The following is a 56535-nucleotide window of genomic DNA, read 5'->3' on the forward strand; positions in this document are numbered from 1 at the left end:
GGGATCTCTCCCCAGAGGGCGGCCCCACCGATGTCCTGCCCATGCAGGCCGTCACCATGGGGGAGAAGGCCAGTGCCTTTGCTAGAGAGCTTTTCCAGGCGGATCGCTACAGCGATTATCTCTATTTTCACGGTCTGGGCGTGCAGATGGCCGAAGCGCTGGCGGAGTGGACCCACGCTCGGATCCGCCGTGAACTGGGCTTCAGCGCTGATGAACCATCGGCCCTACGTGATGTGCTGGCCCAGCGCTACCGCGGCAGCCGCTATTCCTTTGGCTATCCCGCCTGCCCGAATGTGGCCGATTCAAGGCCTCAGCTCGATTGGCTGGGTGCAGACCGAATCGGCCTCTTCATGGACGACAGCGACCAGTTAGAGCCCGAGCAGAGCACGACCGCTTTGGTGGCGCTCCATAGCCAAGCCCGTTACTTCAGCGCCTGACATGCCAGCCTTAGCCGCTGCAGAACAATTCCCATGGCAATCGCAGGACCTGGTGGGGTCGATGAAGCAATCGCAGCTGGCCTCGACCTCGACGGCACACCCATTCCGGGGCCGATGGTGGAGCTCTACAACGAGGTCATGGACCTGGAAAGCAAGCGGGCACGCAGTGGGGTGAAAAAATCAATGCGCAACCGGATCGTGAAGACCGGAGCCAAGCATTTCGATCAAAACACACTGAACCAACGGTTGATCGATGCCGGTTGGGATGGCCTGAAAGAAAAGGAGATCGCTTTTTTCTTCAGTTGAGCGCTCTCTAGCTGGGCTCTGTTCAGGATTAGTCCTGGCAGAGCTTCTCCATGGTGTCGATCACCTCTTGCTGGAACTCATCCAGAGCACTCGACTCACTGAGGTCAATTCCCTCACCGGCCGCGTTCTGGGCAAGGTCCTGGAAATGGAACGCCCCTTCGCCATTGGCGAGAAACTCGATCGCCGAGGATTCGCCGCTTTCGCGAAAGGCATCGCAAAGCGCCAAAAAAGCGGCGTCTTCAGTGAACTCCCAATCCATCGAGGAGGCATGACTGATCGACCTTTAACGCCTCGCCCCCGGGATCCGTCAACCACCTTGTCGCGCAATGTGCCAATGATCAGGCAGAATTCCACCGACAAGATCGCCGGGGAAAACGTGCAAACTCACTCCGACACAAGCGTTCTCAACGTTTTGGGTGGCCATCTTGAGACTTGTGGCTGTGAACCCATGACCGGTTGGTACAGAGACGGCACCTGCAGAACCGATCCCACTGACCTTGGTCAACACAGTGTCTGTTGCGTCATGACAGAGGGGTTCCTGACCTACAGCAAGGCTCAGGGCAATGACTTGTCGACTCCTGTTCCTGAATTCGGATTTCCTGGATTGCAGCCAGGTGACCATTGGTGTGTCTGTGCTCCGCGCTGGCAACAGGCCTACAACGACGGCATGGCGCCACCGGTTCGACTGAAGGCCACCGAACAGTCTGCTCTGGAAATCATTCCGCTTGATCAGCTCAAGCAACACGCTCACCAAACAATCTGATGACCGTCCCAGGCCAGGAATGAGCCTGTCTCTTGAGGCCCTTGAGCCAGCAAGACATCAACCAGATATCGGGCTGCTCGCTCAGGTGAAAACAATGATTGCGGTGGCACGAAATCCTGGAAGGGCCTGGAGAGTGCTGTATCGGTGGTGCCTGGATGCAACAAGAGGACTGTGGACAACGGGAAGCGCCTCGCCCACTCAATGCTGAGACATCGCAAATACATGTTCTGAGCTGCCTTTGCGCCCCTGTAGGCGTACCAGCCTCCACTTTTGTTGTCGCCGATGCTGCCGACTCGTGCGCTCAGGCTGGCGAAGTGAAAGGGGCGGGATCTCGCCAAACAGGGCTCCACAGCCTGGGCAAGCAATAAAGGCGCCATCGCATTGATCGCATAACTCGCCAGTAGGTGGTCTGTGTTCACCTGCTTGAGACGTTTCTCAGGCTGCATCCCGGCACCATCAGAGCTGGTTCGGTGCAGCAGTCCAGTGGCGTTCACGACAAGTCGTAGTGGGCGGGAGTCTGCGAGCAATCGACTCTGAAGGGCCAACAGACTCTCGGGGGATTCAACATCCACAGGCCACCCCTCTGAGGGCTGAAGGGAGCGTCCACAGAGGACGACATCCAGCTCAGGGACCGTTGCGGACAGAGTCGTAGCCAGAGCACGGCCGATGCCACCGGCACCAATCACCAGAGCTAGGCCGTTCCAACAATTGCGAATCATGGATCAATCTCTGAGACGGCGATGCTGGTGTTCAGCCACGAACAAACCGTCAGCATGCCCATAACAACCATCCAGGCGTGATCGAGCGAGGCCCACTGCAGCGAACGATCGGGATGCTGGGTCTCGCAGGGCTTCTGTTCTGGAGCCTTGGAGAAGCGTTCCAGAGGGGAATCAGGCCTTGGGATGCTGAATCGGAGGTTGAGCAGGGTGATCTCTTGCTGGAAGCCCTTCTAGAGGCCGATCAGAGTGCTCCTGGTCCTTTGACGAAGGACAAAGAAGGATCCAAGCCACAAGCCACGCGCCAACCAAATGGTGAGCACTCGGTGTCGAGTCCGGAGGTGCGGATTGCCTTATTCAGTCATTTCCCAGTGAAGTCATTGGAAGCCAAAGGAAGGGTCCAGTGCTTGAACTCAAACGGCAAGGAAGTCAACGGGGAGCGCTTGATTCGACTGACTCAAACAGAGTTTTGGCACTGTCGGGCTGGAGAGGGAGGAAGCATTGCTGTGAATGGCGATCCATACCTTGGAAGCATTCAGTTGATCAGGCAGGACATGGGCTGGCTGGCCATCAATCGTCTGCCTCTCGAGACCTACGTGGCATCGGTCGTCGGCGCTGAAATGCCGAGTCACTGGAAGCCAGAAGCACTCAAGGCTCAAGCCGTCGCTGCAAGGTCTTATGCGTTGGTCCACATCGTGCGTCCGGCTTCAACGCAATACAACCTTGGAGATACGACTCGATGGCAGGTGTACCGAGGCCTAAGCAGCTCCACAGAGTCCACGATCCAAGCAACCCAAGCGACCCGCAATCAAGTGTTGAAATTCCGCGGAGGCCTGGTGGAAAGTCTTTATGCCTCCACGAACCAGATCAGCGAAGAAGCCCATGGTCATCTCGGCGCGAGCATGAGTCAAACCGGGGCTCAGGAACTATCGGGTCGTGGATACACCTACGACGAGATCCTGAATCGGTACTACAACGGAGCTGAGTTGGCCCGGATCAAGCTCAATGGCGATTGAAAGCTACGAACAACTGGCTTTGGATCGCAGTCAAACCGCCCTTGAGCAGGGAGCATTGCATCCGCTAAAAACAACTGTTTCGTACTTGCCATCGGTTGGTACTGAACCTTTTGAGCTCCGGGAGTTGAACTCTGAACTGCCGAGGCATCTTCGCAAGCAAGGACCAAAACCGAATCCATTTCTTCCCTGGGATCCTCGACTAGAGGTCTGTCCAATTGGTCAATCGCATGCGCTGATACTGAATAAATATCCAGTTCAGCTAGGCCATATGCTCCTGATTAGTAAAGGCTGGGCTGCACAATCCGACTGGTTGGGAATCAATGACTGGAATGCAGTGGGGCTGGTTGACGACCTCACAACAGGGTTGTGGTTCTTTAATAGTGGTCCGAATGCGGGTGCCAGCCAGCCTCACCGCCATATTCAATTGCTGCCGAGGAGCGACAAGGAAAGTCGATGCCCCCGTGAAGGCTGGTTTGTCAACTTGATCAATCAAAACACCACAGATTCAACAGAACGATCACCAGTCAAGCTGGCAACAGCCGTTAGAAGACGAGATCCAAGCCGGAGCAATCAGGGCGAGCACATAACAACACTTTATTTAGACATGGCTAACGAACTCTCTCTTGGTACGCCAGCATCTAGGCAAATACCTGCTGCGCCATACAACATTCTGCTAACACGTCATTGGATGGCAATGGTACGGAGACACTGCGATGTCAGCCATGGATTTAGTATCAATGCGCTCGGATTCGCTGGTTATCTATTAGCAACAAGTGAAGCCGAACGATCATGGCTTGAGGAGCATGGCCCCGAACAACTACTGGCCGAAGTCGTCGACCATTCAGTAGTTTCACGGTTGCCAAGACAGTCCAATTTATGAATGGCTGGAGATGAGGGTCACAACATCCCTTGCATCACAACCAAAGCCATGGCATCCAAACAAAGCAAGACAGCAGAGAGGGTCATTAATCAACTCTCGTTGGTGAAACCAATCGCTGCTCACTACGCAAGATCAACTGGGCAGGACCAAGACGATCTCATTCAGGTTGGTCGACTAGGCCTGATCAGAGCATCAAAACTCTTCATTGAGAGTGAGGGGAATCCATTCACTGCCTTCGCTCGTGTTCATATTCGTGGCGCGATACCCCACTATTTACGGGATAACAGTGGCGTTGTGAAACTTCCGAGACGCATTCAGGAACGAGCACAACGGCTGATCAGAGAATCGGCGGAACAAAGCAGTAGGGCGAATCAGAACAAGCGCACACAAGAAGATGAATGGATTCTTGCTGCTTACCGACAACAACGCCAATGGCTGTCAATTGACGACGAGCCGCTGGGAGCTCGATGCCATGCTCGAGATGAGAGCTGGCAGTGTGTCAACAGACGCGAGCGACAAGACAAGCTCACTCGGTGTCTGCAGGCCTTATCGAAGCAGGAACGTCAGTGTGTGCAGTTGGTGATTCTGGAAGGACAAAGCCTGCGCGTGACAGCAGGCCAACTCGGCACGAGCGCAATGACCGCGCAACGTCGCGTGAGGCGGGGTCTTATGCGACTGGCTGAACTGTGTGCTGTCCAAGGGCTCAGCGCCTAGACCACGTCAGACCTGGTTGCTGCTGTCGCGATCCATTTGAGTCTCAAGGGTGGTGATGACTGCATTGATCGCAGCCAGTTGGCGCTCAAGACCGTCTCGCCAAAATCGCAACATGTCCATCTTGCGCGCCTGATGATGCTGGCGCCACTCCCTGCCGGGAGAAGGTGAGCACAGGAAGGGAGGAAGCATGAAACCCAGGAAACCCCGTCAATACTGGCGTATCGAAATCAGTTTCGCGAAGACACTTGGCTTCTGTCTGGAGAGTGTTTAAGTTTGAGGGCTGCGCAGTTTGTTCCACGGAACAAGTCATTCAAAACCGCGCAGGGGGGCTCCCTTGTCTCAGCGAATCCCACTTCTAGTCCTGCTAGGCGTCTCGATTGCGACAGCCGAGATTTGCTTAACGCGTCCTGCCGCTGCATATGTGCCGTTGATGGCCGGTCAACGTGCTCGCGCTTTGAACGGAACGTTCAACAACGTACCGGTCTTGCATTCCAATCAACCAGAAATCGTCAAGGGGGCTGGGATCCTCGTTAATACCCAGCCAGGTACGGCCGTCGCCAGCGAGACAAACCAACCACTGCGCAATGCTGCCTTCACATTTAATGGTGAATTTGGATTGCATATGCATCATAAGTATTACCCCAGTGATGCCAGTCGAATGGGAGGGGCAAGACAGCGGGGACTGTTGACAATCGCGGCCATCGCCATCAATCCAGGCAGCAAGCCTGTGACGTTGACGTTCAAGCGTGGATCCGTCAAAAACAGCTTTGAAGCTCCTTACCACCCAAACAGATTGATGGGGGTTAAACCGCTTGGTCGCAGACCATGGAATACCGGACCAGGAGACGCGACTGCAGTTCAAATGCTGCGAGGGGAGCTCGATAGGAAACTCCCCAATCAAGTCACGATCCCAGCTCACAGCAGGAAAGTGATCATCAGCACAGTGCTTCCTGCTCGAGGAATCGCGAATGGTCTACTGAGGGGAAGAAGCGATGGGCAGTTTCAGCTAGCCGTGGTTGCTGCAGAGGAAACCCAACAAGAATCTGATCTCCTAGCTGTGCTTGATCGTGGCCAATTAGCACCAGGGCGGATCTATTTGAATCGGATCAGAGAAATTGAGACTGGTCAAGTCTTTTCAAGGGTTGCAGGTGTTGCCTTAGGCGATCACTATCAAGCTTCCATTCGCCATGACCTGGAACAAGGCTCCCTACACGTCCCACTGACAAGTACTCATAAACATCATTTTGGAACAAGAGAGATACAGATCAATCCTCTAAGCACAAGAATGATTGACTCTGCTGTCAATAATGTCGGGACATACGGTGTTCGATATGACGTTGACTTGAATTTGGCTGGTGCCGGTGCTCATGATCTAGTTCTGAGTCATCCTGTTGCATCTGGCCGATCGTCATTCACTGCATTTCGTGGATCAATTCGTATTGAAACTGAAGATGGTTTTCGAGAAGTGCATGTTGGCTTGCGCTCAGGTCAAAGTCTGCCAATCAGCGAGCTGCAGCTCAAACCTGGGCAGAATAATGCTGTGAAAGTAAGCCTTGTCTATCCCGCTGATGCAACACCAGGGCATTTACTCAGTGTTGTACCAGTGCAGCAACTTGCCATGATGAGGCGTCGGCAGGAGATGCAGGAAGCCGCACAACGTGCTCTAGCCACGTCAAAAGAACGGAAGGTCACACCGAGTGTTGCCCCACCATCGCCGACGGTTAAGCCAGTCGTGCCAGAACAGGTGCATCACAAACCTCGGCCGGCAACTCGCGCAACCTCAACGACGGTACCGATCCAGCCCAACAGCCCAGCCCCTTCGTACGTTTCTCCAAGGCGAGGAAGTAGTGCGATGCCACCAGCCATGATTTTGCCTCAGCAACTGAGTCCAAGTCTGGAACAGCGCTATCGCGACGCCATACATGCTCAACAACAGTGGCTTGAGCGCATGCAAGGCCGATAGGCTTGGCCTGCAAGGTAGGAGTTGAGTGACTGAGTCTGAGTCCAACGATCGACGCAGAATCAGTGTTGAGCTTCCAGACTCCCTCGTTCGACGTCTGGATGAGCTGAAGAGTGAATGGGGACTTCGTGCAAGAGGTGATTGCCTCAGTCGCTTGCTGGAGGAGATCTTCAATACTGACGACGAAGCCGACACGGATCACGCGGTCAACGACAGCACTGAACTGAACCCTGACCAACATCGTCATCAATCCGACACTGGAGTTGAAACGGTTGGCGTTTCGACTCGTCAACCCAGTTACAACGAAGAACGTGCGTTGGTCCTGATCGGTAGAAGCAGCATTGAACTGGGAAACCAAGACGACGACGAGCTCCCACCACCAAAGCGCCCAAGCGGAAACAGTGGGCCATCGAGCCCAGGAGGGATTGATTTACCCGGTTTCGTCCGCAAACGCACCACTCAGATCAGAGAGAGCCTGCATCCCCGCCCCGGAGTGGAGCCGTCTGGAGATGCACCTTTGATGCCTGCAGCCAACGAACAGGATTTACTCGCCAGTGCCAGTGCTGCTGGCGAGCACTGGCTCAATCTTTACGGAACTGCAGCTGGAGAAACCGTGTTGGAAGCAGCGATGACTTGGCTTGGCAGAGATATCTGGCCCAATGCGGAAGTCAGTGAAGGCCGAACGTTTACTTGGTCGCAGGCGACCGATGTGATCAACAACATGTGTCCAGGCTGGTTGGAACCCACGCCGCGATTCGAGCAGGTGATGGTGGTTGCAGGCCTATTGGAAGATCCCTTCGCAACCTCGGAGCTCGTACACAGAATTCCAACCCTGATTCGGCGATTCGTAAACCGTTTCAAGAGAAGCCGAAAAGTGACCTCCTTTCAGACACTCGAATCAACCATGACCGTGCATGGAGCACTCAAACTGCTCGCATTGCCAACCCAAGCAGGGGCATCACTGACGCTGAAAGTGATTCGCGAAGCGTACAAAAAGCAGGCGATGGATGTGCATCCAGACGCTGGCGGGTCGACTGAAGCGATGCGTCGCCTGAACGAGGCGTACCAGATGCTTCGCGAGCTCTATCGCCAAAAAAGCTAGGCTTGCCTGTCTCTTCTGCGTCTAAAGGCTGGACCTAGATTGCGTCACAAGTGCGACAAGCCAGACAGGCCATTCGCTCCTTGGCGGACGGGGAGAACTCGCAACGTTGACTGGAGAGGCGCTGGTGGAAGGTGCGTCAAGTACGAAGCCACTGCGTTGCGTCTCGGCAATGCCATTCATTAACACGGGAAATCATCAGGGAGGAAGGCACAATCGCGATCACGGCAGTGATCACAAGATCACGGTTGCTCTGCTTGCCATTGGTCACTGCACCTGCTGGAGACCAACAGGAATGTCGACCGCGCCTAACCATCAAGAAGTCTTTTTTCAATCATTCCAATTGATGCCACTACAGGAACACTGGTCGCCAAGAGCTGGACAGAAACAAGTGCTCCAACAACAAATATGGTCGATCGATGCAGAGACTGATGTCCAGAGCGTTCGTGACAACGGTCCAGCGGTCCTTTGATTGGGGGAAAAGACTGGCACAACTGGCTTTTTCAACCCTGCGTACCTGCTGTAGACACAGGTACGCAGGGTTGAACCATTGATCTAGCGCCTGCCGATGAGCTTCATGGTCAACGGGAAGCAGCAAAGGCTGAGCGAAGGGACCTAGCCCAAAGGAGGCGCGGCATCTTGGTATTGCCAATCCAAAACAAGACTCAATGCGAGTCTTGTTTTACGTCTAATTCGATATTGAGAAGAGAGGTAAGAGAGCAGATTCCGGTTGGAGCCCAGAGCCTCAGGCTGCACAGGGCAAGCGTTGAGCTCTGAGGGCAAAAAAACTAGTCTCACGAGAATCTTCTGGGTCTTACGACTAGTCTCGTGCCACGTCTCATTCAAGCCCGATGCGACGATTCTCTGGTCATGAAAAAGCCGGTGGTGTCACCGGCTTTGCTTGGAGATTCAGGGGAACAAGGCCTGATCAGGTTGGGGTCTGCATTCCCAAAATGAGGAAATCGAAGTATGGGGAAGCGAGTGTTTGCTGATCATCAGAGAGAAGTGCAAGTGCAGCAGCCCGCATCGCTTTCATGGCTTCAACCATGCCAGGCATCGGAACGCCAAGGCTGTTGTACATCTCACGCGCACCGACCAAGCCGATGTTCTGGATCATCTCAGTGCTGCCAGCAAGAACGCCATACGTCACTAAGCGCAGGTACCAGCTGTAATCACGCAGGCACTGGGCACGTTGCTTCTGACCATAGGCATTGCCACCTGGTGCCACATATTCAGGCTTTCGGCTGAACAGTTGTTTAGCCGACTCATCAACGATCTTCTTTTCGTTGTCCGTCAGGGTACGGACAACGGCGAGACGGACGGCACCTTGGTCGAGGAAATCGACCATGGAGCGCAATTCACCGCTTGTTGGATAGCGGAGATCGTCATCAGCCTGGAGAATCAGATCCCGAACAACGCTCATGACAGCTGGCATGCTGAAGTGAGTTTAGTGCTCCCAAGCCCTGAAACCGCCGATGGCGGCTTGGGTGTAACGCCTTTGCAATGGCCAACATCAGCTCCAATCCTCTGCCAGGCCTGGTGATCACCATCACCGGCGAAGATCTTGACCTGCGCGGCAATGGCATTGCCCGATGGCAGAACTGGGTGATCGTGGTGCCTTCCCTCTTGCCCGGTGAAGTTGCCCGTGTTCAGCTTCAGCAACGCAAACGGTCTCATTGGATTGGTCGCCGCACTGAATCCTTACTGGCGGCAAGCGATGCAAGAAAACCTCCATGCATCCTTGCGAGCGATTGTGGTGGATGCACCTTGCAACATCTTGAAGACGCCAGCCAAGCAGCATGGAAGCAACGCCAGTTGGAAAAGGCGTTGTTACGACTGGGATCGATCAGTCATGCAACAGATGCTCTGCTCACGAGCGATGCCTCCTGCCTGGGGTACCGCAACAGGGCTCTTCTTCCGCTACATCGTGATGTTGAAGGTCGGTTGCGCATGGGTTACTACCGGCGTGGTTCTCACAGAATCGTCAATCTGAATCACTGCCCTGTGCTTGATCCGCGTCTGGATGAACTGCTCAAGCCAATTAAGCAAGACTTGCAGGATTCAGGCTGGCCAGCTGATTCAGACCTGCAAAACGGTCCTGCACTAAGGCATCTCGGCCTAAGACTTGGCAGTCGTACCGATGACATTCTGATCACTCTCGTGAGCAGCACCAATGCTCTCAATGGCCTGAGGGAGATGGCCCAGTCATGGTGTCGTCGATGGCCACAAGTTCGTGGTGTCACCTTGAATCTCCAACCGAAACGAAGCAACCGTGTGCTGGGTGAAGACACCCAGTTGCTGTGTGGATCGGCTCAGATCGAAGAAACGTTCTGCGGCATCTCATTGATGCTGGGAACGACAACGTTCTTTCAAGTCAATACCCTTCAGGCCGAGGCAGCCGTGAATCGGCTTTGTGAGTGGCTGAAACAGAGAGCCGGCATCACGAGTGTGATCGACGCGTACTGCGGCATTGGCACCATCGCCCTACCGCTTGCGTCACAGGGTCACAGCGTGCTTGGTCTTGAACTTCATCGTGAGTCAGTCGATCAGGCACGACTGAATGCAGCCCGTAACCATCTCGAGAACGTGGATTTCAAGGCTGGTGACGTGAAATCGTTGTTGGCAGAAGCCTTGCCTCACCACAAGGCACTGGTGGTGGATCCACCCAGGAAAGGGCTTGACTCCGAGGTGGTTGATCAGATTCTCTCGTCTCCGCCAGCGTGGTTCGCCTATCTCAGTTGCGATCCTGCCACGTTATCTCGCGATCTCAAGCAACTCGCTGGTCCTGAAGGGCCCTATGCGGTGGAAGCACTTCATCCCGTTGATTTCTTCCCCCAGACAACGCATCTGGAGTGCTTGGCACTATTAAGACTCGCAAAATAAGCTGGCTAAGTATGTCGCCAAGCTTTTCGGTTGGACAACCCTCAGCTGCGTAATTCAGCGTTAAATTGTTTTACGAGAGCCTGGCGAACTTTCTCGTGCACAGGTTGCAACTGGTCATCAGTGAGGGTGCTGTCTTTACCTCTATAGCGAATACGGAATGCTTGACTGCATTCGTTCTCACCAAGCTGTTCACCCTCAAAACGATCAATCAGTTCGACGCTTTCCAGCAATGGCTTACCGGCCTTGCGGATTGCTTGTAGTAGATCGGCACAGTGTTGATCACGCTCCACCACCACTGCCAGGTCTCGCTCCATTGCCGGCACTGTGCTGAATGGCTTGAAGGCTGGAGACCACCGGTTTGTACGGGTCGCGGCTTCAAGTAAGCGACTCAGTTCAAGATCAAATAAGAACGTGTGATCTGGAAGGTCGAACTGTTCACACAGCAGGGGATGGAGTTGGCCGAAGTTGCCAAGCGCTCGCCCTTCCAAGACCAATTGGGCAGCACGACCAGGGTGAAGACGCCCGTCATCTTTGAATGGACGATCGACAACCTCCAGCTTTAGGGCCTGGAAAATGCGTGTGAGCAAGCCCCGCGCTGTGAAATAAGTCAGTGGTACAGGTTTGCCACTGCTGGTCCAACGTTCTAGACGTCGTTCGGCGCAGATGACTCCACCAAGACGAGCGCTCTGTTGAATCGAGTCTGCCTCCAGAGCAAAGACGTTGCCAATTTCAAACATCCAACATCCTGGCTGGGAACTTTGAAGATTGCGTTGGCAGATCCTTAGGTGTTCTTCCCAAAGGTTGGCTCGTAGATGACTGGTTTCGGCGAGTAGGGGATTACTGATTGGAATGCGAATCTCATCGCTGTCAGCGCCCACCGGTCGGGCCTCCGGATCAGGAGAGGTCAGTGACAATGCTGTGACCTCTTGAAGACCAGAGGCGCAGAAGAGCATCCTTAACCGTCGCTCCGCCTGTTGCGCCGGGGTCAGATGTCCGGGCTCTAGGGGGTCAGGCAACAGTGATTCGAAGCGGTCAAATCCCACCAATCTGGCCACCTCCTCAATCAGGTCGACCTCCCGTAAGAGGTCGCAGCTACGGGAGGGAGGAACCTTGACGCTCCACCCCGTCTCAGTGGCTGTGAGGTCACATCCGAGTGCCGTCAGACAACGTTCAATCACCACATCGTCCAGTGTTTCGGGGCCCGCCTCGCCGGCCAAGGCTCCTAACAACTGATGCACCGCTGCACGTCGCAGCATGAGAGGGGGCTCTGCTCTGGCCGGCTCGGAGCAGACGAACGTGCTGCCAGCGGTGGCTCCAAGATGGTCAGTGATCAGAAGAATTGCTCGTTGCGCAGCGGCGAGGGTGACCTCCCGCGGTAATCCTTTCTCGTAACGACTGCTGGCTTCGGTACGCAGTCCGCCAGAGCGGCTGCTATTTCGGACAGCGGTAGGGCTGAAGAGTGCGGACTCCAACCAAATACGGGTTGTGCCGACAGTGACACCGCTTGCTTCACTTCCCATGACACCGGCCAAGGCCACGGGAAGATTGCGACAGGTCACGAGCTGTGCTCTTGCGTCAAGGCTGAGTTCCCGTCCATCCAGGCCGGTGAACAATTCAGCTTCTTGGGCCTGACGAAGTCCGAAATCGGCAGCACTGACTGGACCACCACAAAGTCGGTCAAGAGCATCTGCATCGAAGGCATGCAGGGGTTGCCCCTGTTCAAGCATCACCAAGTTGGTGAGATCCACCACAATGTTGACGCTGTTCATGCCAGCTCGTTCCAGACGCTGGCGAAGCCAGGTTGGCGAGGGTTTTGCTGCGTCGACCTTGCATAGCTCTGTGACGCCATACAGGCCTCCAGCACGCATCGCTTCCGTACTGACGGGATCGGTCTTGAGAGAGGCGATGGATTGAGGCGGTTGAAGCTCGGGGAGATTGAGAGCTGCACCAGTGAGAGCCGACACTTCACGGGCGATCCCCGTCATCGACAGCCCATCCGGCCGATTGGCCGTAATCGCCAGGTCGAGCACTGTGTCGTCCAGTCCCAACAGTGCAGCGACTGGAGTTCCTGGAACGGGGACCGAGTCCAGCAGATCCTCAAGAATGGCGATGCCATCAACGTCGCTGGACTGCCCCAGTTCCTTAAGGGAACAGATCATTCCCTCACTGGCGACGCCCCTCAATTCCCCGGACTTGATCTTGAGGTTGACAGCAGGCAACACCGCTCCAACGGTGGCCACCGGCACATGGATGCCATCACGAACATTGGCTGCGCCACAGACAATCTGCAGAGTCGCTTCGCGACCGACATCAACCTGACACACACTCAACTTGTCAGCATCCGGATGTTTGACCCGTTCCAACACCCGTCCAACGACGACACCCTGAGCCAGGAGGGAGAGATCCTCAATCTCTTCCACCTCAAAACCAGCCATCGACAGGCGTTCTGCCAATTGATCAGCGGGCTCCTCCACCTGAACGAGATCCTGAAGCCAGGAGAGAGAAACTCGCATCGAGCCGACGAAGTGGGCTGGGAATCCTACGAAGCCCCCATCCTGCTGAGAGAACCGTGGGCATGGTCGAAAGGCGGACCGTCAAGAAGGTAAGCTTGGAGGCTGTCACTTCGCCTCGCACCTGCGGTGCAACGTCCTTATGGCTAAGAACAAGGGCGTCCGGATTGTGGTCACTCTCGAGTGCACCGAATGCCGGTCCGCCACCGACAAGCGTTCTCCAGGCGTGTCTCGTTACACAACTGAGAAGAATCGCCGGAATACAACTGAACGGCTGGAGCTCATGAAGTTCTGCCCTCAACTCAACAGGATGACTCTCCATCGAGAGATCAAATGAGTTCGCAGATTCGCAGTTCCTTTCCCCGTTCCTAATTCATGTCGAGCTCATTCTTCAAGAAGCGTCTTTCACCGATCAAGCCTGGTGATCCCATTGATTACAAGGATGTTGATCTGCTCAAGAAATTCATAACCGAGCGTGGCAAGATCCTTCCCCGTCGACTCACAGGCTTGACTGCCAAGCAGCAACGTGACCTCACCAACGCTGTGAAGCGAGCTCGCATTGTGGCAATGCTGCCGTTTGTCAATCCAGAGGGCTGATCCCTGACTGCTCACGTGTTTCATGCTGGCGACCTCGTCGGCCTGCTTGAAACACGTGAGCCGAAGCTAGCTGTTGTCGAATCAGTACAAGGCAGCAAATATCGCATTCGTGTTGGCTTCACCGCTAAACAGCAAGTTGTCGCTAGGCGTCACCTCGAACTCATCTACAGCTTGCCCAATGGCGATGATCCACCCAGTCGCCTGGGCGTTCCACCTTGGTCATTCTCTGAACCAGAGCTAGATCACGCTCGTCCCAGTAGACGCGAATGGGCCTCAGCTTGGGTCCTGCTCTCGGAATCAGATGAGACGCTTGCGCTTGATGCGTTCGCTGATCTTGTCTGCGCAGCGGATCGACCTATCCACCGCGTTGCCTGCTGGTTGGCCTTGCATCATTCCCAATGGATGTTTCGCTTCAAGCAAGGTGTGATTGAAGCGCGAAGTAGCGACGAGCTAAAACATCTTCGTCAGGAAGAACGCCGGCAAAGGCTTAATCAAGCCCGTCGTCAAGCCTGTATTGACCTGTTTCGTCAGGGTGAAGCAATACAACCTGATCGCCTTGATCATCAGCAGGCCCTGTGGATGGAGCAGATCAAGGAGATGGCGACAGGACGCCTTGATTTCCGAAAACTAGAAGACGAAGTCAAAATAATACTGAAGGAACTTCATCTCAATGAGGACACGATAGATCTCTATCGAATGTTGATCAAGCTTGGACAAATTGATCCCCATCAGTTGCCCGCCATGCAGGCCAGTCGATGGTCTTCGGGATTTAGTCCAGAGCTCGAAGCATTAGCAAGGCAATTAGTCGCCGACAGTGAGACAACCAAACCAGGTGATGAGAAACGCCTGGATCTGTGTCATTTGCACTGCGTCACCATCGATGATGTCGACACACGTGACATCGACGACGGTCTTTCACTTGAGAGGAAAGACGGAGGCAGCGCCCGGATTTGGATCCATGTTGCTGATCCTGGGCGTCTGATCGAAGCCGGTTCAGCGCTCGATCAGGAAGCCATGGCCCGTGGCAGCAGTCTGTATCTGGCACAGGGAATCCAATCCATGTTCCCGTCATGTCTGGCAACAGGTCCTTTTAGCCTCCGCAGTGGACGAAGAAACCCAGCCTGGAGTACCTGGGTTGAACTGAATCCAGATGGTGCGATTGAGGCTTACGGAATCATTCGAAGCTGGGTGAAACCTCTTTACAAACTAAGTTATGACGATGCGGATGAACTGATTGATTTAGCTCCACCAGAAGAAGCGGATCTCGCAGATCTCGATCATCTTCTCAAACGTCGAAAGCACTGGCGTGAAACAAATGGAGCTCTAATGATGGAACTTCCTGAAGGTCGATTTCGCTGTCGCGACAACAAAGCATCACTAGAGATTACGGAGCCCTCCCCCTCCCGTTTGATGGTTGCGGAAGCCATGATCCTGGCGGGTGCTGCAGCCGCTCAGTTTGGCATCGACCATTCAGTTGCTATGCCCTTCCGTAGCCAACTGCCTGCGGAGTTGCCCTCGCCAGGCGAATTGGACGAGTTACCAGAGGGTGCTGTGCGCTTTGCCGCCATCAAACGATGCTTAAGCAGAGGTCTGATGGGAACGAAGCCAGCTGCTCATTTCAGCCTTGGCCTGCCGGCCTATGTACAAGCCACCTCTCCAATTCGTCGGTATGGGGATTTGATCGTGCAACGTCAGATACTTGCCACCTTGAACAATGACCTGCCTTTAAGCGAAGACGATCTCCAAGACCTTGTTAATCAAGTGGATCATTCCACCCGAGAAGGCATTGGAATCAGCCGAGAAGACCAGCGCCACTGGCAGCAGGTGTGGTTTGAATCCCACTCTGAAGACCATTGGCAGGCCGATTTTCTGCGTTGGTTGAGGCCACAAGACCGACTTGGCCTGATTCGGATTGATGCACTGGCGATTGACCTTCCAGCCGAGTGCCCAGCTGGCTGTTCGCCAGGTGACGACCTAACAGTTGAGGTAATTGCGGCCGATTCGGCCTGTGATCAACTCAAGTTGAGGGGACGCTGACTCCACCAGACCGGCACCGAATTAAAAACGTTGGCTAATCCTCAACCAAGGTCCCCAAGGATTCGCCGTTCCAATCAGGCAAGTATCAACAGGCTGGTCCAGCGTTGACAGCCAGTCATGAACAGACGGCTCAAGGGTGATCACTGGCCAGCTGTTGCCATCGGATTGGTGCAGAGTGAAGCCACCGGTTTGATCGGGAACGAGTCGCCCAGACCAACGCGTTGCTCTGGGATGGTGCAAAGGTCTCTTATTCCTATCGAACCCTGATGCATCTGAATCGCTAGGCCATCGATCACCTTCCAGCATCCGTTGAGGATCTGCAACGACAGCGGCCTGGCGTTCGCTCCACTGAGGGTGATGCCAAGGGGTATCCCAGAGCGGGACCACCGCAGCAGGAGCCTTCCGGTCATGGATCAAAGCATCCTGCAGAACGCGGACAGGTAGATCTGCTGGCGAACAATTCAGTTCTACGGACAGAGCTGCAGCGGCTCCAGCCGCCTGACCAAGATTCAGAATCAGAGGTTGAAGCCGAGTGGCACCGTTAGCTATATGGCTGGTGCTGAACTGTTTATCGGCTGCCAGGAGATTGTCGACCTCCAGGCTCAGCAGGGCGCCATAGGGAATGCAAAACGGTGTACCAGTCCATCGGCCTCCCCAACGACAACTTTTCACTGCCAATGGCCAATCCTGGCCGGGGTAATGGTGATCATTCGCATAATTGCCAACTGCAATTGACTGCAGTTCTCCAGCATCATTCAAGGGCAACGCCGCTAGCGAAACCCCTTCGGCCATGGGCAAAAGCTCCTGCTCAATCAACGTATGACGACCGATCATCCGACGGCCCTCACGCCAGTACGGCATCGCCGCTAACCAGGGAGCAGGGCTGCCAGCGGCTTTTGGGAACGCCTTGCCCAGCCTCATCCAACCTTCACTGGCTTCTTGCATCGAGGCAGCAAATCTGAGGCTATGGGCCTGCATGTCCGCATAGAGCTCTTTCTCGGCCTCTTCCCCACGCCTGAATGCACGCTCAAGATCGTCGTGCCAATCATTGCCGTGTAACGGCCAATTCAGCATCACCAAGCCAGATGGCAAGCGGCCATAAGTCAGTGTCCGTTCCAACCCGAATGAATCACAGGCCTTCCGGAAGGGGGCGCTGATATCAGGTTGGGTAGTTGGTTGAATTGTCCCGGCCCGACCCTTTTGCAATGCGTCGCTCTGCAACTGACCGATGACCACCCATGTGGGTGACTGCACCGGCTGCTCAGCAAAGAAGGCTTCGCTTTCCAGTCGCACCCGTGCAGGGGCACTGGGCTCACCCCACGTCTCCTGCGCTTCCCATCCGAATCGAAAGGGCACATCCGCCAACGGCAAGAGATCTCCGCGATCACTGCCATCGATCACCACACGGCAGCCCACCCTGCGATGTTCACCTCCGTGCTCCACGCGCACAGCTGTCAGCACAGTCCCCTCTCGTTCGAGCTCAGAGACTCGACTGCGCCACCACCACTCAAGATTGGTCTCAGCCCGTACCCACTCCTGCAGGATCGCTTCAGCTGTTGTGGGGCGATAACCGAAACAGCTCACCCAGTTGTGGTCCAAGCCATCAGGCTCGGACTGTTCTAATGCTCGAAGGAACGCACCCCAGAGCCCTGTTTGCCATGGGGAAAGTTCGTTGCCATCTGGGCAGCAGACCCCTGCAGCACTGACCATGCCTCCCAACCAGGATCCAGGTGTCAGCAGCAGGGTGCTCGCACCAGAACGGGATGCCTGGATTGCTGCAGCCACTCCACCGGTGCCGCCACCCCAAACGACAACATCAAAATTCTGATCGGCAGCAGCCACGATGCGAGAACGTCCTTGCTTGTGATGGGTTGTTTCTCGAGCTCAGTACAGGAGCTGAGAGCAGGAAACGCAAGCCCAGGCCTACAACAACAAGCCAGTTGACGGTCAAAAGCGAAACAAGCAAACCGTCTAATCGATCTCGCACTGCTTGGATCAACGTCAAGCGGATTGGGCTTAATCAGACGCTGGGAACCAAGCAGAGAACGCTCAACGCGCTGCTAGCGCATCATCCGTTTCTGAGGCCGACATGGCCTTCAAGCCGTTGATGAGCTGTTCTGCTTGTGCACGCCCCTCACGCTTGCTCTACGACCGTTGAGCGGATGGCGTGGGACGCCACGAATGCAAGCATCCATCGTTGGAGGCATTGATCGACCTAACGATCGTTCCCCCTCAGAGCGATCACCAAAACGGAAAAGCACCAGATCCATTCCCCTGGTTCCAATCAGACGAGAACGACGTCCCCTCTGTCACCATCCCAACGACCCTGAAAGCAGCGGGTGGGCAACCGATCCAATCGCAATCCAAGACGCGAGCTTGGAGGCAGAACTCAACGACAAGGCATTGCGCTGACGGATACGCGTCAGCGGAGGTCGTTAGGATCCATCGCCACCAGCCCGACCCCCAGAGTGGAGAGGCATTGTCAGGAGCAGACGTCGGAGAGATGACTTACAGCCTCACGACCCCTCTCTATTACGTCAACGACAAACCTCATCTCGGTAGCGCCTACACAACGCTCGCTTGCGATGCGCTGGCCCGTTTCCAACGCCTTGAAGGGCGCGATGTGATCTTTATCACTGGCGTTGATGAGCATGGCCAGAAGATTCAGCGCACAGCTGCAGATCGCGATGTCAGCCCACAGGAACACTGTGATCGAATCACGCAAAGCTATCGGTCTTTGTGGCATCGCTGGGGCATCAGCAACGATCGATTCGTTCGCACAACCGCTGACAGACACTTGCCCTTAGTGCAAGATTTTTTCCGGCGTTGCGAAGCCAACGGTGATATTCGAATCGGCCGCCAGACCGGCTGGTACTGCGTGGGATGCGAAGAGTTCAAAGATGATCCCGCTGAAGCCAATGATCCGATCTGCCCAATTCACCAGAAACCTCTGGAGTGGCGTGATGAGGAAAACCTGTTTTTCCGTCTCTCCAATTTTCAAGAACGGATCGAACAACTCATCAACGAACCAGACTTCATTGCTCCGGCCAACCGCCGCAAAGAGATTCAGAATTTTGTGGCTGGCGGCCTGCGTGATTTCTCCATATCGCGCGTGAACGTGTCATGGGGACTGCCGGTGCCTGGACATTCCGGACATACCTTCTACGTCTGGTTTGATGCATTGCTCGGCTATCTCACGGCTCTTCTCGACGACGGTGGTGACATCAACCTGGATCGCCTTACCGATGTTGGCTGGCCTGCACAGATGCAGGTGATCGGAAAAGACATCCTTCGTTTTCACGCTGTCTACTGGCCAGCGATGCTGATGTCGGCAGGGTTGCCATTACCCAAGAAAGTATTTGGCCATGGTTTTCTCACCCGAGAAGGCCAGAAGATGGGCAAATCTCTAGGAAACGTTCTTGATCCCGAGCTGCTCTTGGAACGCTGTGGTTCCGATGCTGTGCGTTGGTACCTCTTGCGAGATATTCAGTTCGGTGATGATGGCGATTTTCAACAACAGCGATTCACCGATTTAGTCAATAACGATTTAGCCAACACAATCGGCAATCTTCTCAATCGCACTGCATCAATGGCTCGAAAGTGGTTCAACGACGCCGTTCCACCTTCAGGCAGCGCTACAACCGCTGATCATCCCTTGCGACTCCAGGCCGAAAAAGCAATTTCAGAGACACGTGCTGCCATGCCATTAATGGCTTTCCAGCATGCTTCTGAATCAGTTCTTCAGCTTGCGATTCAGGCCAATGGCTATCTGAATGAACGTGCTCCTTGGAGTCTGATGAAGCAGGACGGCAATGAATCGGTCGTCGGTTCAGATCTGTATGCCGTATTGGAATGCTGCCGGATCGTAGGACTGCTGCTAAACCCTTTAGTGCCTGACCTGAGTCTTCGAATTCTGGAACAGCTCGGCCAGGATGGCATGCCCGAGAATTGGAATGATTCCCTTGTTTGGGGGAAGCTTGCGAGCCATCAGTCCCTTCCTAAACCAAACCCGGTGATGCAGCGCCTCGAACTGGAGACTCCCCTTTGACGCACCGCCGGAACAAACGGTTCACGCTCGGCGCCCTATGCCTTGCCACTGTCCTTTTCGGTTGCGAAGGAGCAGATCGCGCCTCATTACCTGACGCACCGCCCTTTGTCTTTCGATCGCTCGAGTTACGTCAGAAACGTCCCAATGGCCAACGTGACTGGGATTTGACTAGTCCTGAGGCCCGTTACGAATTCAGCAGAAGACTCGTGCGAGCCAGCCGTCCAGAGGGGACTCTCTACCGCGATGGACAGGAAACCTTCCGAATCAGCGCTAACCGCGCCACCGTCGTCAATGACGGCGAGCTCGTGCTGCTTGAAGGCAATGTGAATCTCCAGCAATTACAAGGCCAGAAAGTGCTGATCAAAGGGGATCGCTTGCGCTGGACTCCCGCTGCTTCGTTACTGGTCATGGAGCAACGTCCTGAAGCGATTGATCCAATGTCTCGGATCAAGGCCAGCAAAGCTCGCTTGCATCAGCTAACGGAAGACCTCACACTGCTCGGCAACGTCCAACTCGAACGCTGGACAGAGCCACAGGGCCAGAGAGCAGGTCGCCATGCCGATGTTGTGGTTCGGAGTGGAGAAGCTGAGTGGAACCTGGCGGATGGGGATCTCCAGGCCCGTGGACCCGTGCTCGGTCAACGCCGCGGCGAAGGGCACAAGACTCTCCAGCAGCTGCATGCTGAACGTTTGAAAGGCAATACGGTTGAAGGATTAATCGATCTGATCGGACCGGTTCGCGTGTTGGCGCCCGACCGTGAAGGCCAACTGGAGGCCGCCACTACAACCTGGGACTTCGCCAAGGACGCCCTGATCAGTCGAAAACCATTCAACGCAACCATGAAGGAGTCTCGGCTCCAAGGAGATGGCTTCCGCATCGATATGGGCCAAACAACTGTGACTGTGCTTAGCGCCTGCCAAATGAACCAGCCTGGAGAGACGCTGAAAGCAAACCAATGCAGTTGGGACTGGACCTCAAACCGCGTCTCCGCACGAGGCAATGTGGTGGTCGAGCGCCCATCCAATCAACAGATCACGCGAAGTGATCGTCTGGACGGCACTGTTGGAGACAAAGGCACTGTGATCTTCAGCTCACCCGGCGGCACAGTGCAATCCGAGCTCAACATCCAGGAGGAGCAGGAGCGTCCGCTTGGACAGGCAAAACGTCGTTCGTCTCCAGTGTCATTCTGAGTCGTTCACACCAACCGGAAAACCAGCGTTCATCGGAACGACTGAAACAACGTTCCGACCAACCCCCAAGCACAACCCAACCCCGCTCCCCTAGGGGATGCACCATGACCGCAGGTAGTCCAGGCAGAACCGGATCGAATTCGCTGCTTCCGGGGTAGAGGGCAGTTTTGACAAGGGAAACCAGTTGTCCCTGGTTGCGGGAGCGTTCACAGATGGCTCCAGGTGAGAACGTTTCGCTGGGTGGGGACGACGAGGAGGAATCCCCTTCTGGCAAGGGCGGCACCAAACCACGTCGGAGCACTACACGTTCATCCCAGGCCACCAAAATTGTGGCCGCGGAGGTGGCAGTCAGCAGTAGGTGACTGCCCCAGGCGAGCTCGGTGCGGGTCGCATCATTCAATCCCAGCTCCATCCGCAAACCTTGAGTTCCGCCAAGGTCAACCGCATCAGGTGCAAGAGGTTGGGCCCTGGTCCAGAGCACCGCGACCAGCATTAAGCCAACGGCTGCCATCGCAGCCAACACCTCCGCCCTCTGCAGACTGGGATTGATCGAAGGTGCGCTCAGGCCATTGCCAATGGCGAGCAGAAGTAAAAGCACGCCCGACGAAAGGCTGACACTGGCACCAAAGGGCATGGAGAAGGTTGGGGGTGGCAGATCGAGTCACTCTTGCTCAAATAGTGGTGAATGCACCAGGGACCATGGACTCCGCCGAAGCGTTTGCCGCCGTCGCTCTGGGTGCTGTTGCCTGTGATGGAGTGCTGGGCAAGGACGAAGCGCATGCGCTGCGACGTCAGCTCGAGTTCCGCACGCCTTACTGCACCCGCTCCGAGGCGGAGATGGGAGACCTTTTTGACCGTTTGTTGACGCTGTTGCGTCAGGAGGGATTGAATCAGTTGGTCAATACGGCTCTACCGGCGCTGTCCACGAGCCAGCAGGAAACAGCCTTGGCACTAGCAGCTCAACTGGTGCATGCCGACAAGGTCGTTGCAGAGGAAGAAAGCACGTTTCTTGAGTTGCTTTGCACGATGATGACGCTCCCTTCCGGTCGCGCTTCTTCGATCGTTGAGGCCATCATGGCTCTCAACCGCGACAGCCTTGCCGGCTAAAGGCAGACTGCTCATAACGCTTACCAAAAACGATGCTGCGGATTCGATCGATCGTTGCCGGTTTGATGGCAACTTGCCTCAGCCTGATACTGCTTGTGCCAGCCGCGGTTGCAGTCTCGCCGCTCGACTTCTCAGCCACAGCTCCGAATGAAAGCGTGATTGATAGCGCTGATGTACTCAGCCGCTCAAGCCGCTCCGATATTGCTGCCCGCCTTGAGCAACTCAACGCTCAGCGGCTCGATGCCCGCCTGGTGACACTCCGCCGTCTCGACTACGGCTTGAGCCTCAATCAATTCGGAGAAGACCTGATCACGCGGTGGTCCGACGACCGCAATGCAGTCCCTCGTCTCTTGTTTCTGATTGAAGCGAACAATAAGCAGGCAGCAGTTGTGGCCGATCCATTGCTGTCTGATCGGATCCCAACCGATCTCCTCCGCAGCACAGCCCGAACCACGATGACCCAGCCCCTCAGGGACGGTGATCGTTACCGGCAGGCCAGTCTGGATGCAATCACTCGGCTTGAAGTCGTGCTCGCTGGGGGCGCTGATCCTGGTCCCCCAGTTGAGCTGGAGCGCACCACACTCCCCACCAATGTCCCCACCGCCGAGGAAACGAAGGAGAGCAATGCTTTTGTTTGGGTTGTCGTTCTGCTGGTAGTTGGCACCATCATCCCAATGGCCACCTGGTGGGTCTTTTCACGCTGATCCACGCTCTACTCGGTCATGCCAATCCGCAACTGGATCAACACCTTCGGTCAGGCCAAATCTCGCGATCTGAACAGCGACCTTGATCGTGGCTATGAATCGGCCCTGTTGATCCAGAGCCTCGAACTTGAGTACTACGGCGATCGACCGATCAGGCCAGACCTTGAGCTGTCAGTACCAACGTCCGTGCAGGCCACGGTTCTGCGCAAATTCCGTGCGGCTCTGAACATCTGCCGCACCAGCCTTGACCATCTCGAACCCATTCGTGGACAGCTAGACACTCAGGAACTGCGTCAATTGCAGCTGATCGAAGCTGTGGTCAGCCGGTATTCACCGAGACGAACGGCCTCAGCGCCCACCATGAGCCGGGAACCGGATCCGTTGCCGCGCTCTTTTCTCGGTGTCTTGGACTCCGTCAGACGGCAGCTCGATCCCACTGCTGAAGCCACTCTTGTGGCTGGATTCCGCAGGCGAAGGGACTCCACTTTGATTTCGCTCAAAGTGCTCCTCCTGCTGATTCTTGTGCCCCTCCTGATTCAGCAGACAAGCCGGACCTATCTGATTAGCCCGATGGTGGATCGGTTTGCTCCAGACCTGCCATTCCTCAGCTACCCAAAAACCCAACTAGAAGAAGAGGCGGTTGAGAAGCTACGCGTCTTTAAAGCTGAAATTGAATTTGATGCTCTTCTCAAGGGCAAGGCGATTCCAAGCCAGCAGGAATTGCAACAGGCGCTTTCGACTAAAGCAGAGGAACTGAAAGAGGAGGCAGACGCTGCCAGCACTCATGCCATCAAGAATGTTCTTTCAGATCTCGCTGCCTTAATGGCGTTCGTGATGGTCTGTCTCTTCAGCCGCGAGGAACTTCGCGTTCTCCGTGGCTTTTTCGATGAAGCCGTCTATGGCCTTAGTGACTCGGCCAAGGCCTTTGCCATTATTCTCTTCACCGATATTTTCGTTGGGTTTCACAGCCCAGAAGGCTGGACGGTATTACTTGATGGGATTGCCAATCATTTTGGATTTCCAGCCCGAGAAAATTTTATCCTGCTATTCATCGCCACATTCCCGGTGATTCTTGCCACCATTTTCAAATACTGGATCTTCCGGTATCTGAATCGGGTCAGTCCTTCCTCCGTTGCAACTCTGCGTGGGATGAACGGTGGTGGCTAAGCCAGGTCTTGTCTTGGTCAGCGGTCCAAGCCGTGGCGGCAAAAGTCGTTGGGCGGAGTCATTACTGAAACAGCAGGCCAAGGTCACCTATCTGGCCACATCTGCCAACCGACCTGACGACCCCTCCTGGCAATCAAGACTGAGGTTGCATCGTGAACGGCGTCCTCAGCGATGGGGACTGATCGAAACGACCTCAGACCTGCCAGAGACCATCACCAGATGTCCCAAGGATGAAGCCCTTCTGGTTGATTCCGTCGGTGGATTCGTGGCTTGGTGCCTCGACCTCGACCAGGAGCAGTGGGAGCAGCGTTCAAATCAGCTGGTAAGGGCAGTGGAACAGCCAGATCGAATGGTCGTGATGGTCATCGAAGAGACGGGATGGGGGGTCGTTCCGGCAACCCCCATCGGCGGCCTCTTCCGTGATCGCTTAGGACTACTGGCTCAACAGCTCGAGACAAGAAGCGACCGCAGTTGGCTTGTGCTTCAGGGACGAGCCATTGATTTGCATGCGATCGGAGAACCGGTATGACCCTGGCGACATCTCCTCTCAGGATTGCCCTCTTCGAACCTCGAATCCCACCAAATACAGGCAACATCGCCAGAAGTTGTGCAGCTTTTCAACTGCCGCTGTCACTGATTGAGCCCCTCGGCTTCAGCATCGATGATCGGGCGCTTAAAAGGGCTGGACTGGATTACTGGCCTCATGTCGACGTAACGGCACACGAGAATTTCATGAGCTTTCTGGAGGCTCTGCCGAAGCCATACCGACTGATTGGCTGCAGCCGACATGGAGGTCGCTCATTGAGTGAGTTCCAGTTTCTTGCAGGCGATGTCCTGCTTTTTGGTCGCGAAGACACCGGCCTTCCAGCGGATGTACGCGATCAATGTGATCAGATCTGCACAATCCCAATGCGCGGGCATGAGAATGTGCGAAGCCTCAACCTTTCGGTCTCGTGTGCCCTGGTGAGCTTCCAGGCAGGGATGCAGCTGGGTTTGTGGTGATCGACAACCTGGGCCATGCCCCCTTGCGGGGTCGTGTTCTGGCCGCTACTTTCAGCCGGTCTAAGGCTTTTCGCGGTCCATCCGCAGCTGTTCTGCTTGCTCGCTTTGATGAAGCCCCTGCTGACTCTGGCTTTAACCTCCGCACTACCAGTTGTGGGAATTGCAGCCATTGGCAGTTTGCCAGGTGTCGCAGATGGACAGCACAACGTCACCGCACAGAACTTTCTGCTCGCAACAGCACCACCTCCGGTCCAAGAAACACGTCTCTGGGTTCGTTTGATCTCTGATGTGTCTCTCTCCACTCTTGCCGACGATCTCGACCTGAATGTGGACACATTGGTCGAACTCAATGAGCAGACCGATGAGGCAATCCTCAAGAAAGGAGCTTGGGTTGTTCTCCCAGAGACCAATCAGCGTCTAATTGCTCTCTCGAGTCATCTCAATTCAAGTGAAATTCGCGATTCAGCTCCTCTAACCGCACCGCCTACGCCGTCCGACGTTGTCAGGGTCTCCACTGGCGATTCAATTGTCTCCATCGCCACTGATCATGGCCTCACTCTTGCAGAAATTCGCCAGCTGAACCCAGGCCTCAATCTCGCCAAACTTGTGATCGGATCCGATGTACGGGTCGCCAATGCTGCACAAGGTTCACTCTTGGCAATCCGGCCAGGTGTTTCCGGCGGCGCCAGTTGGCCGAATCTTCCTTCCTTACCTGGAGGCCTAGATCCGGCTCGGATTCAGAGTTTTCTATGGCCTGCCAAGGGAGTCTTCACCTCGGGCTATGGATGGCGTTGGGGTCGGATGCACAAAGGTATTGACATCGCCAACAACGTTGGCACACCGATTATCGCTGCCAAGGACGGCATTGTTGCTTATTCAGGCTGGAGCAGTGGCTACGGCTATCTAGTGGAACTTAGTCATGGAGATGGTTCATCCACACGCTATGCCCACAACAGCAGACTGTTAGTCCGCAAAGGTCAGATAGTGCCTCAGGGCCAAACAATCTCGTTGATGGGTAGCACTGGTCGCAGCACAGGACCCCATCTCCACTTTGAGATCCGTAAAGCCGGTGGTGCAGCCGTTGATCCAATGGCGATGTTGCCAAGTCGTCGCGCCTGATCCGCGTCGGACGATCGTTTAAACTATTTGGGTCACGACAGGGTAGCTCAGCTGGTTAGAGCGGCGGATTCATAACCCGCAGGTCGGGAGTTCAAGTCTCCCCCTTGTCATTTAAGCAAAAAGCTCACTAACATCTAGTGAGCTTTTTTAATGCCTTAACTGTCAATGCTAATGGGTGTTTTTAACGCATCTCGATGGCATTAAGGCGATCTCGGAATGACTGAGGTGCCATTGCAGCTTGTTCAGGTAGAAGGCTGTCGCCGCTATGGTTCTCCAGAGCATTGGGGCGACGCTGGGCGCGAACAGACTGGCCTTTCCTCGGTTTCACCTGAAGCGTGAGAGCACGGGTCTGAGGGTCACGAACAAGTGGTTGAGCCCTGAGCTCACTACGGACCTGATTGAGAAGTCGAAAATGACCGGTACTACTGAATTTCCTAAGAAGAGCCTGATCCCAGGCCATGGAACGTTTGATCATGGCCCCATCTTAGAGCCGCACCTGTTGCAGCTCAAAGTGACCCGACAAGGGATCCGTTGACGCAACAACCGTGATAAATTGTCAAAAGCAAGTGGTAGTGGGATCGACTTCGCCTTAGCGATCGATTGACCACCACAGCTGAACCATCGCTCTTCCATCATGACTGCCACCGGCTGTCTGCGAGTGGGTCAACAGGCCCCTGATTTCACCGCCACCGCAGTGGTTGACCAGGAATTCAAAGAGATCTCGCTGTCTCAGTATCGCGGCAAGTACGTGGTGCTGTTTTTCTACCCACTAGGTTTCACCTTCGTGTGCCCCACGGAGATCACCGCATTTAGCGATCGCTATGCGGACTTCTCCAGCAAGAACACCGAAGTTCTGGGCGTCTCTGTTGACAGCCAGTTCAGCCACCTTGCCTGGATCCAGAGTCCCCGCAATCAAGGCGGACTTGGCGATATTGCCTATCCCCTCGTTGCTGATCTCAAGAAAGAGATCGCATCTGCCTACAACGTGCTTGACGAGGATGCAGGGGTGGCTCTTCGCGGCCTGTTCATCATCGATCCCGATGGCGTGATCATGCACGCGACAATTAACAACCTGCCAGTCGGTAGGAACGTTGATGAAACACTTCGCGTTCTCCAAGCCTTCCAGTACGTACAGTCCCATCCCGATGAAGTCTGTCCTGCTAACTGGACCCCAGGCGAAAAGACCATGAAGCCTGATCCAGTGGGCAGCAAAGAATTCTTTGCTGCAGTCAACTGATCATTTCATTGATCGTATTGTGCCGCCCCTAAGGGCGGCTTTTTTATGGCAACGCTGATTGTGGAGGGTCCTGAGTGGCATGAAGATCCTGAACAACAGCTGTGGCGGAATGCTTACCAAGCAACGCTTTTAATGCATCCATCAGATTCACATCCATCGCGACTCGACTTCCATCACTAACAACCACGCGTGTCAGGGTTGGCAATCCACCTTGCCTTGCACGTAGGTACACAGGTTCCACGTACAAAAGAGCTTTACCTAGAGGAAGAACCAATAGATTTCCCTGAACCACTTCAGAGCCTGCTCGGTCCCAGAGTCCGAATTGCTGACTAATGACAGGGTTCTGATTGATCAAGGCTTGGATTTGCTCCGGACCGAAAATGGGTAGATCGGGAGGGAAACGAATTAACACCAGTTCTCCATAATGAGGACTATCGCTACGTGCGGCCAGCCAGGCTGAAAGATTGGGACGGGCCAACGGGGTGAGTGGTTGAAGCAATAGAAACTCTGAACGCTGCGCGGGCGTGAGCTGTGCAGTGATGTGATATGGAGCGACTGGAATTTGGCGTTGACCGTAAAGCTCTAAGGGGACCTGCCAAACATCATCACCGCTATAGAAGGTACGCGGGTCGGTGACGTGGTATCGGAGTAATTGTTGAACCTGGAGTTGAAACATATGACTGGGAACCATTAGATGATCGCGCAACTGTGTTGGCATCGCATCTAACGGCTGAAAAAGCTCCGGGAAGAGCTTCATCCATCCACCAATCATCGGATCATCCGGCTCACTCACATAGAGATGAACATTTCCGTTGTAAGCATCAACAACAGCTTTCACGGAATTCCGCACGTAGCGCATCGAAGTGCCGTCTGGCAGATCGGCTGCGTAGGGATAGGTACTTGAGCTGGTATAGCCATCAACGATCCAATACTGATTCTGTGCACTGTCATAATCTGATTGTTCACCTTCGATCGGCACTGAGACAAGGTAGGGATCACCTTCAAATGAGAGAAATGGAGCCAGTGCTTTCACTCTCTTACGTACATCTCGGCGCAGAAGAAGCTTGGAGCTTGTCTTCAGTGATCCCGTATTCAGCAAGCGTGGCTCCTTGAGGTAAACCGCTGCTGTAAGCCGTTGCCAGGGGTTTGACAAAGGAACTCCTGCATTGCCGGAATAGTGGTTATAAGTATTCTCATCGCCTTCAGGAAAGTCAAACTCCTGCACGCTTGTAGGAGCAATGGCATAAGGGGATGGCAACATGCCGAAATACAAGGCTGCACGACCAATTGGCACCCGCTTTTCTACATCTTCCTGAGTGATACTCAACGATTCATTTCCTTGAATACGGGTGGCTTTACCCAAGTCGCTAATGAAGTATTCAGGCAATCCATCAACGGCCCGTGTATTCACAGGGCTCAGAGTAAAACCGTAACCATGGGTAAAGACAAAGTGACGATTGAGCCACGTACGAGAGCGATCGGGGAGTGCGGCCTGATCCAGTTCCCTTGCCGTGATGATGACTTGCTGTCGCTGACCTGGATCGGCAGTGATTTGATATCGGTCAACGGCAGCACTGGAAAAGCGGTAGTAAACGCGCAGCTGCTGCAATTGCCGATTTGTGGCCAGCAACGGCTGACTATCCCAGAGTCGAACATTGTCCAAAGTGCTGGCACCTTCAACGAGATCCTCTGGACGGACCCTGGAGGCTGGATTGAGCGACCTGGTCGTGATCGCATCGAGTTGAAATGCTCGTCTAGTGGCCGCTATCGCATGGGTGAGATATGGACGTTCAAGCTTGAGTTCACGGGGCCGAACCACCAGCCAATCGAGTGATGGTGTGAGCAGCAGTTCAGCCAACAGTGCAGCGAACAAGAGTGTTGTGGCCCAGGCGCGCCATTGGCGGCGATGGATCGCCCACGGCAAAGGCAGCACCAGTACAGCCAGCGCCAACATCGACAACGACTCGATCTGGCGCAATGGCAAAACCAAATGCACATCAAGCCATCCAGCGCCTGCCACAACGCCGTCCTGGGTCCACAGCAATTGATGACGAGACAACCAGAGCAATGCGGCAAGCAAAGCAAGAATCAGCGCCAGGAATGGGCGAAGTCGCTGCCGTTCAATCGGTTGGAGCCCGGGGAATGACCAGTTAGAAACATCGGCAGGACGGCTAAAGCGACGCAGTAGTGCTGTAGCGACTGTCAGAACAAGCTGTGCGAGCAGCAACTGCAACAGCAGTGCGATCGCAGAGAAACGACCTAAGCCGAAGCTCACATCGGCACCGAAAAGAGGCTCAAGCTCACCGGTTGCAGGAATATTCAGGGCCAGTGCCCACAATCCCCAAGCCCGAGCAGCAGTGAAACAGGTGCATAAGCTGCCAAAAATGAACAATGGTGCCGTTCGAATCCGCCGCGATCGCGCAATGAGTGCAACAGCGATCAAGAGAAGAAGGGTGCAAGCAATCGATGGGTGACCAGTCATTGGTTGTTCCCACCAATGGCCAAGGCTGAACGGGTTGGTGCAAGCCAGCCAGGCCAAACGCATCAACACCGCCAGAGCAACAACGACCGCCCCCGCAGTGATCAACAGCATCAAGCCATAACGCCATCCGCTCAGAGCAAAGCGATGGGAATCGTCCGATGAAACTGAGGAATGATCGTCAGAGAGCTGCAGCCAAGAACTTCGCCAAAAGGCTCCAAGCGAAGCGACCGTGAAGGCTAAAAAGCCAGCGATAATCTGAAAAGTCCAGCGCTTAACAAGCACCGTCTGGAGAGAGAACTGCTCGAACCAGAGCCACTCAACCTGAAGACGGCAGAGCAAGACAAAGGCCAGGATAAGAATGGCCGAAACAAGCCAGAATTGACGCCGTCGCCACGGTCGACATTCCGGCTGGCGATGACTCCTACCTCGATTGGGACGACTCAATCCCTGGCGATCAGCTAACCCAAATTAGTGGCTACTGCTCGAAAGGCCGGCGAGTTGCATGAAACGCTCCGTATGCAGAGTTTCTTCAGCGATCAGTGATTCGACAAGGCGATCCATAATCTCGCGACGCGGCTCAAGCAGGGCAATGGCCTCATTCAGGGAGTCCTTTGCAAGGGAGCGGATTTGAGCATCGATCTCGCGACCTGTGCTTTCGGCATAGGTGGGGCGCGCATGCATCAGGTCACGGCCAAGAAAGACCTCATTGCCAGCGGCCTCGAGAGCCACCGGGCCCAACTGCGAAAAACCAAAGCGGGTCACCATTTCCCTTGCAAGCTGACTCACCATTTGCAAATCACCGCTTGCACCTTGGGTCACCTCTCCAGAGCCAAAGACGACGATTTCCGCGGCTCGACCACCTAAAGCCACAACCAACCTGGCCCGCAGCGCTGCCCGGGTGATCAGACCGGAATCAATCACCTCATCATCTGGCCAAAACCTGGTGAAACCACCAACCCCTCCACTTCGAGGCAAGAGCGTGACCTTGTCGACCGTCCCAGCCTGAGGCGTCAGCGCTGCCACCAATGCATGGCCGATTTCGTGATAGGCAATCAGTCGTTTTTTGGCGTTGTCTTGGAGAGGAGCTGCTGTCAACCCCATCGTGATTCGTTCGAGCGCGCACTCAACCTGCTCGTCACCGATGGCATTGGCGTTTTGACGTGCCGTGAGGATGGCCGCCTCATTGAGGAGATTGGCCAGATCAGCACCTGAGAAACCGGGTGTTCGTTTCGCCCATTCAGCCAGATCCACACGGTCATCGAGAGGGCGCGTGCGGGCATGGACCGCAAGGATGGCCTCACGACCTCGACGGTCGGGCAAATCCACATGGATACGGCGATCAAAACGACCCGGCCGCATCAAGGCGGTATCCAACACATCAACGCGATTCGTAGCCGCCAACAAAATCACACCCGAGTTATCAGCGAAGCCATCCATTTCGGTGAGCAGTTGATTCAGGGTCTGCTCACGTTCATCGTTTCCACCACCAATTCCTGCTCCGCGCTGACGACCAACCGCATCAATCTCGTCAATGAAAACAATACAGGGAGACTTTTCCTTGGCCTGCCGAAACAGATCTCGCACACGAGAGGCACCGACACCCACAAATAACTCGACAAATTCTGAGGCCGCCATTGAGAAAAAAGGAACACCGGCCTCGCCAGCAATCGCCTTAGCAAGAAGGGTTTTTCCTGTTCCAGGGGGGCCAACAAGCAAAACACCACGTGGGATCTTGGCTCCAAGCCGAATGAAACTCTCAGGTTCTCTCAAGAAGGTGACCACCTCTTGCAGTTCATCCTTGGCTTCGCTGATGCCAGCGACATCTTCAAAGCGAACGTTGAGATCGTCCTGTGGTTTCACCCTCGGCTGGCTTCGGCCGAAACCCATCGCACGATTAGCAACCTGTGCAGAACGTCGCAGCAGGAAAGAAAGACCAACAACAATCAACAGAATCAGGCCAAAGTTGCCCACGACCCCCGCAAGAGCCTGTTCCTGGCGTAAGTCCTTAACCGTGAGAGGAACCCCGGCAGATTCAGCTGTACGTAAAACCTGTTGATCGTTGGCAAGGATCGAGACGGTTGCCTTGCGACCGTCCGAATACTCCACCAAGACCTCACGACGCTGTGGAATCAACGTCAATTCCTTGACGTCGCCCGATCGGATCTCGCGGAGTAATTCGCTGTAGATCGGTTTGGATTCCGACTTGGGACGAGCCAGGGTGTCAGGGCTCTGGGGGCGGTCCGAAGGGCCTGAACTCACAGCGTTTCAGCGTTGATAAAAGCCTAGCGATTTGACGAGAGGACTCTCGACAGGGGAAGATCATCGTTTGGCTGAAGTTCGCCGGCAATGGCTGTACCCAAGAAGAAAACCTCCAAGGGAAAGCGCAATCAGCGCCATGCTGTATGGAAGGCCAAGGCGGCCACAGCGGCGCAACGCGCCATGTCACTTGGAAAATCAGTGCTGAGCGGTCGTGCCCAGGGATTTGTCTATCCGGTCTCCGAGGTTGACGACAGCGAAAGCTGAGCGTTAGCGCAGCTCACGGATGACGCGCTCATCCGTGAGCTCGACCACAACATCAGCTTGATTGATCGACTGAAGAGACTCTTGCGGAAGAGCCGTTTCAATCATGCGAATAAAACCTTCTAGCTCTTGAGTCGACAGACGCACACCCGTTCTGGACTCCATGCTTTGTTCCTGTTGCTGTTTCCAGAGTCGGCTGGCAAACACACCGGGTGCCCGCAGATGCCAGAGCTGATCGAGTGATTGCCACAGCCATTGGTAATCCTCCAGCTTGGTCAACGCCTGCTGGCGGTAGCTCAGCTCTTGGGCCGTCAGCTCAGGGTCAAGGCTTCGATTCGCTTGCGGTGACGCCCCCAAGAACCAACCCTCCAATAACAGAACATCTGCACTGGAGTGCTGCCAACCACAACGATCGCCTCGGCCACCGCGAAGAGATTTATCAAATTGAGGGGTGCGCAACTCGCCGGTTTGGCGCCATCTGGCCAAACATTCCTGGATCAGAACCAGATCATGACTTCCAGGCAGAGCGCGGGGAACTGACCAGGGATTGCCCCTCATCGCCTGGTCCATCTCCGATGCGGGCCAGTAGAAATCATCGAGAGACACCACCGAAACGGACAGGCCCAGCTCAGATGCAGCCATGTCAATCCATTTGGCAAGACTGCTTTTTCCGCAGCCAGGCAAACCGCTGAGACCGATCAACTGGCGTGGCAAGCATCCGCAACAGCTTTCAAGTCTTGTCAGCAGAGGAAAACCAACACACCACAACCAATCTGCTGCCACTGGAAATGGCCAGGCTGCCAAGGCCAGTGCGGTTCCGCCTCGTTGTTGCCAGTGCTCAACCCAGGCCTGGGGTTCCGACCATCCAAGCCGCTCGAGCAGATCGGTATGGCCTGGAACGGAAGCAGACAGGTCCAAACGATGCTCAGGAACCAAGTTTGTAGGCCTCAAGAACGACGGCATACACAACCCCGATCCTGAGGTTGTCGAGAGCCAACCACGACATCGGCCAAGGATCCGCAACGACTTTGGTGCGCAACCGGATCATCAATTCAACGAGCAACACCAACACCAACACCACAACGGGGCGCTGACCAATCTTCTCGAGGTAATAACTGGTGAAATTGCTGCCCAGAAAAAAGCCGATCAACAGGGCCAAAACCCCGATGCTGCGACGCTTCCATGGTCCGGTGAAGGCAGGCCGAAGCTGCTGGCCAAGTTGGCGCTGAAGACGTGCATAGCGGGTGAGCTGGAGCGCCATCAGCAGGTTGAATCAACAAGAGATTGCAGATACTCCAGCGTGACCATGCCTTTGGCACAAGGGGGGCCTGACGTTTGGAGATGTGGGAGGGTCGCCTCGCCAAGGTGATTGAAGACGGCGCAAGCGCGATGTAACTGCTTTGGTAACTGCTGATCCCAGAGAGAAGGCGTGACCAAACAAGACAGAGAAGCCTCATGAGCAGCAATCAGACCGGCCGCAGAATCCTCGATCGCAACTGATCCATCAAGGTCTGCACCACTGCGCTCCAGCGCACAGAGATAAGGGTCGGGATAGGGCTTGTGACGTTCCACATCGTTGGCACTCACCACGCCATCGAAGGGAACGTCTGCATTGGCAAAAAGTCCTTCCAGAAGTGCTTCGACCGAGGCGCGACCACTGCTGGTGACAATCCACTGCTGAAGTCCTGCGTGGACGAGCTGATTGAGCAGCCGACTCACTCCAGGCCGCAAGCTCACAGCGCCGCCACGGATGCGATTGAGATAGTGAAGCTGTTTGCAACGACGCAAGTCCTCGAGCTGGGTGGCGTCGAGTACCTCTCCCCGTTCGATGGCGTATTGGGCAACCCTTTGGGTCCCTCCCGGTATGGCCAACAAACGTTGGTACTCAGCCCGATTCCACTGCCAGCCCCATCCCAAATCAGCAAAGGCCTGGTTGAAGGCCGGACGATGGCCATCCATCTCCGTATCGGCAAGGGTTCCATCCACGTCCCAGAAGACCGCTTGCAATCGGGGCATGAATCCTCACTGCCAAGGGTTCACCCAGCTTGGATCAGCCCCACAATGCAGAGACTTGATGCTTCATCTCTTTGCCCACAGCCGTTCTCCCACAGCTCTGGCAACTGCCCCGTCCCGCAGGGAGAAATCCACTCTCCGGTGTCGCCCTGCCGATTGCGCTGCGTGCTGTGCTGGCAAGGAGAGGCACCGAAACAGTTGAGAGCGCTGAAGCCTGGATTCAGCCTCCGGATCTGCCCCCTGCCGACGGCCACTTCCCCGATCTCAAGATTGCTCTAGCTCGTCTTGTCATCGCCTGTGAGCAACAGGAACGGGTCGCGATCTGCGGTGATTACGACGCTGATGGCATGACCAGCACAGCGTTGTTGATCCGAGCGCTTCAAGCCCTTCAGGCCCAGCCAATTGCCGCGATCCCCAGTCGCATGGACGATGGGTATGGACTCAACTCACGCATGGTTGAGGAGCTCCACGCTGACGGAGTCAATCTGCTTGTGACCGTCGATAACGGTGTGGCAGCAGCAGAAGCACTCTGTACCGCCAGAGCTCTTGGAGTGGAAGTGATCATCACCGATCACCACACCATTCCGGACCCACCACCGCAGGTTCTGGCCTTGGTGCACCCTGCCACCACACCTGAACATTCTCCGTATCGAGGATTGGCGGGGGTGGGACTGGCCTTCGTGCTGGCACGCTGTCTCGCCGAGGCTCTGAATCAACCTGACGCGATCACCAGTGCAAGGGACCTGTTTTGTATCGGTACGATCGCAGACATGGCACCCCTCACCGGGGCGAATCGAGTTTGGTTGCAGGAAGGACTTCGCAGTCTTCACAGAACAAAGTGCGCTGGATTAAAGGCCTTGCAGCAGCTCAGTGGACTCGAAGAACGACCTTTGAGAGCTGACGATATTGGCTTTCAAATCGCGCCACGGATCAATGCGGTGGGTCGACTTGGTGAGCCACGACTGGTGGTGGATCTGCTTACTGAAGACAACGCCGACACAGCAGTGCAACTCGCACGACAATGTGATGGATTGAATCGCCAGAGACGCGAACTGTGTGATGCGATCGAGGCGGAAGCGATGGCCCTTGTCGAGGCAGACGCGCAACCTCTGCCTCCATTTCTGCTCCTAGCTCAAGGGCATTGGCACCACGGGGTGATTGGCATCGTCGCGGCAAGACTGATGGATCATTACCAACGTCCAGCCGCGTTGCTGGCAGCAGAAGGCAATGGACTGATGCGGGCCTCAGTCCGCGCACCAGAAGGCTTTGCTGTCGACCAAGCCCTGCACGCCTGTGCCAAGCACCTTGAGCGTTTTGGAGGACACCCTGCCGCTGGTGGTTTCACCGTGAAGCCAGAGCGGGTTGCGGCACTGCATGAGCAGCTGAATGACGTCGCCGCTGAATGGATGACGTCGCGCCATCAGGGAGTTGTTTTGCAGCCAGAGGCTCTACTGCGATTCGATCAGATCGACAGAGGCCTTTGGTCGTCGTTGCAGAAACTCGAACCTTTTGGAATCGGCAATCCAACTCCATTGTTCTGGGCACGTGATTGTGAGGTGATTGATCAGCGTCAGCTGCGGGGAGGTCATCTCCGCGTACGCCTGAGGCAGGGAGAAACACTGCATGACGGCATCGCCTGGCGATGGAAAGGAGGAGCCTCCACTCCAGAACGGATTGACCTCGCCTTCAGGCTCTCTCTGAATCGATGGCAAGGAGAGGAACGACTGCAGCTGGAGATCCAGGCCATTCGTGCCCATCACCCAACCATCGTGCTGCAACGTCATGGCCAGGAGTATCAGTGCGAACAAGTGAAGCCTGGAACGATCGTCCTCGCCAATGCTTCCGGCCAGAAGCTCGTGATTGATTACCGCGATGACGGCCTACATCAGTGCGACGACAACAGGGCCTCGCACCCCTACGTTGCAGCCCTGATCGAAGAGGCCGCGATCGGCCTCGGACTGCAGCCATGAGTTTGGATCCGAGGCACCGCCATCACCTCTTCCCAGAACTACTTGACCTCAAATACTCATCACTGCGCAGCCTGGTGCGTCATTTCATCGGCCTGTTGGTGGTCGGTATCGCCATTGGATTGGCCTGTTGGCCTCTGAACATTGTCGATCGTTTACAAGACAAACTGTTCGACTTGCTTCCAACCGAAGCCGGTGAATGGTCAGCCCCAGGCCTGCTGGTCTGTTTGATGCCGTTAGCGGTGATGCCAATCCTGCTGTTGCTTCAGCGTGGTCCCTGGAAAGCCGGCGCAGGCTCAGGCATCCCCTCCACCATGAATGCGCTAGAGGATCCGGCGCTGATGGCGGGTGCAATGGCGGCACCGGGAACGATTCAACGTGGTGTGCTCTGGTCCATTGCCACAACGGCAATGCTTCCCCTCGGAAGGGAGGGTCCAGTTGTCCAAGTAGGAGCCGCTGTGGCCAGAGCTCTGCAACGACGCTGCGGAGAGTGGCTACCCAGCCTGAATGAACGACAACTGGTGGCGATCGGTGGTGGAGCAGGCCTGGCAGGCGGATTCAATACTCCAGTGCTAGGCGCGGTGTTCATGCTCGAGGAGCTCACCACCGATTACGCCATCACAACGATCTGGCCGGCCCTTGTCGTCAGTGTTGCCGCAGCCGGTTTTAGCAACTTTGGTGGAGTGCCTCTGTTCGGTCTCGGCGTCATCAATGTGATGACGCCTGAATCTGAGCAACTGCTGTTGGCGATCCCCATCGGTCTTGCCGGTGGAGTCGTGGGTGGATTGTTCAACAGAGGACTGGTCTGGAGCAGTGGTTGGATCGCCCCTTTTGTTCAGCGCTTCCCAATTCGAACCGGCCTCTGTCTAGGCGGTGCACTCACAATTCTGGCGCTTGCGAGCTGGGGCACCAGCACATCTGATGGTGAGGCCCTCATCCGACAATTGATCAGAGAGGGCATGCCCAACGCTGATCCGAATGGGGGAAATCTGTCTGCAGGCCTGACAAGTTTGTGGATCACGCTGGTCAGGGTGATCGGTCCGATGCTCGCCCTTGCCCCAGGGGTGCCCGGAGGATTGATCGATCCATCCCTCACCTTTGGGGCACTGCTTGGATACACCATCTGCGCTGTGATGGGGGTGAGCCAACACCTTGGGATCGCTCTAGGACTTTCTGCAGGCTTATCGGGGGCGACACAACTGCCCCTCGTCTCCATCGTTTTTGCCTGGCGCCTGGCTGGAGATCAGCAGTTATTTGCCGGAGTGGTGATGGCCGCTGTGATAGCCGCGTACACAGGCCGTCTAATTGCAAGAAAGCCTGTGTATCACGCCTTAAGCCTGCTTCAAAGAGCGCCGCGACGGTAAAACAAGATGAAGATCACTGCCGGCCCAGCAAGAGCAATCAGCGCGAGTGCCGCGAAGTTGGAAATCAGATGGAAGTCAATACCCATGGAGATTGTGCGGTGATCCGACGCAATGATCTCATTAGGCTACGGAACATGTCACTCGATTCCAGGCACCATTCCCTGCCACTGTGATACAGCGTCACAGCAGAGAGGCCATGGCAAGGGGAAAACCCTCTTGGAGCTGTATCAGTCAATGCGGTGCATGCTGTCGTCTAGCTCCTGACGAGCGACCGGAGGCACTCGAAGTGCTTAACGATGAACAACGCGAGATCTATCTTGACTTGGTCGGTGTCGACGGTTGGTGTAGGCATTACGACAGTGGTGGAAGGCGCTGTCGGATTTATGACGATCGGCCTGATTTTTGTCGGGTGACCAGCCTCGCGAGCTTATTTGAAGTTCCGCCAGAGCAAGCCGACAGCTTTGCGATCTCCTGCTGTCATCAACAGATCCGGTCTGTGTACGGAGGCCGGAGTCGGGAACTGCGTAGGTTCAATCAGATTGTTTCGGGATCAAGGAAACGAGATGCCTGAGATCGAAACCTCCAACACTGGTGTCGTGAATCCAGTACCAGCTGAGGACGATCAATCGAAGCCGGGGATGGGCTTCACGGCGGTTTTGCTCAGCACCTTCACCACTGTCTTCGTGGCAGAGCTAGGTGACAAAACCCAGCTCGCCACCCTTCTCCTGTCCGCCCAGTCGGGTGAACCATGGTTGGTGTTTGTTGGGGCAGCGTTCGCCCTGATCTGTTCCAGCTTGGTTGGCGTGCTGGTAGGGCGTTGGCTCTCCACAATTCTCCCCCCAGAGCGTTTGGAACAGATGGCGGGAGTGCTGATGGTGGGATTGGGTCTCTGGCTTGGATTTCAAGCCCTGCAATCCATCACTCAATTTTCACTTTGAAGGCTCAGATCAGATGGATTTCCCACTGCTTGCCTCCACTTTCGTCACTGTGTTTCTTGCCGAACTGGGTGACAAGACTCAGCTAGCAACCGTGGCGATCAGCGGCACATCCAACCGACCACTGGCTGTGTTCATTGGCTCGTCGAGCGCTCTTGTACTGGCCAGCCTGATCGGGGCACTCGCAGGAGGATCCATGGCCAGCGTTGTGCCCGCTGACCTGCTCCAGCTTCTGGCCTCTGCTGGCTTCCTTTTGATCGGCATCCGTTTGCTCTGGCCGATGTTGTCGTCCTCAAAAGCGTTGAAAAGCTCAGGAGAAGACTGATTCCGGTCTGCACCTAAAATCCATCAACACCTGGACATCCTCTGCGTGGTTCTTGAGCTCCGGTTCAAGGGCCTGTCCAAGGTGATCACCGCCCCCGGCCCTGTAGGCCGGCCAGCTCACACCCAACGATGAAGTTCTCGGTCGCCGATCTCCTCGACCATCTCCCCCTAACCGGATCTCTGGAAACGGGAAAACTCGAAAAGATTTTGCGGCTCAGTAACCGCGCTGAAAAGCAGCATCTAACTCTGGCGCTGCAAAGCCTGGCGAAACTTGGAGTGCTCGAGCTCGCTGGAGAAGACGAGGTCAGCCGTTGCCAAGACGAAAGCCTGATTGAGGCGCGGTTGCGTTGCAGCAGCAAAGGCTTCTGCTTTGCCATCCGCGAAGACGGCGGTGAAGATATCTACGTGCGAGATCACCAGCTCAATCACGCCTGGAACGGTGACCGTGTACTTGTACGAATTACACGGGAGGGTGGTCGTCGTCGATCACCCGAAGGGGGCGTGCAATGCATTCTTGAACGCAATACCACCAGCCTTCTCGCCCAGCTCGAAAAGCAGGACGAACGCCTGATGGCCTTACCACTCGATGATCGCGTGCTCGCGACCATCGAACTGCCCGAAGCGGATGTCTGTCATCTGACTGAAATCGACGAACCCTCAGTTGTCGAAGTGGAGGTCGACCGATATCCGGTGGCTCAGTTTTCTGCTCGTGGCCACGTCGCACGACCGTTGCCCCTCGATGCAGGGCCTACCGGTGATCGTGAGCTTCTTCTCACCAAAGCCCACCTGCACAAAAGGCCACCAGCTCCTCGAGCCAGTAGTAAGACCCCTTCAACCAAAAAAAGAGTCGATCTCACCGATCAACCCTCGCTGTTACTCCGTTCATGGGCTGGCCTTCAGGCTCCATGCCTGCCAGCAGTTCATGTGGAACCCCATGAAGGCGGCAGCCGTCTCTGGCTGCATGCCCCATCGATTGCTGAGAGGATTAACCCGGCTAGCAGCATGGATCATTGGCTGCAAGATCAGGGAGAAGCTCTCTGTTTAGGAGAGACCTGGCAGCCTTTACTGAACACGACACTGACGCAAGCGAGCCGCTTCGAAGAGAATGCAAGCCAAGACGCCATCTCGCTGCGTCTTGATATCAGCGCCGACGGCACAATTGGCGAGTGGGAGTTTCAACTCAGCACGGTGCGACCGGTCGCCACCGTGACTGCTAAAGCCCTGGCCGCCTTGGCGACCCGCAAGCCCAAGGCACGCACCGTACCGGTGGCGCTTAAGCCTCTCAAGGACCAGCTCGGTCAGATCGAGACCTTGATCTTCTGTGCCCGAAGTCTGCATGCGCAGGCCTGCAGTCGTGGGGGGATTGAACTGGACCTGCCTGCTCCAGCCCTAGAAAATCTTGGGGATCTGCGCTGTGCATCGCCAGATTCGTGTCGCCATCAATGGCTGGCACCCCTGAATGAAGAAGATCCCAATGCAATCCTCGCTGTTCTGATCAGAGCAGCCGACCAGTGCTGGGCCCAACACGCCTCGGATCTCAATCTTCCATTCCTGGTGCTTGAAGCCGCGGAAGCTGAACCATCAACGCTCAATGATGTAGCCAAAACTGCCTTGGGTCTTGATCTGCCCTTGGAACTGGATGATGAAGGAACTCCCTCAGCGGCAGATCTGGCTCGAGCCTTTAAGGACAGCCCTTTGCGGAGAATGCTCGATCTGCAGATGCGTCAGGCGCTCCCTGACCCAATGGTGCGAGCGATCAGAGCAAGAGCTCTCAGCGATGTTGATGCCGAGAAAGAGGATGGAGAACCGCCTCTGCCCAACACCGAATCCATCCCATCCCTCCAACCTGGAGCTCCATGGTGTTGTCCAACCCTGCATGCGACAGACCTGATTAACCAGCATGTTCTTGCTGCATTGCTCAACGAAGGCAAAGATCGCCCCAGCGTGCGTCATAAGGAAAAGGTGAACCTTGGCCGAAGCGGCGCAGGTGGTGCCGTCCGTTGGCCTCTGCTGACAGCCAGTCAGGAACAGAAACTGCTCGAAGGGTTCCAACCACGTCAGCTGGTGCGTCTGAATAGCCGACGCAGACAGCAGACCGAGCTGGAAAAGGATCTGATCGCGATGGCCCAGGCTCGCAGTGCGGAACCCATGGTTGGACAGGAGCACAAAGGCCGTATCAGCGGTGTACAGAGCTATGGCTTCTTTGTCGAACTCCCGCCTTCAGGGGTGGAAGGGATGGTGCACGTCAGCTCCTTGAACGATGATTGGTACGAATACCGATCACGCCAGAACCGCCTCGTTGGCAGGCGTAACCGTCGCATCTATCAGCTGGGTGACGAAGTCGTCGTCAAAGTCACCAAGGTGGACGTGCTCCGTAATCAAATCGATCTCGAAATCGTTGGAACTGAGCCTGAATCGAGCCAGGGGAAGGAGTCGCTTCCCGTCGCAGTGAGCGACCAGTAAGCCAAGCGCCGCCACTGTGACTTATTCAAATCAGAACGATCAAGCATTGCTGCCCTACGTCCTGGCGGTCACTGGAGCCTCAGCCCAACAGCTGGCCGAGCGATCGCTTGAGCTGCTTTTGCAAAACAATCGCCATGTTCACCTCGTTCTCAGCAGGGGTGCCCATGAGGTCTGGAAAGCGGAAATGGGGGTCAATGTTCCTGTCGATCCTCAAACACAGGAAGGCTTCTGGAGAGAGCGACTCCGCTGCGATCAAGGAATCCTCCACTGCCACCGCTGGAATGATCAGGCGGCAACGATTGCCAGCGGCAGTATTCGCACCCGCGCCATGGTGATTGTGCCCTGCAGCATGGGCAGCGTTGGCAGAATCGCTGCAGGTGTCGCCACCGACCTGGTTGAACGTTGTGCTGATGTTCACCTCAAGGAAGGTCGCCCTCTGGTGTTAGCGCCCAGGGAAATGCCCTGGAACCTCATACACCTGCGCAACTTGACCAGCTTGGCTGAAGCTGGAGCAAGGATTGCTCCACCGATCCCAGCCTGGTACACCCAACCGAGAAGTCTCGAAGAGATGGTCGATTTTCTGGTGGTGCGCCTGTTCGATGGGCTTGGTGAATCACTCACACCGATTCAACGCTGGCGAGACGAAGAGGGATGACCAGACTCCAGAAGCTTCTCTTACTGCCCAGCCTCAGCCCCCTAGTGGCAGCCATGATCGTGGCCAGCCTCAATCTGCGCCAACCCACGTCCTTAAAACTGCTCACTTGGCGCAGCCCAGCAGTTCCGATCGGAGCCTGGGTGGCTGTCGCAGCAGGAGGAGCTGGTCTGTTTAGTTTTTTGGCTGCTTATGGGGCATCCGCTGCCAGTGCTCCTCTGCGCAGACAAGTGCATCGTCCCTTGGGCTGGGACAAGCCTGAGGATCAGTTCTGGCCCCCCTCTGTGGAGCAAGAACCTTTCACACCGCATCAACAGACAACAGAGATCAACCAACAAGCCACGGTGCAATGGCCTGAACGGGATGTGCGTGATCCCGCTCCAACCGTCGCTGTTCCGTTCAGGGTTATCCAGTGGGGAAACAAGGGATACCCAGAGCCTGCACAAGCCCAGAACGTTTCAAGGGCAGGAACTGCAGCGGCAACAACGACACAACCACAAACGACCACTGCGGACATGACAAGCCTCGATGACGACTGGGATCGTCCGCTGCCGGATGACTGGTGAGGGCTGGTGACTGCTTGCCTGCGCTGACTAAAGTTCCGCCAGTGAAGGCCATCATGGTGAGCGAAACTCCAGCTGCAGCAACTCCTGCACCTTCTGACAAGCCAAAGAAGGCAGATAAAGTCGCTAAGCCGCCGAAGCCGGAAGACAAGCCGTTCGAGGCGTTCATCCATGAAGAGCTGATTCCCGCCCTGCGGAAGGGATTGCAAGATCACAACATCACCCCTGCCGTCCTTGATCTCAGGCAAGGCGAACGGCCTGTTGTCGGTGGCACATGCTGGATGGTGCATGGCGAACTGCCCCCTGGCCGCCGTTTCTGGCTGTGTTTCTCAGAGGCTTCCATCACCTCCTCCAAAACCATTGCACTTGCAGATCCGGGCACGGATGCGAGCCTGCTCGAGTCGTTTCTGATCGACGAGAAGCGAATGACTCTGGCCCTGCTGCAATCCCGTCTGTTGCAAAGGCTCAACGGCCAGAAATGGTTGGGTGGCAACTGAGGCTTAACACGATCAACCTTGATCAGCGGTGCTCCGCCTACATTGGTTGCCACTGAAGCTCAGATTCGATGGTGCCCCCAACCGCCGTCAGTGAAGCCGCAGCAGCGGATTCAGCCGTTTCCATCAAGGACCCGGTCAAGGACACGATCCTGACGCCCCGCTTCTATACGACCGACTTCGATGAGATGGCGGCGATGGACCTCCGCCCCAACGAGGCGGAACTAGAAGCCATTTGCGAAGAGTTCCGAAAGGATTACAACCGCCACCATTTTGTCCGTAATGGTGAATTCGACGGCGCCGCCGAGAAGCTCGACCCCAAAACACGAGAAGTTTTTGTTGAATTTCTAGAGCAGAGCTGCACCTCAGAATTCTCAGGTTTTCTGCTTTACAAAGAACTGAGTCGCCGGATCAAGACGCGTAATCCTCTCCTGGCTGAGTGTTTCGCCCATATGGCCCGAGACGAGGCACGCCACGCTGGATTCCTCAATAAATCAATGAGTGACTTCGGCTTGCAGCTTGACTTAGGTTTTTTGACTGCCAACAAAAAGTATACATTTTTCAAGCCTAAATACATCTTCTACGCCACTTATCTCTCCGAAAAGATTGGCTATTGGCGCTATATCGCCATCTTCCGTCACTTAGAGAAAAACCCAGACAGCAAGATCTTTCCAATCTTCAACTTCTTCGAGAACTGGTGTCAGGACGAGAACCGTCACGGCGACTTCTTTGATGCCCTGATGAAAGCGCAGCCAGACACCGTTCGCGGCTTTCGCGCTCGTTTGTTCTGTCGCTTCTTTCTTCTGGCCGTTTTCGCGACCATGTATGTGCGTGATGTGGCTCGTAAGGAGTTTTATGAATCCCTGGGTCTCGACGCTCGCGAGTACGACCGGATGGTCATCGACAAGACCAACGAGACATCGGCACGAGTCTTCCCAGTTGTGCTCGATGTCAAGAATCCCAAGTTCTGGGATGGGCTTGAAAACCTTGTGAACAACAATGCTGCCCTGGCTGCAGCCGATGCCAGCAGCGCACCTGCTCCCCTGAAGCTGGTGCGCAAATTGCCCCACTGGCTGGCCAACGGAGTGCAGATGGCATCCCTCTTCCTGATGTCGCCTGTGCGCAGTGACCAATACCAGCCAGCCGTGCGCTAGCCAATCGCAAACGACTCACCGTCGGCCAGATCTCACAACGTGCATCTGTCAATGCCTGGCGCAAGCCGGGCATTGTTCTGTTCAGTTCTCCATAATCAGAGCTTGACGCATTCGGGCGGTTTGGTTGCATCCCATCCAACGGAACGCCAAGACCATGGGCTAGATCCGGCCCAGACGGCTTGGCAGCAGCGGCTCGAAGCCTTGCTCGGAGAAGGATGTCGGGCCGGGGCAGACCTCGTGGAGGTCTTTCTCGAACGCACGGACCACATCGGTGTCCTGGCTGAACAGGACACGATCACGAGCGTCAGTCCAGCATTTGCGATGGGGGCCGGAATTCGTGTTTTCAGCAACCAACGCGATGGCTTCGTCAGCACAAACGATCTCAGCGACGCCGGGCTTCTCAGGGCCCTCGATCAGGCGCTTGGCATGCTCAATCTGGAACGCCACGCTGCAGCAAGTTTGGGCAGCTTCGAGGGCCTACGGCCTTTGCGCGATTTTGGATTAGAGAAACAGGGATGGCTCGTTCAGGCCCCAGACCTTTCCTCAAGCACGGCCTTGTTGCTTCAGGGAACCGATCTGTTGCAGCGGCATGGACAACACCTCGACGTCAGACGCGGTAGCTATTCACGTGACTGGCAGGAGGTGCTTGTCGCCGCAAGTGATGGGACTTTTGCTCGCGATATCCGTTTGCACCAATCCAGTGGTTTGAGTGTGCTCGCTGCCGATGGTCAGCACCGGGCCAGTATCGGACGGCGCTATGGCTCCACAGACAGGCCTGACGACCTCAAGACTTGGGATGTGGACGCCTCGGCGGCAGAGGTCTGTGCGAGCGCAGCCACCATGCTCTACGCCGACTATGTGGATGGAGGCCAGATGCCCGTGGTGTTGGCCAATCGATTCGGTGGTGTGATCTTCCACGAAGCCTGTGGCCATTTGTTGGAAACCACCCAACTGGAACGAGGGACATCGCCCTTCGCCGGCATGGTTGACCAGACCATTGCCAATCCTGCGGTCACGGCCATTGATGAAGGCCTCAGTGCCGGTGCGTTTGGCTCAATTGCCATGGATGATGAAGGAATGGAGTCGCAAAGAACCGTTTTGATTGAGAACGGAGTGCTGAAACGATTCCTCAGTGATCGGGCAGGTGAGATGCGAACAGGCCATCAGCGCACAGGCAGTGGCAGGCGACAAAACCACGGTTTCGCAGCAGCCAGTCGCATGCGCAACACCTACATCGCTGCCGGTCCCCATCGACCAGAAGAGCTGATCAGCTCAATTGACCGAGGGCTTTATTGCAAATCGATGGGGGGTGGAAGTGTTGGAGCGACAGGCCAGTTCAACTTCTCAGTTGAGGAGGCCTATCTGATTGAGAACGGTCAATTGGGTCAGGCCGTGAAAGGAGCCACCTTGATCGGCGAAGCCAAGGAGGTGATGCCCCGCATCTCGATGTGTGCTGATGACCTAGATCTTGCAGCCGGATACTGCGGTTCTGTCAGCGGCAGCATTTTTGTCACCGTGGGGCAACCTCACATCAAGGTCGATTCCATCACCGTGGGAGGCCGCTGAACATGTCAGGCACCAATAGCACTGCACCTCAAGCGCTCAACGTTTCAGACCTTCGGGACCAGCTCGATGGGATGGCCCATCGTGAAGGGATCCACAAATGGGATCTAGGGGCAAGCCGCAGTAGCAATGCCACCGTTCAGGTGGACCGCGGTGAAGCCAAGCAGCTGAAAGCCTCCCAGCGCAGTTCCATCACCGTGCGTGTTTGGAACGCTGCAGGCTTGGTGGGGATCACAAGTACAACCGATCTCTCGCCATCAGGCCTTGAGCGAGCACTCATCGGGGCGAGAGACGCCAGTCAATTTGGGAATGCCAACGATATTCCCGGGTTCTCACCGCTTGCCATGGCACCGACACCGGAACTGAACCGGCCCTTGCAACCTGCCTTGGGGATTCAGAAACTGCTCAGCACCCTTAAACATGCTGAGAAGGATCTGCTTGGCCAGCATCAAGCGATTGAAACCGTGCCCTACAACGGCCTCAGTGAAGGCAGCAGCGAGCGGATCTACCTGAATAGCGACGGTGCTGTGAGGCAGGTGCAACGCACACAAGCCAGTCTTTATCTCTACGCCAGAGCCGAAGAGATGGGCCGCAAGCCCCGCAGTGGCGGCGCGATACGTGTCGCACTCGGAAGTGAGGGGCTTGATGTACAGGGCTGCGTTGATGAGGCAGCCCAACGCACGATGAGTCATCTCAATTACCAACCGATCGATACCGGTCGTTATCTGGTCTGTTTCACTCCGGAAGCTTTCCTCGATCTTCTTGGTGCGTTCAGCAGCTTGATGAATGCCCGGGCCATTCTTGATGGGGTCAGCCTCAGTGACGCTGATTCGATCGGCTCGCGCCTGGCTGTGCCGTTTTTGTCTCTCCACGACAATGGTCTGCATCCTGGCCATGTGGGAGCAGCACCCTTCGATGGGGAGGGGACACCGACACAACGCCTGCGCCTGATCCACAACGGCCTGTTGGAAAGTTTCCTGCATTCGGAAGCAACAGCGCGTCATTTCGGCGTGGAGCCAACCGGCCATGCCGGACTGGGTGCCAAGGTCTCGGTTGGTCCTGACTGGTTTGAAGTGAGTACGAGCGAGGGAACAACGAGTGGCACAACCCATCTCCATCATTCGAGCAGCCTTGACACCTTTGTTCTGATCGAGAGCCTCAATGCCCTTCATGCAGGAGTGAAGGCAAGTCAGGGTTCCTTTTCGCTGCCCTTTGATGGCTGGCTGGTGCGTGATGGTGAAAAAATATCGGTCGAGTCAGCAACGGTGGCTGGTGATATCCGCCAGGTCCTTAGCGGCATCGTGCATCTTGAACCTGACGCCAAGGTGACCCATCAGGGAGTTTCTCCTCACGTCTGGGTGGATGGTCTCGCGATCACTGGCGAAGCCTGAGTTACTGAGAGATCGACTGTCGTGAAGATCCTCTTCTGGGGCACACCTGCCTACGCGGTTCCCACTCTGCAGGCCCTAATCAAGGCAGGCCACACTGTCGTTGGCGTGGTTAGCCAGCCCGACCGCAGGCGCGGACGCGGCAAACAACTGATGCCCTCGGCCGTCAAAGACGCAGCCTTGGCTCTCGATCTGCCCGTGTACACACCGGAAAAGATCAAACAGGATGCGGCCTGTGTCGACCAACTGGCATCCCTTGGTGCCGATGTCTCTGTCGTCGTCGCTTTCGGGCAGATCCTTCCTAAGAATGTGCTGGAGATGACGCCGCTTGGCAGCTGGAATGGCCACGGCTCTCTCCTACCCAGATGGCGTGGGGCCGGTCCGATTCAATGGGCACTGCTCGAAGGAGACGGCGAAACCGGTGTCGGCATCATGGCGATGGAGGAAGGTCTCGATACTGGACCTGTTCTGCTTGAGGAGAAGGTGGCGATTGGTCTACACGACAACGCCTCCGTTCTGAGTGAGCGCCTCAGCCAGCTCACCGCCGAGTTGATGGTGACATCGATGCCACTGATCGAGGCCGCCGGACGTGGCCATGAACCAGAACGGTTGCAAAGGCTGGGCGTCAGACACCAGGGCGATGGCAGCTGTTATGCCCGCATGCTTCAGAAAGACGACTTCCAGATCGACTGGAATCAATCCGCCCTAACCATTCATCGCAAGGTGATGGGCTTGTACCCAGCCGCCTCAACCCGATGGAACGGGAAGCGCCTCAAAATCTTTAGGACAGAACCGTTAATCAGACGGCTGAGTGATCAACTGTCGACAGCGGCGACCACCCTCACAGAGCGCTGGGGACTAGAAGCTGGGATCCCTTCGACTGAGACGATTGCACCTGGAACAGTGTTGGAAGTGGTGCCCGAGCATGGCTTGGTGGTGGCTTCGAAAGGATGTCCTCTACTGATCAGAGAGGCCCAGTTAGAGGGAAAGAAGAAAAGTTCTGGTGCTCAGTTACTGCAACAACTTCAGGCAGAAACGGGAGACCAACTAGGCCACTAGGTGTTGATAGGCGGCATTGACCCGATGAAAGTCCGAGGCAGATCCGCCCACATCGGGATGATGCTTTTTGACTAAGCGACGGTGTGCCTGTTTGATCTGATCACGCGATGCTCCCCAACGCAGTCCGAGCACCTGTAAACACTCCACTAGCCGAGGATCAGCCCAACGTGGTGCTCCAGTTGGGTTGTTGGTGTCGCGGCTTGCGTGTCGGGCCTTGCCGTTGGCTTGTTTGGCCCCCTGGTAAGAACTTGCACGATGACTGGCACGGTCAGAGTGCCTCTGATCGGTACGCGTTCGTCGCCCACTGGTGGTACGCGCCATTTTTTGGCATAAGTCTTGGACAACGCGACGAGGGTCTTCATCGAGCCACTCACGCGTGCGGACCCCATACAAGGCGAAGGCAGCAAGCACGGCCCATCGTTTCTTGTTCATCCCTCCATCGAGGGCCTGGAGAAGGTCCTGGCCGAGGCCTGGCAATAAACGGTCAAGACGTTGCTGCAAGGTCAGGTATGGGTGAAAACTCTGACGATTCAGGCTGTCCACCAGAGTCTCAAGCCCCTGGGCGCGCAGTGTGCTCCAGCCAGGCTGCTGAGCGAGAGCCTGCCCCCAGGAATCCACTTGCGCGGTGGTCACATGAACGCGTCCCCCAGAGGGTGCTTGTTTTGACTGTTGGTTATGGCGTGGAGATGGGTCAGACCTCTGTTCAAGAAGCTCTAGGCGGTGTTGAAGCTGACGCAACTGCACTCTCAGCGCTTCATTCTCAGCCAACAAAGCATCCACATTGCTGGTGACTTGTCGAGCACGAGGATCAGCTGACCTGCGTCGTGGATCGAAGCCCATAGGGGTCGCTCAGCTCAGCGCTGCGACGTCCGTCCGGTACGTCTTGGGCGCGCGGATGATTTGGAACGAGGTTTATCGGCCCGGCCACGATCATGGCGCGTCCCTGATCCACTTCCTGACCGAGAGGGCCGGCGACCACGGCCTCCGCTGAGGTCGATTGGTGGGGCTTCCAGAACGGTGGGCTCAAAACCAGGGATCAAGACCTTCTCTAACGATTCACGAGTTGTGCGCTCAATCGCCTTGAGAAGAAGGGATTCCTCCGCCGCGACGAGAGAAATCGCATGACCACATTCGCCGGCTCGCCCTGTACGACCAATGCGATGGACATAGTCCTCCGCCACGTTGGGTAGATCGAGATTGACCACGTGCGGCAACTGCTGGATATCGATCCCACGTGCTGCGATATCGGTGGCCACCAGCACTCGCACCGATCCATCCTTAAAGCCCTGAAGAGCTCGGGTACGTGCCCCCTGACTCTTATTGCCGTGAATCGCAGCGGCTGAAAGCCCTTCCTTGCTCAGGCGCTCAGCAACGCGATTGGCCCCATGTTTTGTACGAGAGAACACTAGAACTTGCTGCCAATTATTGGTTCGAATCAGATGACTGAGCAGTTCAGGCTTGCGCTTCATATCACAGGGATGAACCAACTGCTGAACGGTACGGGCCGTTTGATTCGGCGGAGTGATTTGAATCTGCAACGGATCATGGAGCAGCCCTGTAGCCAACTTGCGAATCGATGGATTGAAGGTGGCTGAAAACAATAGGTTTTGACGTCGCTCCGGTAACTTTGAGAGTATGCGTCGAATGTCATGAATGAAGCCCATATCAAGCATGCGATCGGCTTCATCAAGCACAAGAAATTCAACTCGCTCAAAGCGTATGGCGCCCTGCTGATACAAATCGAGCAAACGTCCAGGAGTGGCGACCAGTAAATCCACTCCCTGTTGCAGCCTTTGAATCTGGGGATTGACCTTGACCCCACCAAACACCACATCACTGCGAAGGCGTAAGTGGCGGCTGTAAACCCGCACATTGTCAAGAATCTGCGCGGCAAGTTCTCGGGTAGGGGTGAGCACCAAAGCACGGATCTGGCAACGTCCAGAACGGGCTCCGTGGCTGAGCCTCTCCAACATGGGCAGGGTGAATCCAGCAGTTTTGCCCGTGCCTGTCTGAGCCGCCGCCATCAAGTCACGGCCGCTGAGCACAGCCGGAATGGCCTGCTCCTGAATCGGCGATGGTGTGCTGTAACCCTTCTCGCTCAGTGCCTTCAAAAGGGGTGCACTGAGACCCAGGTCATCAAAATTTGATGAGGACGCTGACGAAGGGGCGGCAGTAGCGGTGATGACCTGCAAGCGATGATTCATCACCCTAGAAGCAAGACCTAGGGAGGACCGGGCAATGGGCTCTCCCAATGGGGAGGACCAAAATCACCAGCAGAACTGCGAGAACAGTCGCCAGGGCAAGGGGTTTTGTCCGCCAAGGCGTTTCCGGCGGTAATCCTCCAGCTCAATATCCTCACGGTTGATCACATATCCCTGCTCAACTGACCACTGAATCGGATCAAGACCCGATCCAAGGAAATCCTTTTGCAGGCAAGGCTCTTGATCCATCCTGTCCATGAGGGCTTGCAGCTGCTCTTGACTCATCCGATGCGATCCAGCTCATCAAGCTCTAGCAGTGTTTTCTCCGAAGCAATGGGAGTTTCCAATAAGGCTTAGTGGCATCCATAGAGTGCATATGGTCTAGGGATGCATCTCTCTAATGAAACCGCTGGTATGACAGTCGCTTCCACCCAAGGGACTGAAGACTGAACAAGGCCTAAACTAACGGCTATACCCACCCTGGTCGCAGCTAGCTCACAACTGATGAGCCAGGAAACAATTGAGCCAGGCGCAGGTACAAGAGCTCACGCCGGAGTTGGCTACCAGCTGCAAACCCATCCAGTTAAGACTGATTCTCGTTTTAATAATGCCCTCGTCAGAGTTAGGCCTGACGCCCAGTAGATAAAGCAACTGATGAGATCGACTTCTGCGAAAGGGATCCTCTCAAGATCAGAGCGTTAGCAGTCCGCTTAAGAATGGAAGCTCGCCTATTCGCAGCATCAACGGCTCTCAGCAACGCCTGCGAGGGACCCTAAGGGAAATAGTCATAGTTAAACCTTGCTGATTCAAGCCCATGCAGAGCCTTCTTGCAGAATTAGCGCACAGTCAGGAGAGATACCGACCACCTTCATTTTTGAATCGGGATGGGTACCGGGAGACAAGAGAAGTGGTCTGTATATCGATTCCACATTAGAAATTTCAGCCAAAACCTACATGACGGTTCCTTCTAATTGGAATCCACCGGTATCCGTTAGATTGCCATTGGGAGAGGCACGTTGGTTGGCCCTTGTTTGCTGGAGGGTTGAGTGCCTGCAGGACCTCCATAGATCTTGGTGTCTGGTCCCTTTGGATTCCCACCGGCAAGTTCGTTGAGCTGATCAAGGCTCAGTTCTTCATTCCGACCATCATTCGGGATCGAAGCGGTGCTCACAACAGCGTTGAAGGCTTTTAATGAGACTTATGGGCGATTCTGTACGAGCTGAGGCTTCACTGTATGTCTTGCTTGCCATGAGCTAGCGGAGATTTCTGAACCTATCGCGAATTCGGTTGACAGTTGCCTCACCCGTATCTGGCGGGCTTGATGAATGTGAGCGTATAAAGCCAATGGATAAGACAGTTGCCAGGAAGGTGAAGCACACAACAAACGCGATGACTCGCTGCGTGAATGTGGCTTCTGATTCTTCCATCAATTCGTCACCTTTACTTTGATAGTTCGTGATCTGCTCAGACAACAGCAGTTACTTGGCTGCAGCTTTGGCATGAGCTCATCAACCCAATCAAGTTACTCGTCTACGCTTCCTAGAGGCCTTCTTCCTCTGCCAGGAGGCAGACCTTGACCTGCTCTGTGTTGATCAGGACGGCAAGGACTCAGAAAATTTTGTGTCGGCAGGTTGATAGCGATAACACACCCGCCACTGCTTTTCCCTTGTGGGTTTTGCATAGCCTTCGGTGGTGAGGACTAACAAGAAGCTAAGAGCCAAGGAAAATTAGAAGCCTCATTGACTCAAAGCATTCTCAAATACTGAAGCATTTGCATCTTGACAGACACCCTTAGCAACCATTTTCATTGATCCACTCTCATACAGCAAAAGCATATCAAGATTGATCTTTCCCGGAGGAGGGAACACCAGTGACAATTGACCTTGACTGGTACTTTGACCTTCAATGCCATCGAACTTTCGCACAACAAAGCCATCGACAAAATCGATATCCACCCATGCATCCTTATCTGAGCTCATCATTCGACTATTTGCTTGATCAATCTTGAAGTGAAAGACATGGGTCATCTCTTTCACCTCTGACTCATTCGTACTGGACTGCTCAAAAGTGAAAGTCACTGCAGTATCACATGACACATAAGCAAAGTCATCAGTGATGGCAGGTGATGCCGAGAGAAGTAGAGCTCCAAGGAGCGGTAGGGATTTCATTGGTATAAGTATAAGTTAAAGGCGAATCAAAGGTTAATTTCTTCGTTATGTCTGATGTGACTGCTGTGTTCTTTCAGACACTTGCCACCCCCGCTTGGTTGAACCACAGCAACGCATCAAAAAACCCCGCACTTGACGAGGCTGGCGATAGTTCTGTCGTGAGTCATGGCGACAGACTCAGCACCTATAGACAGCGTCCCTCCAGTTGCTCTAGATCCGCCAGTTAGGAGTTGCCGACATCGTTAATGAGCATGAAGGCGCATTGCCTGAATTAGGTGGCTGCCTCGAGAGTGAAGATGACATGCCTAGTTTTGTGATGCAGCGACTGGGTATTCGAGCGTTGTCGGATGCATTAGCTCTGGGGGCAATGATTCTGCTCGGTTCCTGCACGGGTGGAGAAGCTCTGAAGCGTTTTGAGTTCAAGTCCGACGCGTTGGACTCTCAACTGACCACGGTGAATGTGCCTGCAGGGGGCGAGCTGAGCTTCTGGAACAGTCTTGATCTCAGTTATGAGCTAGGCAGTTCAGTGACGTTCAGGGTCTCCATCCAGCCGCAGGATGCGTCCAGTTCCACAGAGGTGGAGTGTGATGCGCTCAACCCGTCGATGATGTTGATGTCATCGAAGACGCAGCTGCAAAATCGTGTCAATCAATCCTGGAAACTGGCTCGAATGAGCTGTGGGTACGGTCCTGTCGTTGAAGATCAACGGCTGCAGGTCACCGCGGTGCCCGTTCTTTCCGGTTCTGTTGAGATCAGGCGCCTGGTTCTCGAGCTGAAGCGCTGAGTTTCACCCTCCGGACCTAGGAGACAACCTCTGAAGGTGGTAGCTGGCTCCGCCTCTGAGTATGTATGTAGCTTGTTGAAAGGCATCATTACCAACACCTATACCAACAACATACCTTTATGCCACTGAGATGTTAGTCCCTGTCTCTAGTGACATCCATAGAGGTCATAAGCCTGCTTCCACACCTGTTCCAGAACGCTATCGCTGAGCAAAAGTGCTCGCGGGAAGAGAGCCTTCAACCAACGACGACGCTCATCAGCAGAGGAGTGTTCAAAAAAAGACTCTTCAGCTGCTAAGACTCGGAACTTGAGGAACTCAAGTAACGCGGCTCTCAGCCTGATCAGCTCGGCACCTTCAAGTCGATCAACCATGCTTTGGAACAACTCTTGGCGGCTGAAGCTCAAAACATAGCCCGACAAGATGGACCGGGCTTCTCGGGAGATCAGCACATAAGAAAGTATGCAGAAGAATGGCTGAGCTCGGACCAAAGCACCATCCAATAGCAGGCATGGTTTAAAACCGCTCATTTGAGGAAGATCATGCTGGAGCACTTCGCATCAACTGGGCTCGATGCTGGCCACACCTCGAGCCTGGAGAGACATGGCCAAGACCAAAAACAACCAATCCAGTGATTTGCGATTAAGAGCAATCGAGCAGCGTGGAATTGACGGAGATACCTGAATCGAAGAATCGTTAGTGGGTAATGGTTCGATCATACAGAAACCATCAGCTGACTGACCGCAAAGGAGTGATCAAAACAAAGACCAGAGAGTCATCTGTCAGTTGATACACCCCCCTTGATCAGCAAACACTGAGATCCGCTCTGGATCTACACCGATTTGCAACGGTGCATTAGGCACAAGACCATCAATCCAGGGCGCCAACACCTCAACCACTCCAGATGGTTGCCAGTGCATGGCCTTCGTTTCAGGGTGAGGGAAATATACAAAAGCAGGATAGGAAAAAGATTGAGGAGAACAGCGCAACATGATGCACCAGAATGAAAACGTTTCTGGTGGATGAAGATCCGTCCAATAGAGTAAAGGGAAATGAAAGTCCGGGCTCTTTAATGAAAGCTTTAACGGCTCTACTGAGAGGTTGAGAGTGCCAGGCCACATTCCTTTTAAATCAAGACCAGCTTTGGCAAAGAAGGGAGTTTGCATTGCGATCGTGCCCCGTGGATAAGGTGAAGCTTCGCGACGGGGATCGATGTTGGCTTCACCAGACGCCACTCCATGACCAGAGAGAAGTCGGCACCAATGCCAGGTCATTGAGGGAAGTGGTGTCATCAGTTGCGTGGTTGATGATGCGAGCAAGCCTGACAAGGGCCATCGGGCAGCACAGCACAACGCAAAAGCGGACTAAGAGCATTGAAACGACAGCTGGGATCTCCGATGACCCAACCATGGCGATAACGCTGTGCATCAACAGGTTGCCGTTGTTGCTTCACAAGCAACACCACGGAAACGAGCTGATAGCGGCCCAAACGCAAGGCGTAGCGATGTCGACGCTGCAAGATTAGATAGCTATGAGCATTGTGCTCAAACCACCGTCCAGGATGGGGAGAATCAACAAGGTCAAGCCGATCAATCAATCTCTCGCTGCCTGACTGCCGTAACTCAACAAGCATGATTAAGTCTCCTCTGCAGTGGGGAAAGACTTTTCAGAAAACCCCCAGATGAGCAACACAATCACTGTTGCAAGGGTGAACCACTCAGGCACTCGAAGGCCTAACCAGATCAGAGTGACCAAAAGCTTGATGCCGACAAAAGCAACGGCGAGAAATCCTGCTGTTTCAAGTCGAGGAAAAATCGCTAGCCAGCGAACAAACAGCCCTGATGTGAAGCGAAGAGCGATGACCCCAATGAGTGCACCAGTCACCACAAGGATGAGCTGATCGCTGATCGCGACTGCGGCGGCAACACTGTCGATTGAGAAAGCAAGATCGGTGAAGGCAAGAGCCATCACCGTGCGCAGGAAGGATCCACCCGCAGAATCATCAGCGCCTTGATCTTGCAGTTCAATTCCACCTCCCAGCCATTTCTCATGAAGGTGCTGATAGACGAGCCAAAGCAGATAGGCAGAGGCCAACAGCTGGATCGGACGAAAGGCCAGCACCCATTGCGCCATCAGGATCAGACCAATGCGTAATACAAACGCCATGGCGATACCCAAGTTGAGGGCCTGACGTTCACGCTCTGGATCCTTCTGGGAGCGGGCGATGGCCGCCAAAGCAATGGCATTGTCGGCGGACAGGATCAGTTCCAGCGAAACCAACACCGGAAGCAAGGGCAACAGCTCTCCCCAACGGTCGACACCATCAAGCAACGGGATCAGGGAGGGGAGAGCTGCTGAATCCATGCTGGTCAGCCTAGAAATAGGAAGCTCATGGATGCGGAATGAACACCCAGGCCCAGCTCTGCCACATCGATCACGAACGCTGCGTGGTGCTTGTGACTGCCTTCGAACAACAGAAGGCCCTAGGCAGCGCTTTGGGGGAAGGAGCCAGCGCAGAGGCAGCAGAGGATCGAGCCCTGGAGAGACTGCGAAGTCGATTCCAAGCGGAACTGCAATCCGAGGTCATTGCTGGTTCAGACACCAGCACACCACCAATCCAACGATCAGATCAACCCACGCGACCCGCGCCTCGACCTGAAGGGAGGAAGGAACAGACACCACCATTAAGACCCTCGTCACCGAAACCGAGCAGCCTCAGACGGACGACGATGGCAGGGGATTCAATCGATCAAGCCCACTTGACGGCGACAGACACACCGACCATGGCTGTCGTCCAGGCCGAAGCTGCGCCGAGTGAAGCGCCTACTGATCCAGACGACTGGAGTGACGAATTAGCCGCCGTGGATCTCGAAATCCAGCGCATCGGCTGGGACCGTGAACAGGAACGAAGTTATTTGGAACGCGCCTTCGGACACAGCAGCCGCCACAAAC

59 protein-coding genes and 1 tRNA gene (2 of these 60 running past the window's edge) are annotated in these 56535 nt (G+C 55.3%); 38 read left to right on the forward strand and 22 right to left on the reverse strand.

Annotated features, from left to right (window positions below):
- Positions 1–437, forward strand: partial view of a methionine synthase gene (gene metH / locus DXY16_RS13140; protein ID WP_115121597.1) — the 3' end only. Its footprint begins 3184 nt before the window's first position; 437 of the gene's 3621 nt are visible here — the last part of the coding sequence; the start codon falls outside the window, past its left edge; it ends in the stop codon at positions 435–437.
- Between the two features lie 33 nt (positions 438–470).
- Positions 471–743, forward strand: coding sequence for a DUF4090 family protein (locus tag DXY16_RS13145; protein ID WP_115121598.1), 273 nt, complete (start codon positions 471–473; stop codon positions 741–743).
- Between the two features lie 28 nt (positions 744–771).
- On the opposite strand, the gene DXY16_RS13150 is transcribed toward DXY16_RS13145, so the two are convergent.
- Positions 772–1002, reverse strand: coding sequence for a hypothetical protein (locus DXY16_RS13150; protein WP_011933185.1), 231 nt, complete (start codon positions 1000–1002; stop codon positions 772–774).
- A gap of 75 nt (positions 1003–1077) precedes the next feature.
- On the opposite strand from DXY16_RS13150, the gene DXY16_RS13155 reads away from it, so the two are divergent.
- On the forward strand, positions 1078–1506 hold the full coding sequence (locus tag DXY16_RS13155; RefSeq protein ID WP_115121599.1) for a DUF2237 family protein: 429 nt from the start codon (positions 1078–1080) through the stop codon (positions 1504–1506).
- On the opposite strand, the gene DXY16_RS13160 is transcribed toward DXY16_RS13155, so the two are convergent.
- Positions 1491–2225 (reverse strand): SDR family NAD(P)-dependent oxidoreductase, encoded by a 735-nt coding sequence (locus DXY16_RS13160; protein ID WP_115121600.1) that lies wholly within the window; start codon positions 2223–2225, stop codon positions 1491–1493. The two genes, DXY16_RS13155 and DXY16_RS13160, sit on opposite strands and share 16 nt — an antisense overlap.
- A gap of 77 nt (positions 2226–2302) precedes the next feature.
- On the opposite strand from DXY16_RS13160, the gene DXY16_RS13165 reads away from it, so the two are divergent.
- From DXY16_RS13165 to DXY16_RS13175, 3 genes are read left to right on the forward strand one after another with little or no spacing between them, the layout of a single operon-like run.
- Positions 2303–3238, forward strand: a complete 936-nt coding sequence (locus DXY16_RS13165; RefSeq protein ID WP_244281691.1) for a SpoIID/LytB domain-containing protein — start codon at positions 2303–2305, stop codon at positions 3236–3238.
- Positions 3228–4118: an ATP adenylyltransferase gene (locus DXY16_RS13170; protein ID WP_115121601.1), complete on the forward strand. Its 891-nt coding sequence runs from the start codon at positions 3228–3230 to the stop codon at positions 4116–4118. Before DXY16_RS13165 ends, DXY16_RS13170 begins: the two co-directional genes overlap by 11 nt.
- A gap of 48 nt (positions 4119–4166) precedes the next feature.
- On the forward strand, positions 4167–4832 hold the full coding sequence (locus DXY16_RS13175) for a sigma-70 family RNA polymerase sigma factor (RefSeq protein WP_170953966.1): 666 nt from the start codon (positions 4167–4169) through the stop codon (positions 4830–4832).
- A gap of 6 nt (positions 4833–4838) precedes the next feature.
- Here the strand turns inward: DXY16_RS13175 and DXY16_RS14925 are convergent, their stop codons facing one another.
- Positions 4839–5021, reverse strand: a complete 183-nt coding sequence (locus DXY16_RS14925; RefSeq protein ID WP_170953967.1) for a hypothetical protein — start codon at positions 5019–5021, stop codon at positions 4839–4841.
- Positions 5022–5262: 241 nt separating this feature from the next.
- On the opposite strand from DXY16_RS14925, the gene DXY16_RS13180 reads away from it, so the two are divergent.
- Positions 5263–6795, forward strand: coding sequence for a DUF3370 domain-containing protein (locus tag DXY16_RS13180; RefSeq protein WP_244281692.1), 1533 nt, complete (start codon positions 5263–5265; stop codon positions 6793–6795).
- 25 nt (positions 6796–6820) lie between these two features.
- Positions 6821–7894 carry a molecular chaperone DnaJ gene (locus DXY16_RS13185; RefSeq protein WP_115121603.1) on the forward strand — a complete coding sequence of 358 codons (1074 nt, stop codon included), beginning with the start codon at positions 6821–6823 and terminating at the stop codon, positions 7892–7894.
- 925 nt (positions 7895–8819) lie between these two features.
- Here the strand turns inward: DXY16_RS13185 and DXY16_RS13195 are convergent.
- A complete protein-coding gene (locus tag DXY16_RS13195) occupies positions 8820–9314 on the reverse strand; it encodes an allophycocyanin (protein WP_115121605.1) in 495 nt (164 codons plus the stop codon).
- An 80-nt stretch (positions 9315–9394) separates the two neighbouring features.
- Between DXY16_RS13195 and rlmD the strand changes: the two genes are divergently transcribed.
- On the forward strand, positions 9395–10774 hold the full coding sequence (gene rlmD / locus DXY16_RS13200) for a 23S rRNA (uracil(1939)-C(5))-methyltransferase RlmD (RefSeq protein WP_115121606.1): 1380 nt from the start codon (positions 9395–9397) through the stop codon (positions 10772–10774).
- A 41-nt stretch (positions 10775–10815) separates the two neighbouring features.
- On the opposite strand, the gene pheT is transcribed toward rlmD, so the two are convergent.
- On the reverse strand, positions 10816–13287 hold the full coding sequence (gene pheT, locus DXY16_RS13205; RefSeq protein ID WP_115121607.1) for a phenylalanine--tRNA ligase subunit beta: 2472 nt from the start codon (positions 13285–13287) through the stop codon (positions 10816–10818).
- Between the two features lie 139 nt (positions 13288–13426).
- Here pheT and rpmG point away from each other — a divergent pair, with 139 nt between their 5' ends.
- The 3 genes from rpmG to DXY16_RS13220 are packed head-to-tail and all read left to right on the forward strand — an operon-like array spanning position 13427 to position 15918.
- Entirely contained in the window at positions 13427–13621 is a 195-nt protein-coding gene (gene rpmG / locus DXY16_RS13210; RefSeq protein WP_115015149.1) for a 50S ribosomal protein L33, read from the forward strand.
- A gap of 38 nt (positions 13622–13659) precedes the next feature.
- Positions 13660–13881 (forward strand): 30S ribosomal protein S18, encoded by a 222-nt coding sequence (gene rpsR, locus DXY16_RS13215; protein WP_007097958.1) that lies wholly within the window; start codon positions 13660–13662, stop codon positions 13879–13881.
- Positions 13882–13896: 15 nt separating this feature from the next.
- Positions 13897–15918 carry a ribonuclease catalytic domain-containing protein gene (locus DXY16_RS13220; protein WP_244281693.1) on the forward strand — a complete coding sequence of 674 codons (2022 nt, stop codon included), beginning with the start codon at positions 13897–13899 and terminating at the stop codon, positions 15916–15918.
- 21 nt (positions 15919–15939) lie between these two features.
- Here DXY16_RS13220 and DXY16_RS13225 read toward each other — a convergent pair whose 3' ends face one another.
- A complete protein-coding gene (locus tag DXY16_RS13225) occupies positions 15940–17760 on the reverse strand; it encodes an FAD-dependent oxidoreductase (RefSeq protein WP_115121608.1) in 1821 nt (606 codons plus the stop codon).
- 661 nt (positions 17761–18421) lie between these two features.
- Between DXY16_RS13225 and metG the strand changes: the two genes are divergently transcribed.
- Together metG and lptC are read left to right on the forward strand one after the other, a co-directional pair.
- Complete coding sequence (gene metG, locus DXY16_RS13235) at positions 18422–19966, forward strand: methionine--tRNA ligase (protein ID WP_115121610.1); 1545 nt, start codon at positions 18422–18424, stop codon at positions 19964–19966.
- Positions 19963–21156 (forward strand): LPS export ABC transporter periplasmic protein LptC, encoded by a 1194-nt coding sequence (gene lptC / locus DXY16_RS13240; RefSeq protein ID WP_115121611.1) that lies wholly within the window; start codon positions 19963–19965, stop codon positions 21154–21156. Before metG ends, lptC begins: the two co-directional genes overlap by 4 nt.
- Here lptC and DXY16_RS13245 read toward each other — a convergent pair.
- Positions 21086–21790 carry a cofactor assembly of complex C subunit B gene (locus DXY16_RS13245; protein ID WP_115121612.1) on the reverse strand — a complete coding sequence of 235 codons (705 nt, stop codon included), beginning with the start codon at positions 21788–21790 and terminating at the stop codon, positions 21086–21088. The two genes, lptC and DXY16_RS13245, sit on opposite strands and share 71 nt — an antisense overlap.
- A gap of 65 nt (positions 21791–21855) precedes the next feature.
- On the opposite strand from DXY16_RS13245, the gene DXY16_RS13250 reads away from it, so the two are divergent.
- The 7 genes from DXY16_RS13250 (at position 21856) to DXY16_RS13280 (ending at position 26365) form a co-directional block, all read left to right on the forward strand.
- The gene (locus tag DXY16_RS13250; RefSeq protein WP_115121613.1) at positions 21856–22263 is read left to right on the forward strand and encodes a tellurite resistance TerB family protein; all 408 of its coding nucleotides are present in this window, start codon (positions 21856–21858) and stop codon (positions 22261–22263) included.
- 65 nt (positions 22264–22328) lie between these two features.
- On the forward strand, positions 22329–22967 hold the full coding sequence (gene psb32, locus DXY16_RS13255; protein WP_371410921.1) for a photosystem II repair protein Psb32: 639 nt from the start codon (positions 22329–22331) through the stop codon (positions 22965–22967).
- Positions 22968–22985: 18 nt separating this feature from the next.
- On the forward strand, positions 22986–24134 hold the full coding sequence (gene pxcA, locus DXY16_RS13260) for a proton extrusion protein PcxA (protein ID WP_115121615.1): 1149 nt from the start codon (positions 22986–22988) through the stop codon (positions 24132–24134).
- A complete protein-coding gene (cobU, locus tag DXY16_RS13265) occupies positions 24124–24663 on the forward strand; it encodes a bifunctional adenosylcobinamide kinase/adenosylcobinamide-phosphate guanylyltransferase (RefSeq protein WP_115121616.1) in 540 nt (179 codons plus the stop codon). Before pxcA ends, cobU begins: the two co-directional genes overlap by 11 nt.
- Positions 24660–25136 carry a tRNA (cytidine(34)-2'-O)-methyltransferase gene (locus DXY16_RS13270; protein WP_115121617.1) on the forward strand — a complete coding sequence of 159 codons (477 nt, stop codon included), beginning with the start codon at positions 24660–24662 and terminating at the stop codon, positions 25134–25136. Before cobU ends, DXY16_RS13270 begins: the two co-directional genes overlap by 4 nt.
- A gap of 108 nt (positions 25137–25244) precedes the next feature.
- On the forward strand, positions 25245–26255 hold the full coding sequence (locus tag DXY16_RS13275) for a M23 family metallopeptidase (RefSeq protein ID WP_115121783.1): 1011 nt from the start codon (positions 25245–25247) through the stop codon (positions 26253–26255).
- A gap of 36 nt (positions 26256–26291) precedes the next feature.
- A tRNA-Met gene (locus DXY16_RS13280) sits at positions 26292–26365 on the forward strand.
- 71 nt (positions 26366–26436) lie between these two features.
- Here the strand turns inward: DXY16_RS13280 and DXY16_RS13285 are convergent.
- Complete coding sequence (locus tag DXY16_RS13285; protein ID WP_115015170.1) at positions 26437–26730, reverse strand: hypothetical protein; 294 nt, start codon at positions 26728–26730, stop codon at positions 26437–26439.
- A 159-nt stretch (positions 26731–26889) separates the two neighbouring features.
- Here DXY16_RS13285 and DXY16_RS13290 point away from each other — a divergent pair, with 159 nt between their 5' ends.
- Complete coding sequence (locus tag DXY16_RS13290) at positions 26890–27492, forward strand: peroxiredoxin (RefSeq protein ID WP_115121618.1); 603 nt, start codon at positions 26890–26892, stop codon at positions 27490–27492.
- Positions 27493–27535: 43 nt separating this feature from the next.
- Here DXY16_RS13290 and DXY16_RS13295 read toward each other — a convergent pair whose 3' ends face one another.
- Positions 27536–30334, reverse strand: a complete 2799-nt coding sequence (locus DXY16_RS13295; RefSeq protein ID WP_115121784.1) for a UPF0182 family protein — start codon at positions 30332–30334, stop codon at positions 27536–27538.
- Positions 30335–30442: 108 nt separating this feature from the next.
- Positions 30443–32233 carry an ATP-dependent zinc metalloprotease FtsH gene (ftsH, locus tag DXY16_RS13300; protein ID WP_115121619.1) on the reverse strand — a complete coding sequence of 597 codons (1791 nt, stop codon included), beginning with the start codon at positions 32231–32233 and terminating at the stop codon, positions 30443–30445.
- A gap of 87 nt (positions 32234–32320) precedes the next feature.
- Between ftsH and rpmF the strand changes: the two genes are divergently transcribed.
- Positions 32321–32497, forward strand: a complete 177-nt coding sequence (gene rpmF / locus DXY16_RS13305) for a 50S ribosomal protein L32 (RefSeq protein ID WP_115015175.1) — start codon at positions 32321–32323, stop codon at positions 32495–32497.
- Positions 32498–32500: 3 nt separating this feature from the next.
- On the opposite strand, the gene DXY16_RS13310 is transcribed toward rpmF, so the two are convergent.
- Genes DXY16_RS13310 through DXY16_RS13320 form a run of 3 tightly spaced genes read right to left on the reverse strand, consistent with a single transcriptional unit; the run spans position 32501 to position 34510 of the window.
- Positions 32501–33430, reverse strand: coding sequence for a hypothetical protein (locus DXY16_RS13310; protein ID WP_115121620.1), 930 nt, complete (start codon positions 33428–33430; stop codon positions 32501–32503).
- The gene (locus tag DXY16_RS13315) at positions 33420–33755 is read right to left on the reverse strand and encodes a DUF565 domain-containing protein (protein ID WP_115121621.1); all 336 of its coding nucleotides are present in this window, start codon (positions 33753–33755) and stop codon (positions 33420–33422) included. Before DXY16_RS13315 ends, DXY16_RS13310 begins: the two co-directional genes overlap by 11 nt.
- On the reverse strand, positions 33755–34510 hold the full coding sequence (locus tag DXY16_RS13320) for an HAD-IA family hydrolase (protein WP_115121622.1): 756 nt from the start codon (positions 34508–34510) through the stop codon (positions 33755–33757). The genes DXY16_RS13315 and DXY16_RS13320 overlap by 1 nt, the downstream gene beginning before the upstream one ends.
- A 71-nt stretch (positions 34511–34581) precedes the next feature.
- On the opposite strand from DXY16_RS13320, the gene recJ reads away from it, so the two are divergent.
- Both recJ and DXY16_RS13330 read left to right on the forward strand, forming a co-directional pair.
- On the forward strand, positions 34582–36477 hold the full coding sequence (recJ, locus tag DXY16_RS13325; protein ID WP_115121623.1) for a single-stranded-DNA-specific exonuclease RecJ: 1896 nt from the start codon (positions 34582–34584) through the stop codon (positions 36475–36477).
- Complete coding sequence (locus DXY16_RS13330) at positions 36474–37838, forward strand: chloride channel protein (RefSeq protein ID WP_115121624.1); 1365 nt, start codon at positions 36474–36476, stop codon at positions 37836–37838. Before recJ ends, DXY16_RS13330 begins: the two co-directional genes overlap by 4 nt.
- Here DXY16_RS13330 and psb30 read toward each other — a convergent pair.
- Entirely contained in the window at positions 37817–37924 is a 108-nt protein-coding gene (gene psb30 / locus DXY16_RS15400) for a photosystem II reaction center protein Ycf12/Psb30 (RefSeq protein WP_115015186.1), read from the reverse strand. The genes DXY16_RS13330 and psb30 overlap by 22 nt on opposite strands.
- Positions 37925–38034: 110 nt before the next feature.
- Here psb30 and DXY16_RS13340 point away from each other — a divergent pair, with 110 nt between their 5' ends.
- From DXY16_RS13340 to fmt, 11 genes are all read left to right on the forward strand, one after another.
- Complete coding sequence (locus DXY16_RS13340) at positions 38035–38409, forward strand: YkgJ family cysteine cluster protein (protein WP_115121625.1); 375 nt, start codon at positions 38035–38037, stop codon at positions 38407–38409.
- A gap of 67 nt (positions 38410–38476) precedes the next feature.
- Entirely contained in the window at positions 38477–38776 is a 300-nt protein-coding gene (locus tag DXY16_RS13345; RefSeq protein ID WP_115121785.1) for a TMEM165/GDT1 family protein, read from the forward strand.
- 13 nt (positions 38777–38789) lie between these two features.
- Entirely contained in the window at positions 38790–39098 is a 309-nt protein-coding gene (locus DXY16_RS13350; protein ID WP_115121626.1) for a TMEM165/GDT1 family protein, read from the forward strand.
- A gap of 128 nt (positions 39099–39226) precedes the next feature.
- Positions 39227–41560 (forward strand): RNB domain-containing ribonuclease, encoded by a 2334-nt coding sequence (locus tag DXY16_RS13355; protein WP_115121627.1) that lies wholly within the window; start codon positions 39227–39229, stop codon positions 41558–41560.
- A gap of 46 nt (positions 41561–41606) precedes the next feature.
- Complete coding sequence (locus DXY16_RS13360) at positions 41607–42215, forward strand: flavin prenyltransferase UbiX (RefSeq protein WP_115121786.1); 609 nt, start codon at positions 41607–41609, stop codon at positions 42213–42215.
- Positions 42212–42778, forward strand: a complete 567-nt coding sequence (locus DXY16_RS13365; RefSeq protein ID WP_115121628.1) for a hypothetical protein — start codon at positions 42212–42214, stop codon at positions 42776–42778. Before DXY16_RS13360 ends, DXY16_RS13365 begins: the two co-directional genes overlap by 4 nt.
- Positions 42779–42834: 56 nt before the next feature.
- Complete coding sequence (locus tag DXY16_RS13370; RefSeq protein ID WP_244281713.1) at positions 42835–43272, forward strand: DUF2996 domain-containing protein; 438 nt, start codon at positions 42835–42837, stop codon at positions 43270–43272.
- A 68-nt stretch (positions 43273–43340) separates the two neighbouring features.
- On the forward strand, positions 43341–44423 hold the full coding sequence (gene acsF, locus DXY16_RS13375; protein ID WP_115121630.1) for a magnesium-protoporphyrin IX monomethyl ester (oxidative) cyclase: 1083 nt from the start codon (positions 43341–43343) through the stop codon (positions 44421–44423).
- Positions 44424–44543: 120 nt separating this feature from the next.
- Positions 44544–45989, forward strand: a complete 1446-nt coding sequence (locus DXY16_RS13380; protein ID WP_371410922.1) for a TldD/PmbA family protein — start codon at positions 44544–44546, stop codon at positions 45987–45989.
- 2 nt (positions 45990–45991) lie between these two features.
- Complete coding sequence (locus DXY16_RS13385) at positions 45992–47377, forward strand: TldD/PmbA family protein (protein ID WP_115121632.1); 1386 nt, start codon at positions 45992–45994, stop codon at positions 47375–47377.
- A gap of 21 nt (positions 47378–47398) precedes the next feature.
- Positions 47399–48433: a methionyl-tRNA formyltransferase gene (gene fmt / locus DXY16_RS13390; protein ID WP_115121633.1), complete on the forward strand. Its 1035-nt coding sequence runs from the start codon at positions 47399–47401 to the stop codon at positions 48431–48433.
- Here the strand turns inward: fmt and DXY16_RS15335 are convergent.
- The 4 genes from DXY16_RS15335 to DXY16_RS13415 all read right to left on the reverse strand — a co-directional run bounded on the left by DXY16_RS15335 (position 48422) and on the right by DXY16_RS13415 (position 52802).
- Positions 48422–49273 carry a J domain-containing protein gene (locus DXY16_RS15335; RefSeq protein WP_115121634.1) on the reverse strand — a complete coding sequence of 284 codons (852 nt, stop codon included), beginning with the start codon at positions 49271–49273 and terminating at the stop codon, positions 48422–48424. The two genes, fmt and DXY16_RS15335, sit on opposite strands and share 12 nt — an antisense overlap.
- Before the next feature lie 14 nt (positions 49274–49287).
- A complete protein-coding gene (locus DXY16_RS13400; protein WP_115121635.1) occupies positions 49288–50637 on the reverse strand; it encodes a DEAD/DEAH box helicase in 1350 nt (449 codons plus the stop codon).
- Positions 50638–50700: 63 nt separating this feature from the next.
- Complete coding sequence (locus DXY16_RS13405) at positions 50701–50919, reverse strand: hypothetical protein (protein WP_115121636.1); 219 nt, start codon at positions 50917–50919, stop codon at positions 50701–50703.
- A 1451-nt stretch (positions 50920–52370) separates the two neighbouring features.
- Entirely contained in the window at positions 52371–52802 is a 432-nt protein-coding gene (locus DXY16_RS13415; RefSeq protein ID WP_115121638.1) for a hypothetical protein, read from the reverse strand.
- A gap of 301 nt (positions 52803–53103) precedes the next feature.
- Here DXY16_RS13415 and DXY16_RS13420 point away from each other — a divergent pair, with 301 nt between their 5' ends.
- Entirely contained in the window at positions 53104–53586 is a 483-nt protein-coding gene (locus DXY16_RS13420; RefSeq protein ID WP_137007105.1) for a hypothetical protein, read from the forward strand.
- 146 nt (positions 53587–53732) lie between these two features.
- On the opposite strand, the gene DXY16_RS13425 is transcribed toward DXY16_RS13420, so the two are convergent.
- From DXY16_RS13425 to DXY16_RS13440, 4 genes are all read right to left on the reverse strand, one after another.
- The gene (locus DXY16_RS13425) at positions 53733–53957 is read right to left on the reverse strand and encodes a hypothetical protein (RefSeq protein WP_115121787.1); all 225 of its coding nucleotides are present in this window, start codon (positions 53955–53957) and stop codon (positions 53733–53735) included.
- Between the two features lie 408 nt (positions 53958–54365).
- Entirely contained in the window at positions 54366–54875 is a 510-nt protein-coding gene (locus DXY16_RS13430; protein WP_115121640.1) for a hypothetical protein, read from the reverse strand.
- Positions 54875–55216 (reverse strand): DUF6464 family protein, encoded by a 342-nt coding sequence (locus tag DXY16_RS13435; RefSeq protein ID WP_115121641.1) that lies wholly within the window; start codon positions 55214–55216, stop codon positions 54875–54877. Before DXY16_RS13435 ends, DXY16_RS13430 begins: the two co-directional genes overlap by 1 nt.
- 2 nt (positions 55217–55218) lie before the next feature.
- Complete coding sequence (locus tag DXY16_RS13440; protein WP_115121642.1) at positions 55219–55947, reverse strand: DUF475 domain-containing protein; 729 nt, start codon at positions 55945–55947, stop codon at positions 55219–55221.
- 38 nt (positions 55948–55985) lie between these two features.
- Between DXY16_RS13440 and DXY16_RS13445 the strand changes: the two genes are divergently transcribed.
- Positions 55986–56535 carry the 5' portion of a hypothetical protein gene (locus tag DXY16_RS13445; RefSeq protein WP_115121643.1) on the forward strand. It continues 305 nt past the right edge of the window, so the window shows 550 of its 855 coding nt (coding positions 1–550); it begins with the start codon at positions 55986–55988; its stop codon lies beyond the right edge, outside the window.

The organism is Synechococcus sp. UW105 (assembly GCF_900473935.1).
Taxonomy (GTDB): Bacteria; Cyanobacteriota; Cyanobacteriia; order PCC-6307; family Cyanobiaceae; genus Synechococcus_C.

Coding starts and splice junctions, on each gene's coding strand:
- rlmD (WP_115121606.1), top strand. CDS start 9,395: ATGGCCAACATCAGCTCCAATCCTCTGCCAGGCCTGGTGATCACCATC.
- DXY16_RS13420 (WP_137007105.1), top strand. CDS start 53,104: ATGCCTAGTTTTGTGATGCAGCGACTGGGTATTCGAGCGTTGTCGGAT.
- DXY16_RS13160 (WP_115121600.1), bottom strand. CDS start 2,225: ATGATTCGCAATTGTTGGAACGGCCTAGCTCTGGTGATTGGTGCCGGT.
- rpmG (WP_115015149.1), top strand. CDS start 13,427: ATGGCTAAGAACAAGGGCGTCCGGATTGTGGTCACTCTCGAGTGCACC.
- DXY16_RS15335 (WP_115121634.1), bottom strand. CDS start 49,273: ATGGGCTTCGATCCACGACGCAGGTCAGCTGATCCTCGTGCTCGACAA.
- DXY16_RS13330 (WP_115121624.1), top strand. CDS start 36,474: ATGAGTTTGGATCCGAGGCACCGCCATCACCTCTTCCCAGAACTACTT.
- DXY16_RS13430 (WP_115121640.1), bottom strand. CDS start 54,875: ATGACACCACTTCCCTCAATGACCTGGCATTGGTGCCGACTTCTCTCT.
- psb30 (WP_115015186.1), bottom strand. CDS start 37,924: ATGGGTATTGACTTCCATCTGATTTCCAACTTCGCGGCACTCGCGCTG.
- DXY16_RS13290 (WP_115121618.1), top strand. CDS start 26,890: ATGACTGCCACCGGCTGTCTGCGAGTGGGTCAACAGGCCCCTGATTTC.
- DXY16_RS13385 (WP_115121632.1), top strand. CDS start 45,992: ATGTCAGGCACCAATAGCACTGCACCTCAAGCGCTCAACGTTTCAGAC.
- DXY16_RS13245 (WP_115121612.1), bottom strand. CDS start 21,790: ATGCCCTTTGGTGCCAGTGTCAGCCTTTCGTCGGGCGTGCTTTTACTT.
- pheT (WP_115121607.1), bottom strand. CDS start 13,287: ATGCGAGTTTCTCTCTCCTGGCTTCAGGATCTCGTTCAGGTGGAGGAG.
- DXY16_RS13340 (WP_115121625.1), top strand. CDS start 38,035: ATGGCAAGGGGAAAACCCTCTTGGAGCTGTATCAGTCAATGCGGTGCA.
- DXY16_RS13315 (WP_115121621.1), bottom strand. CDS start 33,755: ATGGCGCTCCAGCTCACCCGCTATGCACGTCTTCAGCGCCAACTTGGC.
- DXY16_RS13275 (WP_115121783.1), top strand. CDS start 25,245: ATGAAGCCCCTGCTGACTCTGGCTTTAACCTCCGCACTACCAGTTGTG.
- DXY16_RS13405 (WP_115121636.1), bottom strand. CDS start 50,919: ATGAGTCAAGAGCAGCTGCAAGCCCTCATGGACAGGATGGATCAAGAG.
- DXY16_RS13355 (WP_115121627.1), top strand. CDS start 39,227: ATGAAGTTCTCGGTCGCCGATCTCCTCGACCATCTCCCCCTAACCGGA.
- DXY16_RS13425 (WP_115121787.1), bottom strand. CDS start 53,957: ATGGTTGATCGACTTGAAGGTGCCGAGCTGATCAGGCTGAGAGCCGCG.
- DXY16_RS13150 (WP_011933185.1), bottom strand. CDS start 1,002: ATGGATTGGGAGTTCACTGAAGACGCCGCTTTTTTGGCGCTTTGCGAT.
- DXY16_RS13145 (WP_115121598.1), top strand. CDS start 471: ATGGCAATCGCAGGACCTGGTGGGGTCGATGAAGCAATCGCAGCTGGC.
- DXY16_RS13155 (WP_115121599.1), top strand. CDS start 1,078: ATGATCAGGCAGAATTCCACCGACAAGATCGCCGGGGAAAACGTGCAA.
- DXY16_RS13170 (WP_115121601.1), top strand. CDS start 3,228: ATGGCGATTGAAAGCTACGAACAACTGGCTTTGGATCGCAGTCAAACC.
- DXY16_RS13400 (WP_115121635.1), bottom strand. CDS start 50,637: ATGAATCATCGCTTGCAGGTCATCACCGCTACTGCCGCCCCTTCGTCA.
- DXY16_RS13175 (WP_170953966.1), top strand. CDS start 4,167: ATGGCATCCAAACAAAGCAAGACAGCAGAGAGGGTCATTAATCAACTC.
- DXY16_RS13285 (WP_115015170.1), bottom strand. CDS start 26,730: ATGATCAAACGTTCCATGGCCTGGGATCAGGCTCTTCTTAGGAAATTC.
- rpsR (WP_007097958.1), top strand. CDS start 13,660: ATGTCGAGCTCATTCTTCAAGAAGCGTCTTTCACCGATCAAGCCTGGT.
- metG (WP_115121610.1), top strand. CDS start 18,422: ATGACTTACAGCCTCACGACCCCTCTCTATTACGTCAACGACAAACCT.
- rpmF (WP_115015175.1), top strand. CDS start 32,321: ATGGCTGTACCCAAGAAGAAAACCTCCAAGGGAAAGCGCAATCAGCGC.
- DXY16_RS14925 (WP_170953967.1), bottom strand. CDS start 5,021: ATGCTTCCTCCCTTCCTGTGCTCACCTTCTCCCGGCAGGGAGTGGCGC.
- DXY16_RS13415 (WP_115121638.1), bottom strand. CDS start 52,802: ATGAAATCCCTACCGCTCCTTGGAGCTCTACTTCTCTCGGCATCACCT.
- DXY16_RS13345 (WP_115121785.1), top strand. CDS start 38,477: ATGGGCTTCACGGCGGTTTTGCTCAGCACCTTCACCACTGTCTTCGTG.
- acsF (WP_115121630.1), top strand. CDS start 43,341: ATGGTGCCCCCAACCGCCGTCAGTGAAGCCGCAGCAGCGGATTCAGCC.
- DXY16_RS13435 (WP_115121641.1), bottom strand. CDS start 55,216: ATGCTTGTTGAGTTACGGCAGTCAGGCAGCGAGAGATTGATTGATCGG.
- psb32 (WP_371410921.1), top strand. CDS start 22,329: ATGGCAACTTGCCTCAGCCTGATACTGCTTGTGCCAGCCGCGGTTGCA.
- DXY16_RS13250 (WP_115121613.1), top strand. CDS start 21,856: ATGGACTCCGCCGAAGCGTTTGCCGCCGTCGCTCTGGGTGCTGTTGCC.
- DXY16_RS13365 (WP_115121628.1), top strand. CDS start 42,212: ATGACCAGACTCCAGAAGCTTCTCTTACTGCCCAGCCTCAGCCCCCTA.
- DXY16_RS13350 (WP_115121626.1), top strand. CDS start 38,790: ATGGATTTCCCACTGCTTGCCTCCACTTTCGTCACTGTGTTTCTTGCC.
- DXY16_RS13180 (WP_244281692.1), top strand. CDS start 5,263: ATGGCCGGTCAACGTGCTCGCGCTTTGAACGGAACGTTCAACAACGTA.
- DXY16_RS13440 (WP_115121642.1), bottom strand. CDS start 55,947: ATGGATTCAGCAGCTCTCCCCTCCCTGATCCCGTTGCTTGATGGTGTC.
- DXY16_RS13320 (WP_115121622.1), bottom strand. CDS start 34,510: ATGCCCCGATTGCAAGCGGTCTTCTGGGACGTGGATGGAACCCTTGCC.
- pxcA (WP_115121615.1), top strand. CDS start 22,986: ATGCCAATCCGCAACTGGATCAACACCTTCGGTCAGGCCAAATCTCGC.
- DXY16_RS13270 (WP_115121617.1), top strand. CDS start 24,660: ATGACCCTGGCGACATCTCCTCTCAGGATTGCCCTCTTCGAACCTCGA.
- DXY16_RS13195 (WP_115121605.1), bottom strand. CDS start 9,314: ATGAGCGTTGTTCGGGATCTGATTCTCCAGGCTGATGACGATCTCCGC.